Source organism: Dyadobacter sp. HNCC25DJ184 (assembly GCF_056895215.1).
In genome coordinates, this window is record NZ_JBXHAQ010000005.1 from 230,687 (window position 1) to 288,357 (window position 57,671).

Genomic DNA, 57,671 nt, shown 5'->3' on the forward strand with positions numbered 1-57,671 from the left:
AACATATCCCTGTTTTACACCGCCTCCAGCCATCCACATTGTGAACGCTTCGAGATGGTGATCGCGACCCATGAATGGCATCACGAGGCCGTTACGATTTTCCTGCATCGGAGTTCTTCCAAATTCAGCTCCCCAGACGATCAGCGTTTCTTCCAATAATCCTCTCATTTTCAGATCCTGGATCAACGCCGCAATCGGCCGGTCGGATTCCAGACATTTATGTCTCAAACCTCCTTCCACATTATGGTCGGCGGATGTTCCGTGGCCGTCCCATCCCCAGTCGAATAGCTGTACGAAGCGGACGTCATTTTCAACCAGTTTGCGCGCAAGCAGGCAGTTCATTGCGAACGTACCATCGCCCGGTTTTACACCGTACATATCCAATATAAACTGAGGCTCTTTCGAAACATCCATTACCTCCGGCACCGACATTTGCATCCGGAACGCCATTTCATATTGGCTGATACGTGTTAATATCTCCGGATCTTTTACGTCTTCATAGGTAACACGGTTGATCTCGTTGATGGCTTCGATTGTTTGCTTCCGCATATTGCGGTTCATACCATTCGGATCAGATACATATAGAACGGGATCTCCTCCTGTCCGGCATTGAACTCCCTGATATACAGATGGTAAGAAGCCACTTCCATATACACTTTTCCCTGCATCCGGTTGTTGACCACCTGACGCCAGCACGATGAAGCCAGGCAGATTCTGATTTTCGGAACCCAATCCATATACCGTCCATGCACCTAAACTGGGCCTACCTAATCGCGCACTACCGGTATGCATAAGCAATTGAGCGGGTGCGTGGTTAAACTGATCGGTATGCATTGCTTTGAGGAAAGTAATTTCGTCCGCAACTTTCTGCAAATGAGGTACATAATCCGACATCCACGCACCTGATTGACCATATTGAGCAAACTTGCTTCGTGGTCCCAACATTTTGGGAACCCCTTGAATAAAGGCAAACTTTTTCCCCTCCAGCAATTCGGCAGGACAATCTTTCCCGTCGTATTTTTGCAGTTCAGGCTTATAATCAAAGAGTTCCAGCTGAGAAGGCGCACCTGCCATATGGATATAGATTACCCTTTTCGCCTTTGGGGCAAACTGCGGGATTTTATCGGTCAGCGCGCCAGCAGCTTCAGCGGTCTTGGCGTCCGCCGATCCGCAAGAGTTAAGCAAAGAGCCAAGCCCAAGCGCACCCAATCCAAAACCAGCCGACTGCAGAAAATGACGCCTCGTCTGACGCTGCAAATCCGCATGTTGTAGTTCTTTTAATAGCTTTTCCATATCAATCAATTCGCCATTTCGATACTTGATAAATCCCCACACCCATTTTTTCCTTAACCGTCAACCTGTCCCCCCTTTCCTCCCTCCTCCTTTTCCTCCCTTATTCCTTAGTAACCACATTATCCAAATTCAACAAAACATTCGCTGAAACCGTCAATGCCGCCAGTTCGGGAGATTTTGCGGTCTGACCCTGATATGGCAAAATGCTGTCCACTTCACTTGGCTGGGTTTTATATGTTTGTAAAGCCTGTTTATATATCTTGAGTAAAACATTCAGACTTTTTTGCTCAATTGGTTGGAAAGTGAGCATTCGATATCCCTCTTTCAGCTGGGCTTCCGGTGTTTTTGCACTTTTCTGCATCTTTGTAGCCAAACTCTGCGCGGCTTCCAGATAAACAGGGTCATTGAGCGTAACTAATGCCTGTAAAGGGGTATTTGTCAATATCCGTCGCGATTGGCAGAATTCTCTGGTCGGTGCGTCAAAAGTCATCATCGATGGATATGGTGCAGTGCGTTTCCAGTAGGTATACACTCCCCGGCGATATCTGTCTTCGCCTTCGCTTAACACCCATTTTTCACCACTATACGGAGATTGCCAGATTTTATCCGGTTGCGGTGGCATCACGCTTGGGCCAAACATTTTTTTCGAAAGCAATCCACTGCATGCCAGCGCCTGATCCCTCACTTGTTCTGCGCTTAATCTCACACGTGGCCCACGGGATATCCAGTAATTGAAAGGATCTTTTTCCTGTTTCTCTTTATCAGTCTTAGAGCTTTGTCGGTAAGTAGATGACATCACAATCTCTTTCAAAAGTGATTTGACACTCCATTTGTAGTCATCCATGAAAGTTACCGCGAGCCAGTCAAGCAACTCCCGGTGCGTAGGTTCTGCGCCTTGAGAGCCAAAATCTTCGACAGTTTCCACAATGCCTTTTCCGAATAACTGCTCCCAAAAACGATTGACGATCACGCGGGAAGTGAGCGGGTTATCACGGCTGACGATCCATTTGGCAAGTCCAAGCCGGTCGCGGGAGTATTCTTTTGGAAAATCAGGCAACATCTCAGGAACATCGGCTTTTACCTCATTGCCTTTAACCATCCAATTCCCCCGAACGAAGACGTTTGTTTTTCTTGCATAGTCGTCCTTCCCTTCCCATAAAACTGGCATACTCTCGGGATAATGAGCAAGAACGGTTGCGTAATCAGTTACAATTTTTTGATATTCAGGATCTTGCGAGCCCGGTAGTGATTTCTGAAACGCGATCCAGGTAATCCGAACCCATTCTTCAGGGGTTTTCGGGCTTGATAAAGTCAAGTATATATCGTGCTTACCCTGAACTTCTGATATCGGGAGGACAAGAACGGAATCTTTCGTAGGAACCACGGTTTTCGCCAGAATTTCCCCATCTTTTTTGTCCAGATGAAAAGTGATTTCAGCTTTTTCAGCGCGGGTTGCAATATTCATCACTAACTGTCCTTTTCCGGTCAAATTGACTTGCGGAATTTTTGCATTTCCTTTATCCTTAACCCCATAATAAGATATGACAAGCACCGTAGACTGGTCGCCTTTTTCAAAATTATGCGCGTTGATCTTTGGCTCCATCACATTCATAAACTGGGTGAACTCTGGAACCAGTTTTGAATCGTGTTTTTTGACCCAGGATTTGATTTCTTCTACTTTCAGCGAATCATCACCTTTATAGAACCGCATTTTAGGCCATTCGTCCCACACGTCTTCATCACGCGTATTGTTGAAAAAAGCCATGTATTTGTAATAATCATCGTGCTTGATGGGGTCATATGGATGGCTGTGGCATTGAATACAGCCAAAAGTAGTGCCCTGCCAAACTTCCCAGGTTGTATTGACTCTGTCTATTAAGGCAGCCGTACGAAATTCTTCGTCGTCCGTTCCGCCTTCATTATTGGTCATCGTATTTCGGTGAAAGCCAGTCGCTATGATGTTTTCTTTTGAAGGAAAGCCGTCCTTTTCGGCGGGAAGTAAATCGCCGCTGAGCTGTTCGATGGTAAAACGATTGAACGGTTTGTCTTCATTGAAAGATTTTACAACGTAATCGCGATATCTCCACATGGATCTACCGCCGTCGCTTTCATATCCTTTTGTATCGGCATATCGCGCCAGGTCCATCCACATGGACGTCCATTTTTCGCCATATGAAGGAGATTTTAATAGTCTGTCAACTACCTTTTCATATGCATTTGGAGAAGTATCTTTTTGAAAATCAGCTACTTCTTTTTCGGTTGGCGGTAGCCCGGTGAGATCAAGACTTACTCTTCTGATCAAAGTAGCCTTGTCAGCTTCCGGCGATGGGGAGAGATTTTTGTCCTTTAATTTTTCGAGTACAAAATTATCGATCTCATTTTTTGGCCATTTGGAATCCTCGTTGTCCAGCAAGCCAAATAGATTGGAAAAGTTTCGGAAAGATGGAACAGCCGGTTTTTTAATCGCTGTATATGACCAATGTTGCTTCCATTCCGCACCTTCATTGATCCATTTTTTTAATATTTGAACCTCGTCCTTTGAGAGCGGAGTGCTGTTTTTTGGCATTTTCTCCTCGGGATCTTCACTTTCAATACGACGAATCATTTCACTGGCATCAGCGTCCCCTCTCACCACAGGAATTTTCCCGGACTTGCCGGGTTTAAGCATATCTTCCTCAAAGAGAAAACTCACATTGCCAGCCTGTTTCACGCCTCCGTGACAACCCATGCAGTGTTTGTTCAATATGGGCTTAACTTCCGCATTGTAGTCCACCTTGTGCCCTAACCCTCCAGACCAAAAATATGCGGAAAGAAGAATTACTAAGGCTGTGGTACTATATATAACTACTTTTAACATTTCAGTGGGAATAGGAAATAGTATTTCAATAATAACGAATCAAGATGTAAATTACTGATAAACAGTTGTCTTATATATGCTCAAATGGTTTTTTGAAATCAAAATTGTGATTGATATACGTAGTATTCGCACAGGTTAATAACACAATTATTGACTTTTTTAGCATTTCGATGAAGATAAAAATCTTTCAAAATTCCTATTTTCTTGTCGAAAAGGCCAATGATTAGTTGATAAAGTTAGGTACAATATTAACTGCCAAATAGGATTAGCATTAAGAAACGAAGAAGCTGGTTGAATTCTTCATTACCCTATGAAACCGTTCAACCAACACTCCTGAGTTCGGATCATATCCTTATCCGAAAGTCATGATTTCTCAAAAAATACTTAAATCTCGCCCCCGACCTCTGTACGATATGTCATATCTCGAACACGTCGAAAATTACGTCTGGGAATAATGACAAAATTGAAGAAATGAATCCCCCAATACAATGGAGGATTTTAAAATAATGATGGAGAAAAATATGGATAAGCGATTCGTGAAAATAGCCTGACAAAAAGATATTTCAATTCCGGGAAGCGCTTGAGGCGCCATAAAGCAGAACTTAAGCATAACGGATTGATTTCTTGGAAAATCGGCATTAAAAGCTGAGAAGGTATCCGGAAATATCTGCAAGATTCTGTTCGGTCAAGCCTAGTGCCGTTGGTTCGGGCATGAGCGACTTTGCCATTTTTTCTCTAGTTTTTATTTGATCCGCCTTGATGGTGTGCTTAATTCCAGCCACGTCTTTCAAAACAACATTGGCTCCATCGCTGAGCAGGAAGCCAAAAAACGTATCGCCTTTCTTCGTAGTAATCGTATATGCCTCATATCCAAATACCATACTGGCGGAAGGATTGACAATCGCATCAAGTAGGCCGGCCTTATCAAATTTTTTCTGGATTGCTGTTAAATCGGGGCCTACATCTGCTCCCGCTTCACCATGTTTGTGACAGGACGCGCAATTGGTTTTAAACAGCTTTTCGCCATTTTGAGCACTTCCCTGCATGCGAGCGATGAAGTCAGTTTTGAGCATTTTACCTTCCCTGGGGAAAAATTGACTGGCTAGTACTCTGACATTTTGATCAGGATTTTTGAACATCGTTTCGCTTACAGACTTTGCAATGGTGTCAGGAACCTGACCTTGTACTCGCATATCGAGCAGAATATTGCCGCCGTTTTTATCTTCTGCCATTTTCTGGGCTGCTGATATGCGTTCAGGAATACTGGTATTTTTATCTGTCACAGTCTTTTTGAGCTCCAGCATTTTTTTGTATTCCGGCGTGATAACAACAGCCATTTCTTCCTCCCAATTTGCCAAATCTGCCCAGTCATTGGTTTTCCGGAAATTTAGCCACCACGCGGCGAGTGATGAAACATCGGGTAGTTTGGATTTTGAAAGAGCGATCATCGCGTCGACAGCCTCGCGGGTATTGATGAATCCTAAAGCGGTCAATGTTTTCCGGCGATCAGCAATAGACACCGTTTCCATTCCAGCTCTAACTTTAAGTTCTGCCACGGCCATATCAGGATGAAGCCGCCAGGTTAAATTTGATCGCTTTTCACTCCATTTGTCGGGAGCTGATACATCACCCGCCTTTACAAGCTGATATACTTCCTTCTCTTTGCCGCTACTTGCTGTTCCGATCGCCTCCAGCATCCACGGGTCTTTGCCATCATAAAGTGCAATCAGATTTTTAATGGCTGGCACTGCTTGTTCAAAGGGAATATCCCGAAGCGCAATACCCACTTCTCGTCGAACGGCCGGATCCTGATCTTTTGACATTTGAAGTAAAAATGGTTTTTCCGCATCGATGGCGCGAAGTGCTCTGAAGGCAGTCAGTCGCTGGTAGGAGTTCAGGGAATTGAGCAAACTAACGGCAGCATCTTTTCCTTCTGGGCCGAGCTGTGGCAAAAGCCATATGGCCCTCGCCTGAAAATATGGATTGCTGGCTGTTAGCAGTGTTTTGATCTCAGGCAATACGCTGTCACCCAGCTGCCTGAGTCCATCGAAAGCCAGCGCCCGTACATTCACGGCGGGGTTCTTTAGGGCTTCGACCAGCCCGGCTTTCGTTTTAAGATCTAATTTTGGGGTTGTAAGTTGAGTGCCCTTGGGCGTGATTCTAAAAATTCTTCCATATCCCTTTTTGTCCTTCATTCCATGACCTCCCACGATAGGATCGTACCAGTCGGCTATATAAAGTGCGCCATCCGGACCGACAGAAATATCGGAAGGCCGAAACCATTTTCTGGTATCCCCGTCAGTTTCGTACCACTCATATCGCTCTGAAGCTTGTGGAAATGAGCTGATTAAATCTCGACGCTGCAGTTTAAAACCAGCACCTTGTTTTTGAGGTTGATATGCAAAGATGACATTTCTACCCGCCTCACAACTTAACAATGTTCCCCGGTAATTTGGCCCCAGCTGATCTCCTTCATAAAAAACAATACCCGTCGGCGATCCGGCCCCGGTATTATCACCGGCTGGCATCACTCCCGGATCTTCCTGATGCCAGTGGGTGGTAAATATATCCTGACCAGGTCGACGATCGGCTTGCCAGTATCGCGTTCCGTCCGCAGAAAAATAGCCTGCGTTGCCATTCTCAGGAAGAAACGAAACCCTGCACGTAATCACTTGATCGTCATTATCATTTTGCCACATATTGCCATAGCTATCGAGGCAGGTTTCATAACTATTCCGGAAATTATGTCCCAAAACTTTTAGGCCCGTTCCATCCGGGTTGATTCGTAAAGCAAGCCCACCAACCCAAACCCGGCCGTCGTCAGATTTCTGATTTCCGTGATTTTCTTTGTTATATGGCGTTCCTCCGGTATATAAGCTTCCGCTTCGCAGCGTCCAGCCGGCTTTATCGGTCACATTATGAGGACCTGCATTTCCAGTATTGAAGTAATATCGTCCGTCGGGACCAGTGACCAGTGAATGCAGTGAATGATCATGGTCGAAACCACCAAAGCCTGTAAGCAAAATTTCTTTTTTATCGGGTTTGTCGTCGCCGTTGGTGTCGGTATATACGATCAAATTTGGGGCACATGAAACAATGACTTTATTGCCAATTACCGCGATCCCGAGGGGTGCGGTCAGTGAACTATCCTCTACAAAAACCTTTGACGTCTCCGCTTTTCCATCTCCATCCTGATCTTCCAATATCATAATTCGGTCACCCTTGGATTTGTGCGTCAACCGTTCATTGGGTTTTGTATTAAAATCACGGTAATTAACAGCTTCGGTGATCCAGACTCTTCCCCTGGCATCTATATCCATATTTGTCGGATTGTAAAAGTCCGGAGACTCCGCCCAAAGCGTAGCTTCCAGATCGTCAGGTACATATAAACGGGAAGTATCAGTTTCTGATCTTAACACAATACCTGACTGACGTGGAGTCTCAGGGTTTTGAGCCCTTTCCGCCTGGAATATCAGATATCCAAAAAAGAAGGCAGGAACAACAAGTAGGAAAACAGACTTTAATGGCTGGTTGAGACGTAAAGTATTGTTAGTCAGAAACATATGTTTATAAGTTAATCCTTCGTCAACGTTGAACTATACGGAAAATGTGTTTTTCAGATATTGAAGATTGTGGCGGTAGCATTCCACTATATCCACTCCTTTCGGACTCGCCCATTCAATCTGCATCCATCCTTCATATCCGATTTCCTCAACTGACCGTGCAATCCGGGGCCAGTCCAAAGTCCCTTCTCCCAGCCTCTGGCCATTTTCTTTCATATGTAATTCGCAAATCAACTTTTTGCCGAGCAAAGGTATTTCCCGGAAAATATCGTGGCCAGCGTCGGCCGCGTTCCGAAAATCATAATAAACTTTGATGGCGGGTGAGCCTACTGACTCGATTATTTCGATATGCTGTTCTGCACTGAGGTAAGACTCAATTCCGAGCGTTATCCCCTGCTTTTCTGCGTGGGGCGCTACTTCTTTCAGTTTCCGAATGACTTCCTTTACCCCCGCCGGGTCATTTCTCAAATCTCCATCCGAAAAGAAAGCCAGGAGAATGACAGGCGCATTCAAAGTTTTGGCCGCATTTACAGCGTTCCAGACCCATTCCGCAGTTTTATTTTGAGATTTATATGGTGTGCGGTTCAATTCGCCTATCGCCAGGCTGGATATTTTGATTCCCTTCGTTTTAGAAGCGTTGGCAATTCCATCAATTGTATCTTTTACAGATAAACCTTTTTCATCAGAACCGGTATTGTAACTCACCTGAACGCCATCCAAGCCAATTTGCTTAGCCACATCAAAAGCCTTCGGATTCATCGTAGCACCGAGCGACCAGTCACAAGCACCTATGTATCTGGCATTTCGAATAAAATCTGGAAAGTTGATAAACGGAAGTCCCAAAAGTGCTGAGCACTTTTGCAAAGCTTCCCGACGACTAACGGACTGGAGGTTCATATAACGGCCAAAGGAATATTCTTCTATTCTTTAAACCTCTTCTCCCTGTTATTATACTTATAACCGTTTTACTTTAATAGAATGCGTCCTGAATATGCCGGAAATTTAGCTGGCCATTTGGTAAAATGAGAATGGAAATAACATCAAATCTGATATCATGCTGCCAGTCAGAGGTGAAGATATAGTTTTCGGCAGCTTTCATAATCAACTTCGCTTTTGTCGAGCTGACAAACTCCTCCGGCATTCCGAATCCAGTTCCACTTCGCGTCTTGACTTCAATAAAAGTTAAGGTTTTATTTATCCTCGCAATGAGGTCAATTTCAGCGAACTTGTAACGGTAATTTCTTTTAAGAATTTCGTAGCCATTTTCAATCAGAAAAGCGCAAGCCTTGTCTTCTCCCCACGTACCAGTTTGGTTATTTGCCGCCATAAGAACAATTTTAGGGTAAAGTGTTGTTACACGATAGGTGATTTGATGTTTCAGACGTGCTTGATGCAAATATGTTACAGCAAAGCCTAACTTTTTGATATACATTGCTTTCCGAAGCAGATTTTGAATATGAATACGGTTATTAATAAAAGGGTAGCTTTCCAGGATTTGGGGCTGATTGATTATCAGGAAGCATGGGACTATCAGGAATCACTTTTTGCGGATACACTTTTGGTTAAAACCAATAATCGGAGTTTGCCCGAAAATGAATTAAAACCAACACCAAATTACCTGCTCTTTTGCGAACATCCGCATGTTTACACCTTGGGAAAGAGCGGAAAGTTGGATCACCTTTTGCTAGACGAAGCAGATTTGAGTGCCAAACAGGCTAAATTTTATAAGATCAATCGCGGAGGAGATATCACCTATCACGGACCCGGTCAACTGGTAGGATATCCCATTCTGGATCTTGATAATTTCTTCACCGATATTCATAAGTATATGCGGTTCATGGAAGAAGCGGTAATTTTGACACTGGCTGATTATCAGATAGATGCTGGCAGAATTGCAGGTCTGACAGGCGTTTGGCTCGGCTATGAAGATAAACCGAACCCAAGGAAAATTTGTGCAATGGGTGTAAAATCGAGCCGATGGGTTACTATGCACGGTTTCGCGTTGAACGTCAACACCGATTTGAGTTTTTTCGGGAATATTGTACCTTGTGGTATTCAGGATAAAGCAGTAACATCTATGGCGACTGAACTAGGTCAGGAGGTACCCATGAAGGATGTTGCTGAGCGATTAAAAATCCATCTGGCTGACCTGTTCCAGATGAAGTGGTAAGATTTAGAAGATGAAAAAAGATATTATATTTCATCCCGTTGAAGGGGTGCATGTTGCTATAGTCAGAAATAAAAGGGAGTCTGAGGCTACCGAAGATAGCTGGCAGGTTGTGTTGCTCAATCGGAAACTCGAGACGATTACGAATGTTTTTATCACTTCTAAGGGGTATGGTAATTCCGAATCAGGTACCAATACGGATCAAAAAACTTCCACGTTACGTCATTTTTTTCAGGAGATAGCGGCTGGTGATCACGTCGTGGTTGAGCCGATTATGCCGGAAGTTTTTCATTTGTATAATGAATATTGGATCAGCTATTTTGTTGGAAATCAGATATATGATAAAAAATTCATATTCGTTCCCGATAGCATAGTTGAAGATAACGTGATGGAAATTGCGCCGCTGGGAATGGAGGGAGTGTTGCATCAGTAGCTGGGAGGTTTTGAATGAGTGAATTGGTGAATGAGCGAATATAGGCGGGACTGAACCCTGGCGTCCTTTGCGAGACCTTTTGCGTCCATTGCGTTTAAATAGTCAGTGCTTTGGACCTTTCGTTCGAAATTGTTTAAACGTCTATACACACCATGAATGATGAGTTTCGCCGAAAAGCTAAAAATTTCCTTTTACTTGATATAGAGACAGTATCTTCATTTGCTACATATACCGAGTTGCCGGAAAGGATGCAAAAGCTTTGGGACAAGAAAGCAGTGAATCTGTCAAAAGGAGAAGGTAATGTGTCAAGTTCCGATTTGTTTTACGAACGCGGAGCTATTTATTCCGAGTTTGGGAAAGTGGTGTGTATCGCCTTTGGCGGCTATTTCTGGAATGAAGACGAGGAAATGTGTTTCAAAGTTAAATCGCTTTCCGGAGATGATGAGAGGCAGCTGCTTCTGGATTTTAAAGGATTAGTTGAAAGATATCCCTCGTCAGAATTAACGCTTTGCGCACATAACGGTAAAGAGTTTGACTTTCCATTTTTGTGCAGAAGAATGTTGATTCACGGAATTGAAATTCCCCGCGCACTGCAGATTATGGGGAAAAAGCCATGGGAGATTCTGCATCAGGACACAATGGATATGTGGAAATTCGGCGATTATAAAAGTTATACCTCCCTCGATTTGCTTGCTGCTGTTTTTGATATTCCCGGAAGTAAAAATGAAATGAGCGGCGATCAGGTTTCCCGAGTTTACTATGAGGAAAAGGATTTGGAAAAGATATGCAGATACTGTCGCGAAGACGTAGTTGTGTTGAGCCAATTATATCTGAAACTGAATAGTATACCGACAGTTTTGCCTGAGAATATTTTGAGAGTGGAGTAAATATATCATCGATGCGAATTCTTTTGAATCGGAGTAGCCCACCGATAAGAATAGCCAACACGTTAAATTCTCCTTTTACCGCAACGGTATGATTTTGGGTTAATATCCATAAGTTTTTGGCAAATCATATCTTCCTGCCTACATTAAGTATCAATAATTAAATCGAAGGAATTTTGGTGTCGTAATTAGGCACCCTATTATTATAAAATGAAAAAGAAAAAAATTAATAAAGAACATAGAAATACAAAAGTGGCTAGGAAGCCACACAATATTTTATCTTCCGTGGATGAACTGAAAGCAGATATCGCTGCTTTTTTTGATCTGAACGGAGAACACTCTTTCCGGCCATTTGACGTCCACGATCAGTTTGGCGTGGAGGACCGCAAGGTTCGGCAGTTATTCAACGAAATTATCACGGAGCTTGAAGAGGCTGGTCGTATTATCTTCAACCAGGACGGCACATACTCTGCGGCAAAAGGAACAACGCTTGAAACAACGGTCACCGGAAGAGTTGATCGTGTGAATAAATCGTTTGCCTTTGTTGTCGTTGAGGGAAGGGAAGACGATATATATGTTGATAATGAACTGCTTGCCAATGCTTGGGATGGCGATATAGTCAAAGTTCAGCAGCTGACTAAAAATCTGGGGAGCAGATTTGGGGGCGATGGTGCAAAAAAGCGAACCGAAGGCAGGGTTACTGAAATTGTAGAGAGAAAAAGCGAAGAAATCGTTGGGGTAATAGAAATTAACCCGCGCTTTGCGATTGTCAATCCTGACAGTAAAAAGCTTTTTGATCCGATATACCTTGAAGTGGATGGGTTAAAGGATGCTCAAACCGGCGACAAAGTAATCGTGAAGGTAACAACCTGGCCAACGCGCAGGAGCCAGGCAGAGGGAGAACTGATAACCGTGCTGGGTAAAGCAGGAGACAATGATGTGGAAATGCATGCGATTCTTGCCGAGTTCGGTTTGCCATATCATTTCCCTGAGGAGGTAGAAGCTGAGGCTCAAAAAATTTCGGATAAAATTTCTCAAAAGGAAATAGAAAATCGGAGGGATATCCGTGATATTCTGACTTTTACGATCGACCCGGTGGACGCAAAGGACTTCGATGATGCGCTTTCGCTGAGATATCTGGAAGAAGGTAATGTGGAGGTTGGCGTGCATATTGCCGACGTCTCTCATTATGTGAAGCCAAACACTGAACTTGAAAAAGAAGCATATAGACGGGCCACATCAGTATACCTGGTCGACAGGACTGTGCCAATGCTGCCTGAAAAACTGTCCAATAACCTTTGCTCGCTGCGACCGCATGAGGATCGCCTGGCTTTTTCTGCGATTTTTGAAATTTCACCAAAAGGTAAGCTTCTGAAAGAGTGGTTTGGCCGAACGGTTATCTACTCAGATCGTCGGTTTTCGTACGAGGAAGCGCAGCAGGTGCTAGATTCCGGAGAGGGAGATTTTCCGAAGGAACTCACCGATTTGAATAATCTGGCGAAGATTTTCCGAAAAGAACGGTTTAAAAATGGCGCCATCAATTTCGAAACCCCGGAAGTTCGCTTCAAGCTCGATGAAAATGGAAAGCCACTGGGGATATATCAAAAGGAACGCCACGATTCGCATAAACTGATCGAAGAGTTTATGCTTTTAGCAAACAAGCGGGTTGCGGAGTTTGTATATGGAATGAAGAAAGGGGAGGAAAAAAATACGATGGTATATCGTATCCACGAAGCCCCGGATCCGGACCGTTTGAAAACATTTGCCAATTTCGTCGCGAAATTAGGACATAAGCTTGAAGTCGAAGAGGAAAGCGAGATCGCTAAATCGATGAATAGTATGTTGAAAGAGGTGGAAGGGAAACCAGAGCAAAACCTCATTGAACAACTCGCGGTGAGAACCATGGCGAAAGCGCGGTATAGCGTGGCAGATTTGGGCCACTTTGGTTTGGCTTTTAAACGATATTCACACTTTACTTCACCGATCAGACGGTATCCTGATGTGATGGCTCATAGATTACTGCAACACTATCTGGATAGTGGAAAATCTGTGGATAAAGAAGCATATGAGGAGGCTTGCAAACATTCTTCCGAACGCGAGCGGCAGGCATCCGAAGCCGAGCGTGCGTCCATTAAATACAAGCAGGTCGAATATATGACCATGATGGACAAAGACAGGGAGTTTGATGGTATCATCACCGGCGTTACAGAATTTGGGATTTTTGTTGAAATCACTGAAACTGCTTCGGAAGGCTTGATCCGGATGACCGACCTTGGCGACGATTACTATGAACTGGAAAAGGAAAATTACCGGATCGTTGGTCAGAAAACCAAAAAGATCTATTCATTTGGCGATCAGGTAAAAGTGAAAGTAAAAGACACAAATCTTGCGAGAAGAAGTATGGATTTGTATCTGGCGGGTAGTACGCCTGGCAGGATGAGTCAAAGAAACTTTGACAGCCGTCCTCCCAAAAAATCGTATCCACGAACAGGAAAGCCTACGGCAGCTCCGAAAGCAAAAAGGCGCCGTAAATAAAAAAATCAGCGTGTAATCGACCAGGTCATTTTAATGAACTTGCGATTACATGCTGAATATTAAATGACTAAATGGTTTTAGTCGCCTATTCCATAGCGTAGAATGCAATATATGGCACGGAAACCATCCTTCCAGTTGATTTTTTTTCCTTCTTCATAGGTTCTGCCGTAATACGAAATTCCAACTTCATATATTCGAATTTTAGGCACTTTCGAGACTTTCGCGGTCACTTCGGGTTCGAAGCCAAACCTTTTTTCTTTTAACTCCAGTCTTTTCAAAATATCAGCCCTGAAAAGTTTATAGCACGTTTCCATATCCGTTAAGTTCAGATTGGAGAACATGTTGCTTAAAAATGTCAGGAATTTATTGCCGATCGTATGCCAGAAGAAAAGGATGCGATGTGGCCTGCCCCCCATGAACCGGGAGCCATAGACGACGTCTGCATAACCTTCCACAACAGGTTTCAGTAGGATATTAAATTCTTGAGGATCATATTCCAGATCAGCATCCTGAACAATTATAAAGTCTCCATTGGCTTTTTTTATGCCCGTGTGCAGGGCCGCGCCCTTTCCCTGGTTATATTCATGACGAGAATAACTGATAACGAGCGACGAATTTTCGTCCATAAATCGTTTCACAACAGCCTCGGTATTGTCTGTTGAGCAATCATTAACTACCACTAATTCTTTTTGAAAACCGCCAATTAGGTCTACTGCCTTCAGTTTCTCCAGAACCTTCCAAATGGTTTTTTCCTCGTTATATGCAGGTATTATAATGGATAACCTCATCTTTCATTTTTACATACGTATATCGACGCACATTGGACTCAATACCTTGAATCCGGTTGTCTGACGTAATGCATTTCAAAACGTTGTGTATATTCAATAGCAAATTTTATTCAAAACATAAAGATGCAGCACCCAGAAGTCCGGCGTCGTTTGCCAGGGTTGCACGTTTGATGTTAATTGTTTTTAGATAATACGGAGTAAGCCAATAGTTGAACCTATCGTTGATCGCCGGCATAATGAACTCGAACGATGCCGAAATTCCGCCCCCGATCAGAATGGTTGTGATATCAAGAATTCTGATCATAGAAACCAACCCTTCGCCTAACAGATATCCCATTTCAAAGAAAATTTGTTTTGCCAATTCGTCGCCACTGGAAGCAGCTGCCACAAGACCTGTCGTCGAAATTGTTCCGTCAGACGGAAGCTGAGTTTCACCGGTATATTGTGAACGCATGGTAATGGCCATATCCAGCAATTCTTTCTTACCAATGTTTCTTTCCAATACTTTACCATTTTTAGAAGGCACGTGCCCAGGCTCCATGGCATTTCCGCCACCTCCTTTAAATACCTTCTTGTCAATGATGGCTGCGCCACCAATACCGGTACCTAATGTCACAAAAATATAGTCCTCAGGAAGCTTATCTTCTCCAAAATAGTACTCACCCAAAGCGGCCGCGTTGGCGTCATTTTCCAGGTAAAAATCGTGAGTTGGGAATCTTTTTTTCAAATCCGGAACGATTGTTATACCGTCGATTTCCGGAATGGCAGTAATTTCAATTAAAGTAGTTCTATCGCGGGAAATTAGCCCTGGAACGCCAATACCTACTCGTTTAACTTCCGGATAACTGACTAATTGAAGTGCTATTGCGTCTCCTAAGCGGTCGATGAAGTGGCCTGAACTGCGCCAGCTAGCGGTGTCGTGGCTATAAAAATTAGAGATTCTACCATCCGTGGCGTCAACGATTCCCATTTTTACGTTTGTACCGCCCACGTCTATACCGAGGTATTGTTCCATTGAAAAATAAAATACTGGGTTTATAAATAAATTTAAAAATGTGGCAAGATAGTAAAATTGCGTAATTGTTTATAAATTATTCTAAATCTCCTAGCTGAGGCCTTATTAAAATTTCCTCAACCACCGCTCTTGGCGAAAGTTTATATGCCGACCATATTGTTTCTGCAATATCTTCTGAACTCATAAATCTTTCTTCAGGCAAATCCGTACCCTTCCAGCTTTCTGTATACGTAGCTCCGGGAAGAATAGCGGTTACTTTGATCTGATATTTCTTTAATTCTTCACGAAGCACTTTTGTCATTCCTAAAAGTGCGAATTTGGAAATACAATAGGAACCGCCGTTAGGATATGCAATGATACTTGCCGTAGAACAAATGGTAAATATGTGCCCTCGCTTTGCTGTCATCATTTCCGGTAACAGGCCGCGAGTGAGGTGATATGCGCTATATAAATTAGTTTCAATGGTTTTTTCCAACACGCCATCTTCCTCATTATGAATCTGTCCTGGCATAAATACGCCGGTATTGTTAATCAATACCTCTGTCTGGTAATTTTTTGATTTAATAAATTCCAAAAAGTTGTTAACATCGGCTCTGAGTGAAAGGTCTGCGGTTAAATATCGGAGATTATTCGAAGGAAATTTTGCATTCATTTCCGTCGATAAATTTTTTAGATCCTCTTCATTTCGGGAACATGTTATGATATCAAAACCATTGGCCATAAACTTTTCGATCAACGCTTTACCTATTCCTTTTGTGCCACCGGTTATAATCAGTAATGGATTCATTTTCTATTTGCTTGTTTTTTTGCCTAATTTTCCCGAAAATATTGATTACAATTAAGATATTATGTCTGTAATAGGGAAATACTTCATTTTTTTAGGCAGCCTGTTTGGCAAAGGGGAGAAGTTATCCGTCTATTGGAAGCGATTTATGGAGGAAAGCGTCGGAATTGGCGTAAGTTCAATATTCATTGTAGCAATCGTTTCTACCTTCATCGGAGCCGTATCGTGTATTCAGACTGCGTATAACCTGGTTAGCCCAATTATCCCTGTATCAACGGTCGCGTTGATTGTTCGGGATATGACCATATTAGAGCTGGCTCCCACCATTACCTGCATCGTTTTGTCCGGGAAAGTTGGTTCAAACATTGCCAGCGAATTGGGCACCATGCGGATTACGGAGCAGATCGATGCGCTGGAGGTAATGGGTATCAATTCGACTTCCTATCTCGTGTTGCCAAAAATTCTTGCGGCTATGTTTACATTTCCAATGCTGGTCATTTTTTCAGCGTTTTTGGGGATCTTCGGAGGATATCTTGCAGGAACGTTGACAGGCGTGATCACAGAGAGAGACTTTTTGTATGGTATCAGAGATTCATTTGTTCCGTATAACATCTTTTTCATGTGTATAAAACCCTTCGTCTTTGGGTTTCTGATCGCCTCTATATCGTCTTTCCAAGGGTTCTTTACAACCGGAGGCGCATTGGAGGTGGGAAAATCAAGTACCCAAGCGGTAACCAATAGTTGCATAGCTATTCTGGTAGCAGACTACCTGTTGGCGCAGTTGTTATTATAATTCAAATTCAGATGATTGAAATACAGGGTATTGCCAAGTCTTTTCATGAAAAAGTTGTTTTAAAGGGTATTTCGAGTCGTTTCGAGAAGGGGCAGACAAATTTGATCATTGGCGGTAGTGGAACTGGGAAGAGTGTACTTTTAAAATGTATGATCGGTCTGGTGAAACCTGATCAAGGCCATGTGCTATATGACGGCCGTGACTTCTACAACAGCGATAAAGACGTTCAGCAATCGATCAGGAGGGAAATGGGCGTTTTATTTCAGGGAGGAGCATTATTTGACTCGAAAACCGTTGAACAAAACGTAAGATTTCCACTCGATATGCTAACAGATCAGTCTCCCAGCGAAAAAGCAGACCGCGTAGCCTTCTGCCTTCAGCGCGTTGGATTGGAAGCTGCGGCAAAACGGATGCCGTCAGAGATAAGCGGTGGTATGAAGAAACGCGTGGGAATTGCACGAGCTATCGTAATGAACCCTAGTTACCTGTTTTGCGACGAACCAAACTCAGGACTTGATCCTCTCACATCGGTGAAGATCGATGAACTGATCAACGAAATTACAGAGGAATATCAAATTACCACTGTCATTATTACCCACGATATGAATTCAGTGATGGAGATTGGGCAAAATATTATTTTTCTTTACCAGGGAGATATGCTTTGGGAGGGAAGTAATGGCACCATTACCAAAACGACTGTACCTGAGTTGAAAGAATTCCTCTTCTCAAACAAGTTGTTGAGGGAAATGGAGGGTTAGGAGGTGTGTTCCAGTTCTGGCGTTTTTGGTCTTGTCAGGAATGACATCAAAGCTTTTCTCTCCACGGCAAGGGTAAAGCCAATAAAGAGGGATATTTCTGCAACATGAATAGTGACGGAGGTGGTTATGTTCTCGAATTTTACTAATGAAGAAAGATAGATTATTGTGCCTGCCGAAAGCATATAAGCCACCGCAGACGTAAGGTGGTAAGGTATATAAAAGTATTTTTGACCAATAATATAACAAGCGGCCATCATCAAGAAGCCGGATAAAGCGAAGGCCGAAGCGAAGCCAAGATATCCAAAAACGGGAACAAGGAGATAACTCGCTACCAACGTTGTAAAAATTCCCAGAATGGCGAAGTAAGTGCCGTACTGCGTTTTGTCACTTAGTTTGAACCAGGTCGTCAAATTGTAATATACTCCCAAAAAGAGAAAGCCAGCCAGTTGCCACGGGACGATAGATAGCCCCTCATGATATATTTCCTGACGCAGAAAAAGTCTGGCAAGTATATCCAGATTGAGACTGACTCCCACCCACATGATGCAGCAAACAATAATGAAGTATTTCATGATACGGGCAAAGACTTCCGGAGCATTCTTATCTATTCCTTTTGAAAAGAAAAAGGGTTCAGCAGCATATTTGAATGCCTGAATTGCCATGTTCATAAAACCTGCCAGCTGAGAGCATACCCCATAAATCCCAATTGCTTCCTTTGTTGTTCGGCCTGGATAGAAGTTTTGTGGAAGGAGAAATTGCATAACTGCCCTGTCGTAAAGGGTGCTCAGTACGCCGGCCAAATTCACGATCAGAACGGGAAATGCATAAACCCAAACGGGCTTGAACAGCTGATTATTAAAAGCGAAACGAAATTCTGAAAATTCCTTTCGAAGCAGAAATAAGCAAAAAATGCTACCCAACAGCGTGGAAAGAATTATATAGTTGGGTGCATATTCAGGAAAATAGAATAAATCGACCAACGGTTTGAGAAATGATAAATATTTACCCGCATTTATGTCTCTGCAAAATATCAGAAAAAAGAGATTCAAAAGGATATTAGTGACAATGTTGATCACTGCAATCCGTGCAAATGCTTTGCCCCGTCCTTCAAGTCTTATTTTAGCGGAGGGGATTGTAGAAATACCCTGGAATGCCATGATCAGCGCAAACCATTTTACCAATAGCCCTGATTGCGGGTATTGAATAAATTGCGCAATTTCCTCGGAAAAAAAGAAAACAGGGGCTGAGCATAACAAGCTCATTAATATTACTGCTGACAATATAAGATTGTAATACTGCTTCTGATCATTTTCCTTTACTGCAAAACGAAAAAAGGCAGTTTCTAATCCCAACGGTAAAAGTGTATACGAAACGGCTGCGTATACGTATAGTTGAACTTGTGGTGCAAGCTGATCAGGAAAAAATAGGCTTGTATGTAACGGGACCAGGAAGTAATTCAGGAAGCGACCTAATATTGTGCTTACTCCGTAAATAACCGTATCACTGGCCAATTTTCTTATTGAACTCATGAAACTGACAAAACTTTATAAACTTTCATTAGACGAGGTAAGCTAAAAAAGTAATTCGACTCTGAATATTAGTAATCTAACCTTTGGATGTTACTTTTTTGGAAGCGACAATGGTGTTCGGTTCGTCCATTGCATAGGTGGGTTGCGTTAAGAGAAAAGCTGAAGCTACATATGTCGCACCAGTTATGTAACTACTTATACAAAATTATACTATTTTATATTATTGAAGAGAGAGCGTCAACTATTTTCTCTCGAAAATGAATATTAGTATAAGAACTGATTATATGCCGACTCCTTGATGACAAATCAAACCACCACGCTATTGAACGGAAATAAAGGCGTTAAAGTATTTCTTTCGATCCTCTCACGGAGGCAAATTGTGTTAAAGGGGGCGTCTTTGTCTTCTGGGGATCCTCCATTTTAAAAGTAACTCATTTCATAAAAGCAGGGGAATATTTATTTCATTCTGCCGAATCCAGGAAGATTTCTTTTTTCAACTAAAAAAGTTACAAAACAAATCACTGCAAATACCAGTGCGTGAACTGCTATGGATACTCCCAGATGCTCGATTTTGAATAAGGCAGATAAATAGATAATTAAGGCACCGATGGAGATATATCCAACTGCTGATTTAACATCGTATGGTACGGGGTAGAATTTTTGTCCGAAAAGATAACACAGCGTCATCATAATTAGGCCCGAAACTGCAAAGGCAATAGCAAACCCCAGATAGCCGAGGTGAGAAACAAGAAAGTAGCTTACCAGAATTGTGGTTATCGCACCCGTCAAAGTCAGGTAAGTTCCATATTGAGTTTTATCTGTAAGTTTAAACCAGGTCGCCAGATTATAGTAGATTCCTAAGAAAAGGAAGCCGGCCAACTGCCACGGCACAATCGGTAAGCCCTCATGATATATGGCGCGTTTTAGGAAAAGCTCAGCCAGCAGGTCCAGATTAATACTGATACCGACCCACATCAAGGTACAGATAATTATAAAATACTTCATAATTCTTGCAAATACATTCGGTGCGTTTTTGTCCTCCCCCTTTGAAAAAAAGAATGGCTCTGCTGCATATTTAAAAGCCTGGATTGCCAGGTTCATGAATATGGATAATTTGGAGCATTGTCCATATATACCAATGGCTTCTTTCGTGGTTCGGCTGGGGTAAAAATGAGGTGGAAGCAGATATTGCATCACAGCTCGGTCATACAGCATATTCAACACACCCGCTACATTCATAATCATAATTGGAAACGCATAAACCCATACAGGCTTGAATATCTGCATATTGAAAACAAATTTGAATCCGGCGAGCTCTTTTCTCAGCATCCAGAAGAACCATATGTTCGATATCAAATTTGCCAGGACAATGTAATCGGCAGCATATTGCGGAAAATAGAAAAGGTCGACGGCCGGTTTAAAAAAGGTAAGGTATTTTTCAGAATATATATCCCTGCAGACGATCAGGAAGAATAGATTGAAACCGATGTTCAATAAGATGTTAGAAACCCTAATTATCACAAATTTTTTTCCTTTGCCCTCGAGTCGAAGTTTTGCAAATGGAATGGAAACTATGGCATCGGTAGCCATAATGATTGCAAACCACTGAACAAGTCTGCTGTTTTCCGGATATTCTATCAAAGACGCAACCTGGTCCGAGAAGCCAAAAATCAGACCCGAACAAATACAACTGACCAATATCACTGCGGACAATATGATATTAAAATATTGCTTTCGATCTGCTTCGTTTCGAGCAAACCGGAAAAAGGCAGTTTCCATTCCAAAGGTATAAAGCACCAGCGACATACCTGCGTAGCTATAAAGTTGCACTTGAACCGCAAGTTGGTCGGGGAGAAAGAGCTTGGTATAAAGAGGAACTAATAAGTAGTTTAGGAAGCGGCCAAGCATCGTACTTATTCCGTAAATGGCGGTTTCGCTTGCCAGCTTCTTTAATGTACTCATAAATGTATTTTGAAATGGATGTCGATTCCAGCGAGCAAAGATGTTAAGAAGTCTCTTATTTATTTTCTAATTCACAAAAAAATCCCTCATAAAGTAACTTATGAGGGATTTGAGGAATGATTTTAAGGGTTATCTGCCTGTATCATATATAATTTTCTCGATGACATTTTCAATCCTGTTCCAGCCATCTTCTGTCTGTAAATTGAGGTCTGCAACAGATTCTCTGTAATCTGCGGAGATGGTGAGATAGTAAATGCCTCCGGTTAAAAATGAGACCAGAGCAGGAGTGTCTTCAAGATTGGGTATTTCCCCAATTTTTGACAAAATTCTTGTAACAACGTTGTTTCTGGCGTCAGAGAGCATCGATTTACCTGTCCCGATTTCCCATCGTAATAAATCTCTCGTGGCCTTTCTTTCACGTAGGTCGTGCAGAAAAGTGAGAATGATATTGGTCAGAACCTTTCTTCGGTTTCCTTCCTCCACGTATTCCAGATTATCGATAAATTCATCGCCTGTTGGAGTTGCATATTCTCCCGATTTGACGTATTGTTCCATTAGGCCATCAATGCTTTCGAAGTATCTGTATATCAATACTTTATTAACGCCAGCGGTTCTGGCGATCAGGTTCACACCGACCTTCTCAGTCCCGTACTTTTCGATCACTTCTCCGACAGCTTTCAGGATCTTACCCTTAGTTCGTTCTCGGTCACGTTTTTTAACTTTCTCAACTTTCATCTGGATTTTGTTTAGGTTAAATATTAGTAAATGTAGTATTTCGTTTGGAGAAATAATACAAAATCTAAAAGTTATGTAACCAAAAACGCCGGAAATGTTACTCCAAATTAGAAATAACTTTTTACAAGGCTGAAAAGCGCCGGTTCAAGTGATGTTTGAACTGCCAAAAGTGCCTGATACAGCTAATAGGAATGGATTTTGGTGTGTTTTTAAGCGTAGCTCGAATGTCTGGTTTAGGAAGATATTCAGAATGTTTCCATTTAAGATATCACTATTTTTTCTTTTGACGGGAGAGGGTCTTACGAAATTTATGGCCTGAAAAAACACAAAAAAAGAGCTCAAATTTGAGCTCTTTTAAGTTACTGTTGGCCGACAAGGACTCGAACCCTGAATAAGACAACCAAAATGTCCTGTGTTACCATTACACCATCGGCCAAAACCGTAAATAGTGGTGCAAAAGTAATAGAAGAATTAATTGTTGTCAAGCTTTCGGCGAAAAAAATTATATACTTTTTAACTCGACTCCTCCTGCTATTTTCTTAACAAGCCCCTGAAGCACCTTTCCCGGGCCGGATTCGATGAAAATTCCGGCACCGTCGGCTACCATATTCTCCACAGATTGAGTCCAGCGAACGGGTGCGGTTAACTGAGCTACGAGATTTTCACGAATTGTTGCTACATCTGTCGATGGCAATGCGTTCACATTTTGATATACAGGACAAATAGGAGACTCTATTTTGGCGTCGGCGATCGCCGCTGCTAATTCCTCACGGGCAGGTTCCATCAAAGGCGAATGAAATGCTCCACCCACTGGAAGTATCAGCGCTCTTTTGGCTCCGGCGGCTTTTAGCAGCTCACATGCTTTCTCCACTCCTTCGATACTTCCGGAAATAACCACTTGTCCTGGACAGTTATAGTTTGCCGGCACTACGATCTCGTCTTCTATGGTCGCGCAGATCTCTTCAATCGTTGCGTCAGGCAAACCCAAAATTGCTGCCATTGTCGACGGACGGAGTTCACACGCTTTTTGCATGGCATCAGCTCTTTTTGCAACAAGCTTTAACCCATCTTCAAAAGTAAGTGCACCTGCCGCAACAAGGGCAGAGAATTCACCCAATGAGTGACCAGCAACCATATCAGGATTAAAGTCAGTACTTACCTTGGCAAGTATTACAGAATGGATGAATATAGCCGGCTGGGTTACATTGGTTTGTTTCAGCTCTTCGTCGGTGCCTTCGAACATGATTTTGGTAATGTCGAAGCCTAATATCTCATTTGCCTGATCGAACAGCTTTTTAGCATCTTCAGATGAGTTGTATAAATCCAGTCCCATACCCTTGAACTGGGAGCCCTGACCAGGAAATATGTATGCGTTTTTCATGAAAAAGATTATTTTTAGAAGTCCATGGAAACATTAACAGCCCGATTAATGAAAACCGGGCTGCAAAGTAAGTACTTGCTATTCAAAGAAAAAAAGTAAACTGTCGTAAAAGCGATTATCTAAGGAGCTGCACCCAACCCTTAATCGAAACAGGCTTATTTTCTTGGGAAGCCGATTCGAAGGTCACGGATGCTTCATAATAGTATTGACCTGCAGAGAGATCTTTTCCATTATTGGTCTTCCCGTTCCAGTTAATGTTTACATCTTTTGTGTCATAGACCTGAGCACCCCATCTGTTATATACTTTAAAGTCAACTGACTGCACAAAAGCGGGGCATTCCATCGGTTGGAATATATCGTTTTTGCCATCGTTATTCGGAGTAAATACGTTTGGCAGCACAAACATCGGGCAGTTTTCCTGGCACACCGTATTGCTGGGGGCGCTTTCCGATCCAAAGCCATTGACAGCCGTCACATAATAACAACCTGCAAATGAAGATAAACCTGCATGGTTGAATGAGGTAGAAAGCGGTGAAGGCGGCGTAGTCACTTTGGCAATGATGGTAGGGGCATCAATTTCATATCTTGTATAATAGATATTGTAAGCCGCGATATTAGGATCACACTCTTTGCCGTCCACTGAAGTTGGGTAGGTCCAGGAGAGATGATTTGTAAACGAAAGCAAATCACAGAAAGCCTCGGGATGCTGTTGTAAAGAATCACAATTGAGCGCATCGATCGTTAACGTCGGTGGACAAGGTTTGGTGGTGTCAGCAGCGGATACGCAAATGATTTGCGAGAAGTTATAAAGCGGATCGGTCTTGATCTGTGAGTTGTTGTAAGAGCCTACGGTTTCTACCTTATAACAATAAGTTGTCTGTAAATTTATTTCAACATTGACAACCCCGTCGGCCGCATACTTGTCGGTTCCGTCATCCGTATAGTTAAAGCTTTGATCACCTGTTACGGCCACATCTGCAATCCGGTTAAAGGTTCCCGGGTTACTTTTATCCTCTCGGTATACCCTATGAACCCGGTTGTTATTACTCCAGGGAACAATGGCCGACCAGTTCAGGCGGATACTGGTTGGTAAAGCTGAGCCTTGCTCCAGTCGAACGCTACTGGCAGGTTCAGTTACATCCAGTTTAACTAGTGTATTATTTTCGGTGTAATAATATTCGAGCTGATATCTGTAAGCGTTGGCAACTGTATTAAGTGCTTTGTCGACAAACAGTGTATCCAATGCACGTGGCGTAAGATTGGTATTGATGGTGGCAATTCTGGTAAACGCAGTTCCGTTTTGACCAATAGCTCTGTAAAGTACATACTGAGCAGGCACTCCAACGGATTTGTCGGGTCTTGTCCATCTAACTGTGATAACTCCATTTGTTTCACTGGTAGAATCGACGGTTACATTGGTGATAACCGGCATCACAAGCGGCAAATTAAGACAGAACTCGTCGGAAGCCACACTTTCTCCGCCTCCGATAAAACTTCCCGGTTCGTTAGGTTGAGCGCCCGGTCTTGGGAATTGCACAACAATTCGATAGCTATAAGAAACTCCAGTTCTCAATCCATTTCCATTATCATTATCCAGATAAGTAGTCTGGTTAACTGGCACGGTAGCGATCTGGGTATATCCATAACCATCGGGAATACCAGAAATACAAACGTCTTCCGGAAGAGTCGTGCATCCTTCTTTTCTATAAATAGCAATCCTGGCGCCAGTGGTCTGACATTTGTACGAATCCCACGTAAGCCTGTAGGCCACACCTGCCGGATCGGCAGCTTCTACGCCACGAAGGTTCTGAGGTTTTGGCCCAAAAACGCGGATATTCATAGTGGTCATATCGGCCAGCTTTCTGAAAAGGCTCGGATTAGGTACACTCGGACCCGGGGAATCCTCGACTTTGAAAAGAACATCATATGGCTCCGCACGAATATGCGCACAGTCCGTTTGCCACGTAAATGTGCCGGAAACGGTTGACTGAGAATTTTGATTAGGGACGGAGAAAGTAGCAAGTTGTGGTGCAACAAGCCCTGTTTCATATACCCCGCCTGAGGAAGTTAAGGTCAGTTTATCTCCATTTTTGTCGGTAGCAGTCACTGTCTGATTAATTAAAGTCCCGGCTTCGACGCATATATCATCTAATGGCTGGACGAGTGGTCGGTCGTTGGTCGCATCCTCCACAATGATCTGCATATCACGGACGATTCGTCCAATCAGTATCCCGTCCCTCCATTCTTCGACTATGAAAGCAACGTTGTAATATCCCTTGACCATCGGGGCATCCCAGATGAGATCACCTGTAATTGGATTGAGGCTAAATGTTGCGGGACTTGCTCCTGCCTCAGTCTGACCCGGTGCGCCGATCTGATTGGGATCCTGGTATTGAAGATTTACACCGATACCCTTTGGAGTTCCTCTTTGAGGCACAAACATTTTATAGGCCAGACTGTCACCATCTGCATCAAAAGCGCCGGGATTGTGAATATAACGCTGACCTACTGCAGCCAGATCAATCGGTGCATTTAAGAGAACAGGTGTTTGGTTCATTCCCAAATTGGCGTTGATTTCCAATGTCGTGCTGACGTAGAAGTTAAGGTTCTGAGTAGGCGGAGGACCGATATTCAGGACGTTGTTATTTCTATTATCTTCTTCAAATGAAATACGATAATTACCTGTCGAAGGAAACGTATAGTTGATGATGTAGACGTTTTGGGTAGTATTATTTCCTATGTTTATAATAGGTAAAATCCTGGGGGCAACGAGTGTGGGAGGGTTGAAGTTGGGGTCATCAGCCCTGCCGTTCGTGGCACCTATGACAAAGTTGACAGTATTTTGAGCATTTGCAGCACCTTCACCGTTCTGCATATCGAAATATGCCGTGAGTTTTATTTCGTAAGTGAGTGAACTATTGGATATCCTTCTGGCTGTAATTTCTCCAGCTCGTATGTGAGTTGCGTGAGCCTCAAACGACAAGGATATAAAGAACAGAAAAACCGGGATAAGTAAATATTGTAAAACAGACCGCATAGATTTTAGCTAACAAGTTTAGATAGAGGCAATCCCGGACAGCGTTGAGCAAAACATGTTATATGCCCGGAAATTTAACCGTTGTAAATGACATCCTCAAATACAATTCTCAATTACTATAATTGAACGAAAATTAATCTAAAAATGTGTGTTTTAGGCTTAATATCCTCATACTTGAAGAAATTTTATGTAAGTTCCTTTTGAGTATAGAAGAATTGATCTGCATTGTATAAACAGTCATTCACCTACAGTATGTGGCGATACCCTCTCAGCGTTGCGCTGATACCCTTAAAGCTGAATTTTTAAAGCTATTATCTAAGGAGCTGCACCCAACCCTTAATCGAAACGGGCTTATTTTCTATGGAAGCAGATTCAAAGGTCACGGATGCTTCATAATAGTATTGACCTGCAGAGAGATCTTTTCCATTATTGGTCTTCCCGTTCCAGTTAATGTTTACATCTTTTGTGTCATAGACCTGAGCACCCCATCTGTTAAATACTTTAAAGTCAACTGACTGCACAAAAGCCGGACATTCCATCGGTTGGAATATATCATTTTTGCCATCGTTATTCGGAGTAAATACGTTTGGCAGCACAAACATCGGGCAGTTTTCCTGGCACACAGTATTGCTGGGGGCGCTTTCCGATCCAAAGCCATTGACAGCCGTCACATAATAACAACCTGCAAATGAAGATAAACCTGCATGGTTGAATGAGGTAGAAAGCGGTGAAGGAGGCGTAGTCACTTTGGCAATGATGGTAGGGGCATCAATTTCATATCTTGTATAATAGATATTGTAAGCCGCGATATTAGGATCACACTCTTTGCCGTCCACTGAAGTTGGGTAGGTCCAGGAGAGATGATTTGTAAACGAAAGCAGATCACAGAAAGCCTCGGGATGCTGTTGTAAAGAATCACAATTGAGCGCATCGATCGTCAACGTCGGTGGACAAGGTTTGGTGGTGTCAGCAGCGGATACGCAAATGATTTGCGAGAAGTTATAAAGCGGATCGGTCTTGATCTGTGAGTTGTTGTAAGAGCCTACGGTTTCTACCTTATAACAATAAGTTGTCTGTAAATTTATTTCAACATTGACAACCCCGTCGGCAGCATACTTGTCGGTTCCGTCATCCGTATAGTTAAAGCTTTGATCACCTGTTACGGCCACATCTGCAATCCGGTTAAAGGTTCCCGGGTTACTTTTATCCTCTCGGTATACCCTATGAACCCGGTTGTTATTACTCCAGGGAACAATGGCCGACCAGTTCAGGCGGATACTGGTTGGTAAAGCTGAGCCTTGCTCCAGCCGAACGCTACTGGCAGGTTCAGTTACATCCAGTTTAACCAGTGTATTATTTTCGGTGTAATAATATTCGAGCTGATATCTGTAAGCGTTGGCAACTGTATTAAGTGCTTTGTCGACAAACAGTGTATCCAATGCACGTGGCTTAAGATTGGTATTGATGGTGGCAATTCTGGTAAACGCAGTTCCGTTTTGACCAACAGCTCTGTAAAGTACATACTGAGCAGGCACTCCAACGGATTTGTCGGGTCTTGTCCATCTAACTGTGATAACTCCATTTGTTTCACTGGTAGAATCGACGGTTACATTGGTGATAACCGGCATCACAAGCGGCAAATTAAGACAGAACTCGTCGGAAGCCACACTTTCTCCACCTCCGATAAAACTTCCCGGTTCGTTAGGTTGAGCGCCCGGTCTTGGGAATTGCACAACAATTCGATAGCTATAAGAAACCCCAGTTCTCAATCCATTTCCATTATCCAGATAAGTAGTCTGGTTAACTGGCACGGTCGCGATCGGGGTATACCCATAACCCTCGGGAATACCAGAAATACAAACGTCTTCTGGAAGGTTAGTGCATCCTTCTTTTCTATAAATGGTAATGCGCGCACCCTCAATCTGACATTTGTACGAATCCCACGTAAGCCTGTAGGCCACACCTGCCGGATCGGAAGCTTCTACGCCACGAAGGTTCTGAGGTTTTGGCCCAAAAACGCGGATATTCAGGGTAGTCATATCGGCCAGCTTTCTGAAAAGGCCGGGATTAGGTACGGTTGGTCCTGCAGAATCTTCTACTTTGAAAAGGACGGCGTATGGTTCCTCACGGATATGTGCGCAGCCAGTCTGCCAAGTAAATGTTCCTGAAACCGTAGCTTGAGAATTTTGAATAGGAACCGAGAAAGTAGCAAGTTGTGGTTCAACAAGCCCTGTTTCATATACCCCGCCGGAGGAAGTTAAGGTCAGTTTATCTCCATTTTTGTCAGTAGCAGTCACTTTCTGATTAATTAAGGTCCCGGCTTCGACGCATATGTCGTCTAATGGCTGGACGAGCGGCCTGTCATTTTTGGCATCCTCCACTATGATCTGCATATCCCGGACGATCTGCCCAATAAGGATACCATCCCGCCACTCTTCCACAACGAAAGCTACGTTGTAATATCCTTTTACCATGGGTGCATCCCATATGAGATCACCCGTTATCGGATTAAGGCTAAACGTCGCAGGAGTAGCTCCGTTTTCGGTTTGTCCGGGCGCACCAATAAGGTTAGGATCCTGATATTCCAGATCTTTTCCTTGCGAATCTTTTCCGTTTAAGGAAGTTTGTGGCACAACCATACGGAAGGAGATGCTATCGCCATCTGCATCAAAGGCACCGGGATTATGGATATAACGCTGACCCACTGCCGCCAGGTCAATCGGTGCGTTTAACAGAACAGGGGTTTGGTTGAGCCCCAGGCTGGCGTTGATTTCAACGGTAGTACTAATATAAAATTTTAGTTCCAAGGTAGGCTTAGGGCCTATATTCAGTACATTATTGTTACGATTCTCTCCCAGAAACGAAATCCGGTATTTCCCGGTTGACGGAAAAGTATACGTAGTTATATATATGTTTTTTGAGGTGCCGTTGCCGATATTAACTCTTGAAACACGAGGGATCTTCGGTAGAAATGCACTACCCACATATAGATTCACATCGTTCTGCGCATCCGCTGCGGGTTTTCCGGCAATCTCGTCGAAATAAAGCGTCGTTGTAATCTCGTAAGTTAATGATGTCGAGGAGATTCTTCGCGCTGTAATCTCCCCCGCACGAATGTGAGTTGCGGATGCATTCAGAGAAAACAAAAACAAAACCAATGAAAACCAGAAATGGCGAAAATGTAAAATGCGGTGCATATACAGTGTACTTATTGTTTGCTGAAACGAGGTCTGAGGTCGAACGGGTTTACAGGTAAATTGTACCTGCAGTCTTTGTTTCAGTTAACGAATTAACGGTTAAAAATGATGTGTCCGACTAGCTGAAATACGCAGGACAATCAGACACCATAAAAGCGTATTGACGATCAATGTTTATCAAAATACTATAATAGTACTTAATAATCATTATAAATAATAGGGTGTAGGGTAAAAATGAGCTGGAAGTATTGTGTCAGAAACGTTTGTGCCATACCTTTGAAACGTTCTAAATATACCTAATTTTTCTTACTAAAAATCATAGGTTTTTACTATGTCGTGGTTTACACAATCGTTAACGAGCTCTATTGGAAAGAAAGTTCTGATGGCTCTTACCGGACTTTTCCTGATCAGTTTCCTGGTGATTCATGCCACCATCAATGCAATGATTTTCTATAATGACGGGGGAGAAACTTTTTCTCACTGGGGCCATTTTATGGGTACTAATCCGATCATCCGAACTCTGGAGATTGGACTTGTTCTAGGGTTCCTGGTTCATATTATAGACGGTCTTTGGCTTGTTAAAACCAACAATGATGCCCGTCCTGTTAAATATGCGGTCAGTAAAGCTTCGGCAAACAGCACCTGGTATTCAAGAAGTATGGGCTTATTGGGAACTTTGATCCTGATATTTCTTGTCCTACACACTTCTCATTTCTGGATTCCGAACCGTTCCAATCAATTTGCTACTGGTGAAGAACTGAACTTATATCAAATGATGCTTGATATATTCCAGAACATATGGGTAGTTTTGATTTACGTCGCCGGATGTTTCTCTCTATTCTGGCATTTACTTCATGGTTTTAAAAGCGCGTTTCAGTCACTGGGTCTTAATCATATCAAGTACAACGGGCTGATATCCTTCCTCGGAACGGCGTTTTCCATAGTTATTCCTGTTCTTTTTGCGCTGATGCCTATCTCCATTTATCTTGGTTGGGTTAAGTAGTGGGAAGATTGCAGATTTGATCGTATTTAATTTTTTTGATTAATTATTAATAAGAAGATATATGGCAACGTCACCACGTCTGGATGCCAAAATACCACAAGGGCCGCTTGAGACCAAATGGAGCAAATATCAATCTTCAGTACCTCTGGTTAATCCGGCCAATAAACGTAACCTTGAAGTAATCGTTGTTGGAACAGGATTGGCGGGTGCTTCGGCTGCGGCCACTCTTGCCGAGCTTGGTTATAAAGTTAAGGCTTTCTGTTTTCAGGATTCTCCCCGTCGTGCGCACTCGATCGCTGCTCAGGGAGGTATTAATGCTGCCAAAAATTACCAGAATGACGGAGACTCGGTGTACCGTCTTTTTTATGATACAGTAAAAGGTGGAGACTATCGTTCACGAGAGGCCAATGTGCATCGTCTGGCGGAGGTTTCCGGCAATATTATAGATCAGTGTGTGGCTCAGGGTGTACCCTTCGCACGTGAATATGGAGGCTTGCTTTCTAACCGTTCATTCGGTGGAGTTCAAGTTCAGCGTACTTTTTATGCCGCAGGTCAGACGGGACAACAACTGTTGCTGGGCGCGTATTCGGGATTGCAGCGTCAGGTAGGTATGGGTACAATTAAAATGTACAACCGCCACGAGATGCTGGATATTGTTAATATCGACGGGAAATGCCGCGGTATTATCGCCCGGAACCTCATCACAGGTGAATTGGAAAGACATTCAGGTCACGCTGTATTGCTTTGTACTGGTGGATACGGCAACGTATTTTACTTGTCTACCAACGCAATGGGTAGCAACGTAACTGCTGCCTGGAAAGCCCACAAACGCGGGGCGTTCTTCGGAAACCCATGTTTTACACAAATTCACCCGACTTGTATACCTGTTTCAGGAGAACACCAGTCGAAACTGACTTTGATGTCCGAATCATTGAGAAATGACGGACGTATCTGGGTTCCGAAAAAACAGAATGACAACCGTCCTGCCAACGAGATTCCAGAGGCAGAACGTGATTACTACCTGGAAAGACGTTATCCTGCGTTTGGTAACCTCGTTCCTCGTGATATTGCATCGCGCGCGGCGAAGGAAAGGTGTGATGCCGGATATGGCGTTGGAGCTTCCAAACTGGCTGTATACCTTGACTACACTGCGGCTATCCACCGTTATGGACATGGAGAAGCCAACAAAAATAATATCAACGATGCTCCGGAAGAAGATATCGTCAAATGGGGTAAGGCTGTCGTAAAGGAAAAATACGGTAACCTGTTCGATATGTACAAGCAAATCACGGGAGAAGATCCTTACGAGGTGCCTATGCGTATTTATCCTGCGGTTCACTATACGATGGGTGGCCTTTGGGTTGATTATAACCTGATGACAACCGTTCCTGGTTTATATGCGCTGGGAGAGGCGAACTTTTCGGATCACGGGGCAAACCGTTTGGGGGCTTCTGCATTAATGCAGGGTCTTGCGGATGGATATTTTGTAATTCCTTATACAATCGGTTCTTACCTGGCTAGTGAAATCCGAACTGGTAAAATCTCTACCGATCATGAAGAGTTTGTTAAAGTAGAAAAAGAAGTAAGCGACCGCATCAATACGTTGATCAATATTCAGGGAACTACTTCACCAGAGCTTTTCCACCGTCGTCTTGGTAAAATCATGTGGGACAAATGTGGTATGGCAAGAAATGCGAAGGGATTGAATGAGGCAATTCTCGAGATTCGTGAACTGCGCAAGGAATTCTGGAGAGATGTTAGAGTAATGGGGAAAATCAATGAGTTCAACCCGGAACTTGACAAAGCAAACCGCGTAGCTGACTTTATAGAATTGGGTGAGCTGATGTGTATTGACGCATTGCAGCGCAACGAATCTTGCGGCGGCCACTTCCGTGAAGAATATCAGACAGAAGAGGGTGAAGCGTTACGTGACGACGAAAATTATCGTTACGTTTCGGCCTGGGAGAATAAAGGTGTTGAAAGTTGGGAACTTCATAAGGAAGAACTCATCTACGAAAACATTAAAATCGCTGCGCGTAGCTATAAATAATAAAAATCAATGCGAAGGGCTTGCAGTCCTTCAGTTCCAAATATTCAGTTAATTGATAATCATTAACTAATTCAAAAATGAGTGGAGGTAATATGCGTCTTACATTGAAAGTGTGGAGACAAAGCAATGGAAATACAGCAGGAGGTTTTGAAAACTATTCTTTGGAAGGTATATCGCCTGATATGTCGTTTCTGGAAATGTTTGACGTCCTCAATGAACAATTAGTAGAAGAAAGAAAGGAGCCCGTTGCATTTGACCACGATTGCCGTGAAGGTATCTGTGGGATGTGCTCCATGTATATAAACGGACAGCCGCACGGGCCGCTACAAGGTGTAACTACCTGCCAGCTGCATATGCGGTCGTTCAGTGACGGCGATACGATTGTGGTGGAACCATGGCGTGCACAAGCATTCCCCGTTATCAAGGATCTGGTTGTGAGCCGTGACGGCTTCGACCGGATCATGGCTGCAGGTGGATTCGTTTCCGTAAATACTGGTAACGCACAGGATGCAAACAATTTGCCTATTCCAAAGGAAAATGCGGATGATGCTTTCTCTGCGGCGGCTTGTATTGGTTGCGGAGCTTGTGTAGCTGCATGTAAAAATGCTTCGGCTATGCTGTTCGTTTCTGCGAAGATATCTCAGTTGGCATTGTTGCCGCAAGGTCAGGCAGAACGCAAAATCAGAGCAGAGAAAATGGTTGCTCAGATGGACGTGGAGGGATTCGGAGCGTGTACTAACACAGGTGCTTGTTCAGCAGAATGTCCAAAAGAAATCAGTTTGGAGAACATCGCTAGAATGAACCGCGAATATATCTCGGCCAAAGCAACATCGTCTGCTGTTTAGCTATCTAAGAATACACTTAATATCAAAAGAACGAGATGCCTCTGGTGTCTCGTTCTTTTTTATTAGACATAATATTCTTAGATAAAACAACGGCTTGCGAACATCAGGCGTTGTCGACAACCGACTAATACGATATAAGAAAAGGGGCACTGGAAAATTCCGGCACCCCTTTTTACCTTAAAATCTTACAGCGGAGATTTTAATTACTTCGCTTTCGTAGTATCAGCAGCTGCTGGTTTGCCAGCTCCTGCGTATTCTTTGTTCAAACCATCGATTATCTTCTTGGTTACATCCAAAGATGGGTTTGCGAACAAAATACCGCCCCCCAGTGAATAGCCAAGAACGTACTCATATCCATTCTCCTTATTATACTTTTCGATATAAGCACGGATGTTTTTATAAAGCTCCTCATTTTTCTTAGCTTCTTCCATACCAAGTGCCTGAGCAGATTGATCGCGGTAAGCTACCAGATCCTGTTGTTTTTTCATCAACTGCGCCTCAGTAGAACGAGCTTGCTCAGGAGTCATGGTTTGTGCTTTTTGCTGGAAGAAAGCTACTTCATTTTGCAATGAACGGCCTTTTTGGTTCAGATCATTTTCAAGTTGGAAGTTTTTATTTTCCAGTTCTTTTTTAGTGTCTTTAAAGAAATCGTAGTTTTTCAAAAGAGAGTCAACCTGAACGTAAACTGTGCGACGACCTGCCACTACACCTCCATCAGTTACTACTGCATCGCCACTCGGCTTTCCAGAAAAATGTAAAAAAAATAACACCGCCACAGCAAGAGACAGGACGATGTTCCAGATTAACGAAGTATTATTGTTCACGTTTTTTTAATGTTTTTGTTTATAAAGAGCCGCAAAGATAAGGATTATGTACAATCAACAAATGACTGGATGCTTGATTGAATAAATTATATTCCTTGAAAATATATTTAAAATCAGGATTTTGTGTTCCGAAACAGGCTCCTGGCCGAATATCCTGCCATTCCGCTAACACCAGCTGTCAGAGCACCAATCAGCACGCTTATGGCCAACATGAAGTAGCCATTAGGTAGGGTAAATATTTGAGCGATGCGATCCGACATTGCGCCATTGGAACTTATTTGAATATAGAGGCCATATCCCAGCCAAAGTAATCCAACAGCCAGAAAGCTCTGGAAAAATGCTGCACCATATGATTTGGGGCAGGATAAATTGACAATGGCAGGAACAACTGCAATGACCCACCAGGGGCAAAAGTACTGAAGCACGGCAGTAACCGCCAGAATAATCAGAAAATTCATTGCGATGTGGGTTATTTCTTTTTTAGAATGATAGAAGTCGTCAAGCGATCGTTTTTTTGATCGGGAGACGAAAGATAGACGAGCTCATTAAGTTCCCCCTTCTCCCATTTTGGCAACAGGTTCAAATAATATGGGCTTCCCGGGTTTCCAGACTGACCTCCGGGATATATACCATATGCTTTTGGCGAGGGCCCCAATTCCACGATCATACGCCACGAAGGCCCGTGTGTTTTGGTTACAGCATTTACGATACTTGAACCGCCCCCGGTTTTCAAAAGTCCTGAATTGAAAGGCTTGATCTGACGGCTCAAATGTCTGACTTCAGTACCTTTTACCTTATACCACTGCCATTCCGGACTCATCGGGCCACGTCTGGCTGCCAAGGTATCAAGCGATGCTTTATAACTCGAGAGCACAATATCCCCCAAAGTTTCGACCTGAGGGGTTTTCAAATTGTCGAACCACTTGGCGTTTGGCTGTTTCAAAATCATATAAAATGTCCTGTCCCGCGATGGGTAAGACATCGGTAAAGTTTCTGAGCCAAAATCATCGGACCAGATCGCTTCTCGCAAAATAGGTATCCAGGTTTCAAATATGGAAGCTGCAATTGACTCAGGCCCATTGACAAAATTCCAGTCAGTTAGCGTAATTTCTCCTGCTTTCTGAACCGGGGTTAAAGGGCTGCTCCTCAAATAAGGCAGCAACGCCGGCAAAATAGTCCTTGCCATCACACTGAAATTATCATTTTGCAAGGAACGAAGGCTGTCGGCGGTTGCGTTGTTCATTGCCTGCAACCTTTCGTTAATCCTTATCGCCCTTTCCGATGGCGCAAACGACCAGTTGATATAATATGGATACGTCGGATCTGTAGAAGATTGGTTAGCCGAGCTTACAAAACCACGCGGAGGATTTTTGACCGTCGGATTTTGGTCTGCTGGAATCCATCCCTGCCACTCGTGTTCAGGCAGTCGGCCGTCGAGCAGGAATTTTCCCTGGTCCTTATATTTTAAAGGAAGTTTTCCGTTCACGGTGATGGCGATGTTTTTTCCATTATCCGCAAAAACAAAGTTTTGAGCAGGGGCGACGTAATGGGAAAGTGCTTTTCTGTAATCGTCATAATCTTTTGCCCGGTTAAGATCGTAAAAGGTAGAAAATCCATTGCCTGGCTCATGCCCGATCCACCTGGTGGCGTAATGATGTACTTTTTTGACGCTATCTTCCTGGTCAAAAACTGGCCCATGATGCGTATATACCACATTTTCAATATGAGGAACCTGCCCCTTTACCCGGATCACTTCTTTACGAATCCTCGTCGGCTTCCATTTACGATCATACCAATATTTTGACTTTGTTGTATCATTAAAAATAACCTCGTATAAATCATAGACATCCGCGTCCACGTTGGTTACGCCCCAGGCTACGTTTTGGTTGAAGCCAATCACAACACTTGGTATACCTGGAAGTGAAACCCCGTAAACATTCAGATCGGGCGTTTGAAGTTGCAGCTGATACCATATAGAAGGCAAAGTCAGTTCAAGATGGGGGTCGTTAGCCAATATCGGATATCCCGTGCTCGATTTTTCGCCACTGATCGCCCAGTTATTGCTCCCGACGCCCTCAATTTTAGGATCCTGTCGAGGCAGTAATGTTTCAGCTTTTTGGTTTATAGCAACCTCGGCATCATAAGGCACTATCGGTGGCGGCAACGGAATCGGTAACCGTTTGAAATTCCACGGCGTGCCGACGGGAATGATAGGGCTTTCACGAAGCATCGGGTAATCCGGGAAGAGTTCGTCGATCACTTCTTTCCCATATTGATCCAATATATTGGTCATATTGAGATCGTCAGATCGCCCGGCAAGAGTCAATATCATTTGCTCCTGCATATACATACAATTGACGGGCTGCCATTTTTCAGGAGCATATCCCAACAATTTATATTCTACGGGAAATTGACGTGGTTTGAGCTGAGATATGTACGCATTGACGCCCTGAGTATAGCTTAAAAGTGCCTCACGGGTAACTTTATCGCTCATCGCTACTTTTAAGTTAGCTTCTGCACCATAGCCCATCCCTAAAAGCCGGCTTTTGCGATCCATTTCCAAAGTGTTTTTTCCAAGTACTTCGGACAGACGCCCAGCGGCGGCTCTTACCTGAAGATCCATTTGCCATAGACGGTCACGTGCCGTAACATATCCCTGCGCGTAGAAGAGGTCGTGGTTGTTCTTTGCAAAAATGTGCGGCACGCCCGTATCATCAAACCGTATCATCACATCTTCCTGAAGGCTATCGAGTTCAAGGACAATCTCTTCCGAAGGGTCATATGCCTTTTCCCAGTTTTGCCAGAAACCGGTGAACGGATTCAGGAAATTTCCCAAAACAGGAACAGGTCCCCAGGGACGATTGAGACAATATACCAGTCCACAAGCCAGCAAGACGAAAAAAAGCGATTTAACCAGTTTCATTTGTGAGCGGCAGCGATATAGTTAACCTAAGAGCAATATACGTAAAAAGGATTCTATTCCGATGAAACTACTTGCACGATGGCTTCGACCAGCTCCAGCTTGCTGTACATGATCGATTTTTCATCCGGAATTTCTCCAGCCATTGAGATTCCCTCGGGGAAAAACTTCTGCCGACCTGGGCGGAAAGCCTTGGCGGTCAAATGCAGAGAGTGTACTCCAGCCTCTTTTAACTGGGCTGCATTGTGATGATTTACCCCGCCTCCCGCCATGATTTCTATCTTTCCATCCGCCTCTTTTGAGAGTTGTTTGAGCAATTGAATGCCCTCCGGAGCAGTCGGTTTTTGTCCGGATGTAAGAATTCTTTCCGCACCTGTCTCGATGATTGCTTTCAATGCCTTTATTGGATCTGCAGCAAGATCGAATGCGCGATGAAACGTAACTTTCATTGGACTTGCCAAGTCAACCAACCCTTTCGTGCGAGCCACATCCACCTGGCCGTCTGCCTGCAGAATTCCTAAAACCACTCCGTCCGCACCCAGACTTTTAGCAAGAAGAATATCCTTTTTCATGATCTCTTCTTCAAAAAAGTCATATACAAAATCGCCTCCACGCGGACGAATCATTACAAATAGCTTTATATCAATGTGTTTTCTGACGATCTCGATTAATCCTGCACTTGGTGTAGTCCCTCCTTCTCCCAAACCTCCACAGAGTTCAATCCGGCCCGCACCGCCAGCCTGGGCATTGATACAAGACTCAAGGGAATAGGCACAAACTTCAATGGTCATATCGGTAACTTTTTTGATACACAAACTTTAGAAATGAATTTATACAAATATGGAATAAAAAATTTGGAGGATCGTCTTTCTGCGCGTATCGGAATCGCGTAGTTATGACATTATGTGAGTACAACTTCTCTGCGTCGTTAATCCTGCAGGATCGGTTTGTTACATGAAAACGGTCGGAGTGGGGTGTTTCAGCCAATATTTTTTCAAGAAAAAATAATTTATAACTATCTTACAATCAAATAGTTGAAAAATAATTAAATATTACAATTTGGTAAAGAGAATTATTTTTATTTTTTTTTGGTAGAAACTATTAAAAGTTTCAATTTTTTTTACTTTTGCACTCCTTAAAACAGTAAGTAACTCTTTAATAGGCAACAAAAATATGTACTGGACTCTCGAACTTGCGTCATATCTAGAAGATGCGCCCTGGCCAGCTACGAAAGACGAGCTAATTGACTTTGCAATTAGAACAGGTGCTCCGTTGGAAGTAGTAGAAAACCTTCAAGAACTTGAAGATGACGGACAGCCGTATGAAAGTATTGAGGAAATCTGGCCGGACTATCCGACTAAGGATGATTTCTTTTTCAACGAAGACGAATATTAACAGGAAACGGCGCCCCCATCGGCGCCGTTTCTTTTTCGGTTTTTAGTGAATTTTACTTAATCGGCGTCCATTTGAAAGGCACACTTTTTTATTCATAGTCATTTCACCTTAACCCATTATCAAACCCACGCTGATATTGTCTGAATTTGTAGACGAATGTGTACTTAACAGCGTTTAAAAAAGAAGAGAAGAGTACGTAAGGAGTAAAGTTTTTATCTTATCTCACGTTTCTATCCATTAAGGCAATGGAACTTCGACTATTAAAAGAACTCGTTAAAAAAGGAGAGGGAGAGCATTCGGAATTCAAATTGAAGTCCAATCATCCTGAGAAGATTGTCCGTGAAATCGTGGCATTTGCGAATACCGGTGGAGGTAAGTTGTTTATCGGAATCGATGATGATTGTACCATCAAAGGCCTCAAAGACGCTGATGAAGATGAGTACACAATCCTGAAAGCGATGGACAAGTATATTTTCCCCAAAGTAAGTTATCGTAAAGAAAGGGTTTCTGTGTCCCCGGAAAGGGATGTTCTGGTGCTTAACGTTCACCGAAGTATCGACAAACCTCATTATGTAATCGATGAAAATGGCGACCGGAGAGCATATATCCGCGTGAAAGATAAATCGATTCAGGCGAGCAGGGAGATGAAAGAAATTATGCGGCGCGGCAGAGGGGAGCGCGATGTGCGATTCAATTACGGCGAAAAGGAACAAAAACTGATGGAATTGCTTGACAAAAAGGATGCTGTCACGGTCGATCTGTTTGCCACCTTCGCGGGTATTCCACGGAAAATAGCGTCTAATACCCTGGTAGTGATGGTTCTGGCGCGGGTGTTGGAAGTTCATCCCCGCGAAATGCTGGATCATTTCACAATGTCGATGGCTTATCAGTCCAATTGATATAAGAAAACCCTCAATTTTGGTTGAGGGTTTTCTTATATATCTCAGCATAAGGTGGGGACGCCATATCATATGAGTGTAGCATGACTTTATGTCCCCGACTAATGGAGAAAGGGTAAAGCTGACAGTCCTGAGACAGCTATTGTTTTGTTAGAACGGAAGATCGTCTGAATCTTCTTCTGTAAAGGTCGTCATAGGCGGAGCGGAATAGTTACCTGCTCCTGTCGCAGGCTGACTGCCCCCTGATTTTTCCACTTTCCAGGCTTTCACCTCCGTGTACCATCGCGAGTTATACTCACGGCTTTCCACATCTATCGAGGCAGTCACGGTATCATTAACCTGTAAACCTGACTGATCGATTTTGTCGCCCCACAGCGCAATACACACTTTCTTAGGATATTGTGAAGGTATTTCCAGAATAAATTCCTGTTTGCGCCACATTCCGTTTTTGCCTTGTCCGGTCACTTCCGGAAGCAATGCGATGACGGTTCCTGTTAATTCCATATATTCGTTATTGTTGGTAGTTACTAAAAAATGTTGTCAAAATTAAGCTTTTGGCGTTCCAAATCAAAGGTCGAGTAAGAGACACTACCGGACTTCGGTAAATTTTATACCATTCTTAAAATTTCCAACAAAATGGGGAATGAAGTTAGCTGTTGTCATTTTTTGTAAAAAAAGTATTGGACCATATTCTGCTATTGTTGAAATCGACATTTGTGTCCATTGCGTTTAAGTCCTCTCAATTACCCAATTGCCTGATCTATATCAGCAATGAGGTCTTCCACATCTTCGATACCTATGCTCAGTCGGATCAAAGTATCTTTTAGCCCCGTCTTTTCTCTTTCTTCTTTGGGAATGCTCGCATGACTCATGCTAGCCGGATGGGTGCAAAGCGATTCAACCCCGCCGAGCGATTCACCCAAAGAAAAGATTTCCAGCTTTTCCATAAAACGGATGGCTTCCTCATATACATCCCCTTTCAGTTCAAAGGAAAGCATACCTCCAAACCCGCGCATCTGTTTCTTCGCAATTAAATGTCCTTCATGAGTAGGAAGTCCGGGGTAGTATATCTTTGATACCTTTGGATTGTTCTGCAGATAGGTGACAACATTTTCCGCATTTTCACAATGACACTTCATTCTCAAATGCAGTGTTTTGATTCCTCGCAAAACCAGGAAACAGTCTTGAGGGCCCGGCACTGCGCCGGCTGCGTTTTGAATAAACTTCAATTCCTTTGCCAATTCAGGATCATTCAAAACCAACGCGCCCATTACCAGATCGGAATGTCCGCCCAAATATTTGGTAACTGAATGCATGACGATATCAACACCCATATCTAATGGATTCTGCAGATACGGCGAAGCAAAAGTATTGTCCACTACAGTCAAGATATCTTTTTCGCGGCATATGGTTGTAATAGCAGCAATATCGATGATCTTCAGCAGTGGGTTCGTCGGCGTTTCAAGCCATACCATTTTGGTGTTTGCATTAATACATGAATGCAGATTTTCGGCGTCGAAAAGGTCTATGAAATGGAATTTGACACCTATTGGCTCGAAGACTTTTCTCATTAAACGGTAACTTCCTCCATATATATCCCGGGTCGCGATAATTTCGTCACCAGGTTTAAATAACCTCAGAACAGCATCCGTGGCCGCCATACCGGACGCGAAGCAAAGACCAAATGCTCCGTTTTCCAACGCTGCCAATGCATCCTGCAGCGCGGTTCGGGTGGGATTATGGGATCTTGCATATTGATATCCCTTGTGTTTGCCTGGACTTTCCTGTACAAATGTGGAAGTCTGGTAAATTGGAGTCATAATTGCTCCTGTGCTAGGATCAGGATGTACTCCAGCGTGGACGGATTTAGTAGCGAATTTCATATGTTTTTTGGCTATCGGCAGGCGGTTGTCTGCTGTTCGGTAAGTCTTAAGATTATTCTCCTTTGTTTTAACGGTTAAAAGGATGGCGGAAATTGTGGAATAAAGCTCCGCACCCCAAACCTTTTGTTGTCAGTTACGGTTGAAATAGCAATGTAGTCATTAAAATTTTTGATTTTGTTTTCAGCCAGACATAAGCAGGTTTCCCTTCCATTCGCGGTTAGTATTCTGATGACCGTCGTTCCATTATTGACAACCTCCATTCTTGCCGCTTGGGCTGTCACCCACGAAAGTCTGCTGTCGGGATGGGACTTCTATATATGGCTGGCGGTAAGCATCCTATTGACGATCACTTCCGCACTTGCACTGACGCCTCCTACTTTTCTGGCCATGATATATGGCTACTTTCTGGGCTGGACCTCGCTGCCATTCCTGTTTATGTTAAATCTTGGAGCAATATGTCTGGTTTTTGGCTTAGCGCGTTTTCTTAATCCGAGCCAGACAAGGGTATATCTGGAAGAGGTATACCCAAAGACGCGCAAACTTTTTCAACGATTTCAGGAAAAACAATTAAGGCTGATCTTTTTTGCAAAACTCTCACCCATATTGCCTTTCGCAGTGACCAACCTTTTCTTTGCTATAGCAGGCGCTCGTCTCCGTCAGGTGCTGATCGGCGGCACTTTCGGAATGATACCCAGAACGATTCTCGCCGTTTGGGTAGGAAATGAAGCACGCGATATCAGATATCTCCTGGAGCACCCGAACGAAGGTCTTTATTCAAAAATTCTGATTGTTGTCCTGATATGTATCTCGTCAGCCGGCATCGGATATTTGTTCAAAAACCGGGACGTTACGGCAAATTGACAGTGCCAAATGGTCGGGGAACTTCATCTATGTTAATATCGTACAATAACTGGCGAGTAAAGGCTAAGAATGCATTTACTTAATCCTGTTTATTTGTGATAAAGTTATAATAAGTCAATTGATAGCATGAAATCCTTACCTCTGGTTGATCTGGTTATTGTCATTGCCTATCTGGTGGGGATGGTCGCGGTCGGTATTTACTTTTCACGAAAGAATACTAACGCCGATCAATTCACGAAAGCCTCGGGAAAAATACCGGGCTGGGCGATCGGGATATCAATATATGCTACTTTTCTGAGCAGTAACACGTTTTTGGGAGTCCCTGGAAAAGCTTTTGGCAGCAACTGGAATTCGTTTGTATTCAGCCTGTCGATGCCGCTGGCTGCTTGGGTCGCAACCAAATACTTCATTCCATTTTACCGGAACACGGGAGAAGTTTCTGCCTATACCCATCTGGAACACCGTTTTGGGCCCTGGGCCAGAACATACGCAGTAATTTGTTTTTTGCTTACCCAGCTCGCGCGGATGGGTTCAATTTTCTTCGGAATTGCATTGAGTTTGCAGGCTTTAACCGGATATCCCATGTCAACGATCATGATTGTCGTTGGAATTTGTATCGTATTATACACAGTGATGGGCGGCATGGAAGCCGTAATATGGACGGAAGTTGCGCAAGGAATTATCAAAACAATAGGTGCATTTATTATCCTTTATCTGGTGGTTTCCGGTATTGATGGAGGTATTTCTAAAATTGTTGAAGTCGGCAAAGTGGACGACAAATTCAGCTTGGGTACCATGGCTCCTGACTTTGTGCAATCTTCCTTTTGGGTCGTTCTTTTATATGGCTTCTTTATGAACCTCAATAATTTTGGTATGGATCAGAATTATGTTCAAAGGTATCATACAACGGGTTCAACCAAAGAAGCTTCTGGTTCAGTCTGGCTATGCGTGTATCTGTATTTGCCTGTTTCTCTCATCTTTTTCATTTTAGGAAGTTGCTTGTATGCCTACTATCAAACGCATCCGGAATTATTAGAAGCTATAAAAATGACGACGGCTATGGACAGGTTGCCGGGCGGTAGTCCGCAGGCGATCAAAGAATTGGCTGCTACATTAACTCCGGCAGATTACGGTGACAAAGTGATGCCTAATTTTATGGTAACCAAAGTTCCTGTGGGTTTGTTAGGTCTCATTATTGCGGCCATCATGTCCGCTGCGATGAGTACGATCAGCTCAGGAATGAATGCTTCTGCCACTGTTTTCTCGGTAGATATCTATCAGCGATATATTAAATCAGGGTTAACTGATAAGCAGTCGATGAGGCTGTTGTATATCGCAACGACTGTTTTCGGGCTTTTGGGAATGCTTACGGGTATCGCGATGATCGGTGTGAAAAGCGTACTGGATATCTGGTGGCTACTCTCGGGAATCTTCGCGGGAGGTATGCTGGGATTGTTCCTTCTTGGAATAATCTCGAAAAATACGAAAAATACGGAAGCGCTTACGGCGACAATTATTGGAATTTTAGTGATCATATGGATGACATTTTCGCCTAAACTGGACGGCGAGTATGCTTATTTGCGTAACCCTCTTCATCAGAATATGATCATGGTAGTCGGAACGCTTTCCATTTTTTTAATAGGTATTTTGTTAACCCGACTGAAAAGAAAAGGTCCGGAATTTCAAAGCCGAAGTGAAGAGATGGCGGGCCAGCATTGACCGGTTACTTTGATTGAATACGGTTTTACTCAACGTTATTAATTTTTTGATTTACCTATCATGTATATGCAAAACATATTACAACACTCCTCGCTATCACTGCCAAAGGGTTTTATTCCCGTCATGCTCACGCCGTTTTTAGAAGACGGAGGCGTGGATTATGTCGGATTACGTCAGCTTACCGATCTCTATATTGAAGTGGGAGCAACGGGCTTGTTTGCCAATTGCCTTTCCAGTGAAATGTATGAACTGACTGAGGATGAGCGTTTAAGCGTTACTAAAACTGTTGTTGACCAGGCGGCAGGAAGAGTACCTGTTGTCGCCACCGGAACATTCGGAGGGCCAGTTTCAGAGCAAGCGGAATTCGTTAAACGTATATACGAAACCGGAGTACAGGCTGTAATTGTAATCACAGGCTTAATCGCTGCCGAGGAAGAATCTGACGCTATATTTTTGGATAAAATGAAAGAGCTTATTGCTCTGACAAATGATATTCCGCTGGGATTATATGAATGTCCGGTTCCATATAAAAGGCTGATCAGTGTTGATATTCTGAATGATTTGCTACCTACTGGCCGTCTTGTTTATCATAAGGATACATGTCTGGACGAAGCTGAGGTTTCACAACGAATTGATGCGGGTAAAGATTTTACCTTTGGTCTGTATGACGCCTATATGGTCAATGCGGTTTCATCGCTTTCAAAAGGAGCAGCTGGATTGTCTTGTATCCAGGGCAATATATATCCCGAGCTTGTAGTATGGATTTGTGATAATTTTAATAATGCCGAACGCGCCGATGATGTCAAAATCGTGCAGCAATTTTTTGAAGATACGATGGATGTGATTCACGATGTATATCCGATAAACGCTAAATACAGTCTTCAAAAACGGGGCTTCCCGATTTCACTATATACGAGAAGAAATGTCGGGATACTTACTGAGGACTTAAAATCGGCAATGGACCAACTTTTGGTGCAGGTAGAAGAATTGTACGATCAGTTGGGTATAACAAATGTTGTTAGCAAGCAGGTAATAAAACAATAGATTGAAAATGAGTTGGTTGCGAGGTTTTGTATTGTGTGTCTTTATTATTTCTCCGTCGATGGCGCAGCATTCCAATTCGGTTGGCATGCAGTTTGTCAGGGTGCCGGAGGGTAAATTTTACATGGGTTCTGAGGGAGAAGGCGAAACGGCCGATGAGGCACCTGTGCATCGGGTTCAGATAACCAAACCTTTTGAGATGAGCGCAACAGAGGTTACAAATGCACAGTATGAAGCTTTCGACCCGGCTCATAAAAAGTTTCGCGGAAAGGATGGATTTTCAAAGGACGATGATGAAGCTGTGATCTTTGTGTCATACAGAGATGCACTTCTGTTTTGTGAATGGCTAAGCAAAAAGGAAGGGAAAAAATACAGACTTCCGACCGAGGCGGAGTGGGAATATGCTTGTCGCGCCGGGACTGTTACAGATTATTCTACGGGGCGTTTTTTACCAAAAAGTGCTTTGAAAAGTCAAAAAACTGACCGCGAGCCTGTTATTGTTTCTCTAAAGGTTGGCCAGGATTCACCAAATCAGTTTGGTTTGTTTGATATGCATGGCAATGTGGAGGAATGGTGTTACGATTGGTATGGCCAATACGGAAGCGGGGACAAGGTTGATCCTGTCGGAAAAGTCACCGGGTTTTCAAGGGTAGCGCGTGGAGGAAGCCATGGAACACCTGTTGCGTATTTACGCTCCTCGAATCGGATGGCGATGTTGCCTGATGACAAGCATTTTCAACTGGGTTTTCGGGTAGTGCAAGGAGAATTGCCAGCGACAAAGCCTTTGCCAGCAGATCCTAAAACGCTGGTATCAACCGATGTATCTCAGAAGCCGATCAAATGGGTAAAAGTGTCAAACTCTAAACCTGTTTTCATGGAGCCAGTTCGATATGTTGTCAAGCCGGAATGTGAAGATGAGGTGCCATTTTTTCACCATAACCATTGTCCTGCTATTACCTCGCTTCCCAATGGCGATTTGTTAGCTGCGTGGTTTTCTACAAATCAGGAATCGGGACGCGAAATGACGATTCTTGCAAGCCGGTTACGCTCTGGAAATACGGCATGGGACAAACCTTCGGAATTCTTTAAAGTAGCAGACCGCAATATGACGGGGACATCGCTTTTTTATGATGGGAAGGGCACTTTGTTCCATATGAATGGCGTGGAAACGGATGGCGACTGGAAAAATCTGGCGATGGTATTAAGATCAAGTACCGATAATGGAGCTTCCTGGACCAAGCCTTCTCTTGCCGACGGAGAACATCGTGTTAAAAACCAGGTGATTGCAGGGATGTCTCAAACAAAAAGTGGCTGGTTAATTCAGGCTGGTGATGCAGATCCCGGACCTGAAGGCGGCACCGCTATCCATATTAGTAAGGATAAGGGAGAGAGCTGGTATAACCCGTATGAGGGTACAGAAAAACCAGAATTTCAGGAAGGTAAGAAAGGCGGCCTGATTGCCGGAATTCATGCTGGAGTTGTGGAATTGAAAGACGGAAGACTTCTGGCGTTGGGAAGAAATAATAACATTCCAACAGAGGAATCCGGTCTGAGAATGCCTATGAGCATATCCGACGACGGTGGAAAAACCTGGACTTATCATGCATCCGAATTTCCGCCAATAGCAGGAGGACAGCGGTTGATTTTATATCGCCTCAACGAAGGACCCTTGCTACTGATTTCCTTTACCCATCATCCGGAGGAATCGGATGCAAAAAGAATTGGGATGACTTTCAAAAGGAAGGACGGAAGTAGCTATAAAGGATATGGCATGTACGCAGCTGTGTCCTACGACGAGGGCGAGACCTGGCCCGTAAAAAAATTACTCACAGACGGAAATTACAGGTATCTGAACGGCGGCGCATGGACTGGCGCCTTTGAAATGGACGATACACACGCTGAGCCAAGAGGCTATCTGGCTGCTACACAATCGCCTGATAATCTGATACATCTGGTAAGTAGCAGTATACACTACCGGTTCAACCTTAGCTGGTTGGAGACACCATAAAGTTTTGAGATTTCAACTTATTATTCCTTAACCTTATGAATTTTCCAAATGAACAAATCCTTTATCGGGTAATCGAAGGCGACGAAGCCGCTTTTGCGCAGATATATACCCATTTCAGATCGCCGGCTGTCAAGTTTTGTACGTTGCTTCTGAAAGATCAGGACGAAGCGGAAAATGTGACGCAGGATGTTTTTGCCAAAATCTGGGACCGTCGTGTTCAGATCAATCCGGACTACAGTTTCCAATCATACTTGTTCGTGAGTCTGAGAAATCAGATATTCGACCAGTTTAAAAAATTGGAAAAGGATCAGAAATTAAAGCAACAGTATATCGACCGGATGAACGTTTGGATTTCTGATGATTCGGACGAGAAAGAGGATAGCTTTCGCGCTATTCAGGACGCTGTGGATTCACTGTCGGAAAAAAGAAAACGGATTTTTAAGTTAAATGTGGAAGAAGGAAAGTCATATCGTGAGATTGCAGTTTTTTTGAATATATCAACCAATACAGTCAAGAATCAGCTGGTGAAGGCCAAGCAAATATTACGGCAACGGGTGAATATTCAGGGTGCTTAGAGAATTATGTCAGGTCAATAATTCAATTTCTGATCATAAAAATCCGACATAAAGGAGTACAGCTCAGGATGTTTCTTTTGAAACTCTTCGGGATCACTGAAGAAATATTCACTAACCACTGCCAGAAATTCGGCGTTATTGGTGATAGCATATGGATTGATGTCTGAGCTTCCGCTTTTGATTTTGTCCATCTCTTCTTTGATCAAATGAAGCCATGGCAAGGTGTAGCGATGTTCAATCAACCGTTCAGGAACGCCGTCCGTCACGCCGTCTTCACGGTCAAGCAGATGAACGAATTCATGAATTCCGACATTTTCGTCACCGGTCCGACCGTTAAAACCCGCAAGAAGTGCAGGTTTGGAAAGTAGCAAAGAATGATTCATATATCCATTTCCCACCATTCCTTCAATATTTTCATCGTGTTTATGCGGCCCACCGATTTCGAATTTTTGACTAAATGACGCAGGATATACCAGCACTTCATTCAATGTAGGATAGTTGAATGTCGGAAACGCGAAGGTGGGAATGATACCACTTGCTGCCACAATTAATCTGATTTCGGCATCCACATCTGTATCAATTCCTTCCACACGTTTTTCGGCAAGGAATATCTGAACACGTTTTTCAAAAAGTGCCTTTTTAGTATCGCTCAGGTTGCGGTAGAAAACGGAATGTTTTTCAAGAATTTGCTTCCATACGGCGGGAAAAGCAGTTTCAAATAGCGCCAGTCTGGTATATGTTTTCCTATAATAAAAACGATGGAAAGTCAACACACCAAAGAAGATGATAACGGCAAGGCCATAGAATGGCGTCTTTTCACTAAAATGACCTAAAAGGTTAAAGAAAATCAGTCCAAGAAGAGCCCAGCCGAAGGCCCAGTATCGGGCCGATTTCAGACTGTTTTGATAATAGCTTTTGAGATCATTTGATGATATAATAGTATTGTGCATCGCAATAGGGACAAATAATATCAAAGTAAAGTCAAAACGTCGTAATTTTTCATATACTCCTGAGTTTTCTCGGCTGAAACGCCGGGAGAGCAATGGTCGACGAAGCCTGAACTTAGTCAATAACGCCCGAATAGGCGATTGAGAGGTGTAACATATAGGCAAATGCGTAACGGAAATGAATAGAAATAGGTACCCACCAGCTTTGTAATAATATGAGTCAAAAAATGGGTTTAGGTTAGTTATGAAACCGCACTTTCATAGAGTTCCGATAAAATCTCAGACTTCGTTCAGCATTCGGCATGAAAAGAATTCAAGCTTCGGGACCGTATGGCATTACCATCCCGAGCTGGAGTTGCATTTTCTTGTCAAAGGGCACGGAGTTCGTTTTATTGGAGATAACATCAGTAATTTTTCGGATGGAGAGCTGATCCTTCTGGGGGAGAATTTGCCGCATACCTGGCGTATGGAGCAAGAATGCGATAATGGTCATGCGGAGGTAATTATTGTGCATTTCCTGCCCGATTGCCTGGGTGCAGACCTGCTCTTGCTACCGGAAGCATATCTGATTCCGAAATTATTTGAAAAGGCGAAAAAGGGGCTGATTATCAAGGGGAGGGCAAAAGAGAAGGTAACGAAGCTTATGTATCAGGCCGTTGACGCCCAGAACCTCGATCGATTGATATCACTCCTTTCCATATTGAAGATATTGGCCGAAACGGAAGAAACAGAAATCATTGCTTCTGCGCACGCATTCTACAAATCCAACGATTCGGAGACGTTGAGATTAAATAAGATATATGCCTTTACGTTAGCGAATTATAAAAGCGATATCAGCCTGCAGGATGTGGCTTCCATAGCCAATTTGGGAATTACCTCCTTTTGCAGGTATTTCAAAATGATGACGAAGAAAACCTATAATGACTTCCTTGTGGAAATCAGGATAAGCCATGCATGCCGTTTCCTGATCGAGGACCGGATGGCCACAGAGGTAATTTGCTTCGAATGTGGCTTTAACAATGTCTCCAATTTTTATCGGCACTTCAAAAAAGTAACAGACATGACTCCTTTGGAGTACAAAAGGAAATATCTCAAAGTCACACCCGAATTGATTTAAAAGTTATTTGTCATGCGTGCGCATGTATTCATCCATTGAAAATTTTCCGGAACCGATGATGGCGAACACCACGACAAGGAAAAGAACCACCATGGATAACCAAAGTTCTGAATTCATATAAGAAAATCCCTGCCGAATATTTACAGCGAATACTGCTGTGACCAATATCGGAATTTGAATGATTGCTGCAAAGCGTGTCAGACATCCCATTGCGATCAGAAAGCCTCCGAAAATGTGAGCGAAAGCTACATAATGAACTGCCGCCACAGTCCATAGTTGCAGGTCCAGGCCAGAAACTAACTGCAGCAATTGGGTGGTGTCGCTAATGAACATAATCCCTTTTAGGAAAAGCAACACGCCCAATCCAATCCTGAGCGTGTCCATCCATGCAGGATGGTGTGTGTCGCCCCATTGTTCGATTTTATCCATCATTTTCATATCACGAAAAGTTTTGGTTTTCAGAAAGTTAGAAAAATGAATGGACTATTCCAATACTTATTTTGGTTATTTTAACTTCTCCAAAAGTGTCGAAATATCTTCCTGGCCCTGCCAATTTGCGACCATTTTTTCAAAGATATCCTGCAGGAAAATCGATCGTTTTCCGGCAATTCCGCCATTTATTAGAACGTCGCCGATCTGTACAATCGGCATCACCCATTTCGTGCTGCTGGTTGTGAAAACTTCGTCGGCCTGCAATGTTTCTTCTAGAGTAATGGCTCGGACTTCTACCTCAAAATGTGCCTGAGCGAGCTCGAGCACCGTTTTGCGGGTAATGCCAAACAAAATATTACGGTCGGAAGTGATGAGTTTGTCGCCTTTAAAGATAAAAACGTTGCTGCGTGTCAATTCGCTGATCTCTCCGCCTTTATGGAACAACAAATCTGATGCGCCCTGATTTTTCATTTCTTCTGCCATTAGCACCATATGCACATAGTTCGTGGTTTTCACCGTCGGCATATCACGTACATATTCATATGGCAACACTTTGATACCAGTTTTTCTTCCGGCAGGGTTGTCCTGAGGCAACGGTTCAGTGCGAATAATAAAATTGGGTTCAACAACATGCACGCTGTCAGGAGCATATCCCCCTGTCAATACGAAGCGGAAAGCAACTTCACGTTCTTCCGACATTGCATACAGGTCTGCCAGAATTTTTGCGACTTCCTCCTTCGATTTTGGAATTGGGAGTTTTAACTGTTTGGCCGAATTCACAAATCGTGCCCAGTAGTCGTCCCACCGAAAAGGAATGCCGTTATAGGTTCGGAAATAATCGAACAATCCATATCCGCGCAGCAGGCCTAAGTCGTTGGTTTTTAAAACAGGAGTGTCAACAGAAACAATTTCGCCGTTGAGGTATTGGAAGAATGGCATGGGGTCTTTTAGGGGTTAGTTATTAGCTGTTAGTTTTTAGTTTTAAAGTTTCGACTGGGAGTTAATTATCTGGTCGTGCTGATGTTTTTCTTATTTTCCAAAGTATAGGTTTACGTGGCTTTTGGACCAAAATCGTTACAATTGCAATCGAATGACTTGGCGTCCCTGACCATTTCCTCACAACACCTGACCATACTAATTCAAGTTAGTTTTCATAAAGATATGCATTCTCCAAAAGTGGCGAACGTTCGGGGTTAAAGAATTGCCGCTTATGCAAGTTCTCTTTGAGTTTCTCATCAGTATTTAGGTTCTTTGTACTCCCCATGAAAGGGGGATATGCATTGACTTGAAAATGACCGGAATTGCGGTCATCAATTGGAATTGAAACTGCTTGACATGATAAAAACTGAAGATCTTCTAAGTACCCTACATAAAGAATTCCCAAAGCAAACCTACGGCAAACATCCTGACGAGCTATATGACCCGATCCGATATATTATGTCGCTGGGTGGCAAACGATTCAGGCCTTTATTAACGCTATTAGCTGCATCACTTTACACTGACGAATGGGAAAATGCGTTGAAACCTGCTATGGCGGTAGAAGTGTTCCATAACTTTACGCTGATGCACGATGACATCATGGATCAGGCACCGTTGCGACGTGGACAACCGACAGTTCACGAGAAATGGAATGCAAATACCGCAATTTTGTCGGGGGATGTGATGTTGATCAAGGCGTATGAATTGCTGATTCAGGTTGCCGACGACAAGCTGCGTGTTGTGCTCGACCGTTTCAATACAACTTCTGCAGAGGTATGTGAAGGCCAGCAATTGGATATGAATTTTGAAACCCGTTGGGATGTGACCGAAGAGGAATATCTGGAAATGATCCGTCTTAAAACTTCGGTTGTCTTAGGGATGTCACTTGAATTGGGGGGCATCATTGGAGGGGCAGATGAAGAGAGCAAAAAACTGTTATATACCGCGGGGGAAAGTATAGGCATCGGTTTCCAGTTAAAAGACGATTTGCTGGATGTATATGGCGATCCAGAGAAATTTGGCAAGCAGGTTGGCGGGGATATTATTGCCAATAAAAAGACCTTTCTGCTGATTGAAGCCTTAAGTAAGGCGACTGGCGATTTGAAACAGGAACTGGAATTCTGGATTAATGCCGAATCGTTTGATAAAGAGGAAAAGGTGGCCGCTGTCAAAAATATCTACGACCAACTGAATATACCGGTATTAACGGAAGCCAAAATAAAAGCTTGTTTTGACACAGGATTTGAAAGCCTGGAGAAGCTGGAAGTAGCACCGGAACGAAAAGCGGAGCTTCTGAGATTTGTGCACCAATTAGTGGATAGGGAGCAGTGAAGCTATAAGCACGGGTCGCTTTTGGCAATTAGTTTAGTTTAAAAATTAACGAGTTAGGTCTTAAATCTGAGAAATTATATGTCTATTACCTTGATATTAATACTGATTACGTGCGGTATCAGCTTTTATGCTTTTAGAGATTACAGCTTTATGGATAAGCTGATACTGAATCCATATCAGGTTACGAAGAAAAACCAATATTACCGTTTTTTAACCTCAGGTTTTATTCACGCCGATGTTGGCCACCTGATCTTTAATATGCTTTCGCTGTGGTTTGTAGGGGAAGGAATTGAAAGACTTTTTGCAATGCTTTTTGGCAGCAGCGGAACGTTCTATTTCTTGTTCTTATATCTGGTCGGTATCATCGTTTCCGATATACCCACTTATCTGAAACAAAGGAAAAATTCGAATTATAATTCGCTTGGAGCTTCCGGCGGAGTATCTGCGGTTCTTTTTGCGGCTATTCTGTACGCGCCTCTGATGGACATTTACCTGTATTTCTTCATACAGCTAAAGGCCTTCATATTCGGGATATTGTTTCTGGGATATTCTTACTACGAAGCCAATCGCGGCACCAGCTATGTAAACCATAGTGCTCACATGTTTGGCGCCATATTCGGTCTTGTTTTTATGGCTGTCGTATATCCAGCGGCAGTTCCCGGCTTCTTCCAGCAGATTGTTGGCTGGATATCCAGCTTCGGGCAATAAGTTTCTAAGCCAATTCGGCAAGCACAGTGATACTTCCTACCGTTTTGTCCTGAAGGTTTACTTTCAGTTCAGCATCAAGCGGTATGAAGATATCCACTCGTGAACCGAATTTGATAAAACCCATTTCAGTACTCTGTTCTACCTGATCGCCTTCTTTTACGTACCAGCGAATACGTCGGGCTGCTGCGCCTGCAATCTGGCGGAATAGAACATCCACACCTTGTTTACTTCGGATTACAACCGTAGTACGCTCGTTGTCGGTGCTGGATTTCGGATGCCATGCTACCAGATATAGTCCCGGATGATATTTGAAATACTGGATAACACCGCTGATTGGGTTCCAGTTGATATGGACGTTCAATGGAGACATAAAGATGCTGATCTGCCTTCTCGGTCCTTTGAAATATTCCGTTTCAACAACTTCTTCTATAACCACAACCTTGCCATCACAAGGTGCTACAATTTGATTTTCACTTTTGTAAACCGTACGTGTTGGAACGCGGAAAAATTGAACAACCAACAGGAAAATAATAATGCTGGCTAAAACGGTGATTCGTGGAATCCAATAACCTTCAGGAAGTAGGTAGTTAATACCTAAGTTAATTAATATCAGTACGATAGCCGTAACTGTCATAATGATATAACCTTCTCTGTGTAATTTCATACAAGGGGCAAATTTGGTTTTTACTCTAAATATTCTGCAAATATCGCATAATTAGTCATTTACAAAGAAAAAAGAGCCCTGCCAATCTATAAAAAGAATAGCAGGGCTTATATTTTTCAAAAGTAAACTTTATTCAAAAGCGGGTGATATTCAGTGAATCACCACCCAGATTACTCGCCGATTTCGATCACGACGCAGTCTCCGCTTTTTACTTCGTGCTCCACTTTTTTGTATTTCACGTCACGCAAAATCCTTCCGTCACGATACTGAACCGATACTTTTTGGTTACGATCCGCAATTTTCTCAATTCTCACAGGCTGAGCCTTTGTGGTCGATTCAATTGTGGCAGTATACTCGCTTCCGTCTGTCTGATCGAAATCTTCTTCACGATTCGTGTGAAGCGCAGGAGCCGGAGTTGGGCGACGTACCTGTTGCGCTACGGCTGTTGGCGGCGCAGCTTCTTCCTGAGGGATATCAGCCTTTGTCAGGAACGATATCATGTCAAAATTGACTTTGCTCAAAAATCTTTTAAACAATTCAACCGACTCAAATTTATAAATCAACAAAGGATCTTTTTGCTCGAAAACTGCATTTTGAACAGATTGTTTCAGATCATCCATTTCACGAAGGTGTTCTTTCCATTCCTGATCGATGAGGGAAAGCACAATCGCTTTTTCCATTTCACGGGTGATCTCTTTGCCTTCGTTTTCGATCGCCTTTTGCAGATTTACGACCACACCAGTTTGACGGATGCCATCGCTGAAAGGAATCATGATTTCAGAAACCGTTGCGCCTCTTTCAGCGTATATCGACTTCAGAATCGGCAATGCTTTTTCTGCAATAGCGTTATTTTTCTCCTGATATTGTTTTTCAGCAGCCGCGTAAATACGGTGAGATTTTTCATTTGGTTTAAGTGAACCAAATTCACTTTCTGTAAAAGGAGGCTCTATTCCCAATGTTGAAATAGTAGCAAGTTCCAATTCCGCGAAAGTCAATGATGTTGATGCGATCTCTTCACATACATCAAACAAGGTATTCGCTATATCCACAGCTAGCCTGTCTCCGAACAATGCATTTCTGCGGCGTTTGTAGATGGCATCACGCTGATAGTTCATCACATCATCATATTCCAGAAGTCGCTTACGCATTCCGAAGTTGTTCTCTTCCACTTTCTTCTGTGCACGTTCGATTGACTTGGTGATCATTCCGCTCTGGATTACCTCGCCTTCTTCAAGACCCATTTTATCCATCACTTTCGCCATACGGTCAGATCCGAACAAACGCATCAGGTTATCTTCAAGAGATACAAAGAATTGTGAAGAACCAGTATCTCCCTGACGTCCCGAACGACCCCTAAGCTGGCGGTCAACACGACGGCTTTCATGTCTTTCTGTACCAATGATCGCCAAACCACCTGCAGCTTTAGCCTCAGGAGTAAGCTTGATATCCGTACCACGACCAGCCATGTTGGTGGCAATTGTTACAGTACCCGGCTTACCCGCCTCAGTAACGACCTCTGCTTCTTTCTGGTGTTGCTTCGCGTTCAATACCTGGTGAGGGATCTTTCTCAAAGTCAACATTCTACTGATGATTTCGGAGTTTTCTACCGATGTCGTTCCAACCAAAACAGGTCTTCCGGCTTCAACCAGCTCTACGATTTCATCTGTAACCGCATTATATTTTTCACGAACAGAGCGATATACTTTGTCTTCGTGGTCTTTTCTGATCGCGCTTACGTTGGTAGGGATCGAAACAACGTCCAGTTTATAGATTTCCCAGAACTCCCCCGCTTCCGTTTCCGCTGTACCAGTCATACCGGCCAGCTTATGGTACATTCTGAAATAGTTCTGAAGTGTTACTGTCGCATAGGTTTGAGTCGCATCTTCAACTCTTACATTTTCTTTCGCCTCAATCGCCTGGTGCAAACCGTCAGAATAACGACGACCGTCCATGATACGACCCGTTTGTTCATCGACGATTTTAACTTTTCCGTCCATGATCACATATTCCACATCTTTTTCAAAAAGGGTATATGCTTTCAATAATTGGTTAACGGTGTGAATACGCGCAGTTTTTACAGAATAGTCACGGATCAGTTCTTCCTTTTTCAGGATTTTTTCCTGTTCCGTCAATTCTGAATGTTTTTCAATTGCATCCAAATCAACCGCGATATCAGGAAGGATAAAGAAATTTGATTCTTCTGATTCACCTGTAAGGAAATCAATTCCTTTTTCGGTCAATTCAATGCTATTGTGACGCTCATCAATCGTAAAGTAAAGCGGCGCGTCAGCAACCGGCATCAACTTCTGGTTTTCCGCCAGGTGTATTGATTCCGATTCCTGCATCAACTGTTTAATACCACCTTCGCTCAGATATTTGATCAAAGGTTTGTACTTCGGCATACCTCTGTGGGCACGGAAAAGTGAAAGTGCGCCTTCTTTTTTGTCGCCGGCTGCAATTTTCTTTTTTGCGTCGTTCAACAAATCCATTGCCAGCTTTTTCTGAGCTTCAACGATCCTTGAAACGCGCGGTTTTAATTCCATATATTCCTGCTCATCTCCACGAGGAACAGGTCCGCTAATAATCAATGGGGTACGTGCATCATCCACCAAAACGGAGTCAACCTCATCGACCATCGCAAAATGGTGTTTGCGTTGTACCAGTTCTTCCGGCGTCCGTGACATATTGTCACGCAGGTAATCAAAACCAAATTCGTTGTTCGTTCCGTACGTCAAATCAGCCTTGTAAGCATTTCTTCTTGCAACGGTATTTGGCTGGTGACGGTCGATACAGTCTACCGCCATACCATGGAATTCGAAAAGTGGTGCATTCCATTCCGCATCCCTTTTTGCCAGGTAATCGTTGACTGTTACTATATGAACACCTTGACCGGCAAGTGCGTTGAGGAAGGCGGGTAGGGTAGCCACCAAAGTTTTACCTTCACCCGTTGCCATTTCAGCGATTTTACCCTGGTGCAAAACAAGTCCACCTATAAGCTGAACATCATAGTGAACCATTGCCCAGCGAATCGGTTGCCCGATAACATCCCAGGTAGTATTCCAGATCGCTTTATCTCCATTAATGGTGACGTGCGCTTTTTTGGAAGCAATTTCTCTATCAAAAAAGTTGGCAGTAACCTCAATGCTATCATTTTCCTTAAATCTCCGCGCAGTTTCTTTTACAATCGCAAAAGCAACAGGCAGGATATCAAGCAATATTTTTTCCAGTTCTTTATCTCTGTCCTCAACAAGACCGTCGATCTTTTTAAAGATCACTTCTTTGCTGTCGACATTCGGTTCATTTGCAGCCTGAGCCCTTAAATCTTCAATCTGCTCATCCAAAGCTTTAAGTTCAGCCGCAATATGTGCCTTCAGACTTTCCGATTTCCCTCTTAACTCATCGTTGGATAAAGAAGCCAACTTTGAGAATTCCGTATTGATCTTCTCGACGTAAGGAGTAAGCTCCTTCAAATCACGTTCTGATTTGGTACCGAAAAGCTTCGAAAAAAGTTTAAACATGATCTTCCTATATAGATTTTAATATCGTCCGTTAAATAAAAAATATTACGCCTGAGACGGTTCTTGTGCCAGATTGTCAGCAATTTCGCCGCGATGCATCACAAAGTTATTCATTCCTGTACGTTAATAGCAACATAATGCCGTAATCCTAATATTACTTTAATCATTTCAACAACGAATTAGACTAAATATTTTCCTTTCGATTGACGAAAATCTTGTTCTGCGAATCTATTTTTTCTCA

At 43.2% G+C, this 57,671-nt stretch carries 44 protein-coding genes and 1 tRNA gene (1 of these 45 cut by a window edge); 19 read left to right on the forward strand and 26 right to left on the reverse strand.

The annotated features are described in order from the left end of the window. From AC1XUD_RS09820 to AC1XUD_RS09840, 5 genes are all read right to left on the reverse strand, one after another. Positions 1–1,293, reverse strand: the 5' portion of a protein-coding gene (locus AC1XUD_RS09820; protein WP_483360808.1) for a DUF1501 domain-containing protein. It extends 183 nt beyond the left edge of the window; 1,293 of the gene's 1,476 nt are visible here — the first part of the coding sequence; it begins with the start codon at positions 1,291–1,293; the stop codon falls past the left edge of the window. 100 nt (positions 1,294–1,393) lie between these two features. Next, entirely contained in the window at positions 1,394–4,150 is a 2,757-nt protein-coding gene (locus AC1XUD_RS09825) for a DUF1553 domain-containing protein (protein WP_483360809.1), read from the reverse strand. A 638-nt stretch (positions 4,151–4,788) separates the two neighbouring features. After that, complete coding sequence (locus tag AC1XUD_RS09830) at positions 4,789–7,713, reverse strand: PVC-type heme-binding CxxCH protein (RefSeq protein WP_483360810.1); 2,925 nt, start codon at positions 7,711–7,713, stop codon at positions 4,789–4,791. Positions 7,714–7,746: 33 nt separating this feature from the next. Then, the gene (locus tag AC1XUD_RS09835; protein WP_483360811.1) at positions 7,747–8,610 is read right to left on the reverse strand and encodes a sugar phosphate isomerase/epimerase family protein; all 864 of its coding nucleotides are present in this window, start codon (positions 8,608–8,610) and stop codon (positions 7,747–7,749) included. A 73-nt stretch (positions 8,611–8,683) separates the two neighbouring features. Then, a complete protein-coding gene (locus AC1XUD_RS09840) occupies positions 8,684–9,040 on the reverse strand; it encodes a YraN family protein (protein ID WP_483360812.1) in 357 nt (118 codons plus the stop codon). 129 nt (positions 9,041–9,169) lie between these two features. Here AC1XUD_RS09840 and lipB point away from each other — a divergent pair, with 129 nt between their 5' ends. From lipB to rnr, 4 genes are all read left to right on the forward strand, one after another. Continuing rightward, complete coding sequence (gene lipB, locus AC1XUD_RS09845) at positions 9,170–9,883, forward strand: lipoyl(octanoyl) transferase LipB (protein ID WP_483360813.1); 714 nt, start codon at positions 9,170–9,172, stop codon at positions 9,881–9,883. A gap of 10 nt (positions 9,884–9,893) precedes the next feature. Continuing rightward, positions 9,894–10,313 carry a hypothetical protein gene (locus AC1XUD_RS09850; protein ID WP_483360814.1) on the forward strand — a complete coding sequence of 140 codons (420 nt, stop codon included), beginning with the start codon at positions 9,894–9,896 and terminating at the stop codon, positions 10,311–10,313. A gap of 152 nt (positions 10,314–10,465) precedes the next feature. Beyond that, on the forward strand, positions 10,466–11,200 hold the full coding sequence (locus AC1XUD_RS09855) for a 3'-5' exonuclease (RefSeq protein WP_483360815.1): 735 nt from the start codon (positions 10,466–10,468) through the stop codon (positions 11,198–11,200). Between the two features lie 207 nt (positions 11,201–11,407). Next, positions 11,408–13,732: a ribonuclease R gene (gene rnr, locus AC1XUD_RS09860; protein ID WP_483360816.1), complete on the forward strand. Its 2,325-nt coding sequence runs from the start codon at positions 11,408–11,410 to the stop codon at positions 13,730–13,732. 77 nt (positions 13,733–13,809) lie between these two features. Here the strand turns inward: rnr and AC1XUD_RS09865 are convergent, their stop codons facing one another. From AC1XUD_RS09865 to AC1XUD_RS09875, 3 genes are all read right to left on the reverse strand, one after another. Beyond that, positions 13,810–14,520 (reverse strand): glycosyltransferase family 2 protein, encoded by a 711-nt coding sequence (locus tag AC1XUD_RS09865; RefSeq protein ID WP_483360817.1) that lies wholly within the window; start codon positions 14,518–14,520, stop codon positions 13,810–13,812. A gap of 106 nt (positions 14,521–14,626) precedes the next feature. Continuing rightward, positions 14,627–15,535, reverse strand: coding sequence for an ROK family protein (locus AC1XUD_RS09870; protein ID WP_483360818.1), 909 nt, complete (start codon positions 15,533–15,535; stop codon positions 14,627–14,629). A 76-nt stretch (positions 15,536–15,611) separates the two neighbouring features. After that, positions 15,612–16,322, reverse strand: coding sequence for an SDR family oxidoreductase (locus AC1XUD_RS09875; protein WP_483360819.1), 711 nt, complete (start codon positions 16,320–16,322; stop codon positions 15,612–15,614). Between the two features lie 61 nt (positions 16,323–16,383). Here AC1XUD_RS09875 and AC1XUD_RS09880 point away from each other — a divergent pair, with 61 nt between their 5' ends. Continuing rightward, a complete protein-coding gene (locus AC1XUD_RS09880) occupies positions 16,384–17,112 on the forward strand; it encodes an MlaE family ABC transporter permease (protein ID WP_483360820.1) in 729 nt (242 codons plus the stop codon). An 11-nt stretch (positions 17,113–17,123) separates the two neighbouring features. Continuing rightward, entirely contained in the window at positions 17,124–17,870 is a 747-nt protein-coding gene (locus tag AC1XUD_RS09885) for an ABC transporter ATP-binding protein (protein ID WP_483360821.1), read from the forward strand. Here the strand turns inward: AC1XUD_RS09885 and AC1XUD_RS09890 are convergent. The 7 genes from AC1XUD_RS09890 to AC1XUD_RS09920 all read right to left on the reverse strand — a co-directional run bounded on the left by AC1XUD_RS09890 (position 17,867) and on the right by AC1XUD_RS09920 (position 29,711). After that, the gene (locus AC1XUD_RS09890; protein WP_483360822.1) at positions 17,867–19,399 is read right to left on the reverse strand and encodes a lipopolysaccharide biosynthesis protein; all 1,533 of its coding nucleotides are present in this window, start codon (positions 19,397–19,399) and stop codon (positions 17,867–17,869) included. The genes AC1XUD_RS09885 and AC1XUD_RS09890 overlap by 4 nt on opposite strands. A gap of 456 nt (positions 19,400–19,855) precedes the next feature. Further along, positions 19,856–21,361, reverse strand: a complete 1,506-nt coding sequence (locus AC1XUD_RS09895; protein WP_483360823.1) for a lipopolysaccharide biosynthesis protein — start codon at positions 21,359–21,361, stop codon at positions 19,856–19,858. Positions 21,362–21,490: 129 nt separating this feature from the next. Continuing rightward, the gene (locus tag AC1XUD_RS09900) at positions 21,491–22,096 is read right to left on the reverse strand and encodes a TetR/AcrR family transcriptional regulator (RefSeq protein WP_483360824.1); all 606 of its coding nucleotides are present in this window, start codon (positions 22,094–22,096) and stop codon (positions 21,491–21,493) included. Between the two features lie 365 nt (positions 22,097–22,461). Then, positions 22,462–22,532: transfer RNA gene (locus AC1XUD_RS09905), tRNA-Gln, on the reverse strand. 66 nt (positions 22,533–22,598) lie between these two features. After that, on the reverse strand, positions 22,599–23,477 hold the full coding sequence (fabD, locus tag AC1XUD_RS09910; RefSeq protein ID WP_483360825.1) for an ACP S-malonyltransferase: 879 nt from the start codon (positions 23,475–23,477) through the stop codon (positions 22,599–22,601). 115 nt (positions 23,478–23,592) lie between these two features. Continuing rightward, positions 23,593–26,514: a T9SS type B sorting domain-containing protein gene (locus AC1XUD_RS09915; protein ID WP_483360826.1), complete on the reverse strand. Its 2,922-nt coding sequence runs from the start codon at positions 26,512–26,514 to the stop codon at positions 23,593–23,595. Between the two features lie 311 nt (positions 26,515–26,825). Further along, entirely contained in the window at positions 26,826–29,711 is a 2,886-nt protein-coding gene (locus AC1XUD_RS09920; protein WP_483360827.1) for a T9SS type B sorting domain-containing protein, read from the reverse strand. 331 nt (positions 29,712–30,042) lie between these two features. Between AC1XUD_RS09920 and AC1XUD_RS09925 the strand changes: the two genes are divergently transcribed. The 3 genes from AC1XUD_RS09925 to AC1XUD_RS09935 all read left to right on the forward strand — a co-directional run bounded on the left by AC1XUD_RS09925 (position 30,043) and on the right by AC1XUD_RS09935 (position 33,609). Continuing rightward, complete coding sequence (locus tag AC1XUD_RS09925; RefSeq protein ID WP_483360828.1) at positions 30,043–30,714, forward strand: succinate dehydrogenase cytochrome b subunit; 672 nt, start codon at positions 30,043–30,045, stop codon at positions 30,712–30,714. A gap of 61 nt (positions 30,715–30,775) precedes the next feature. Then, a complete protein-coding gene (locus AC1XUD_RS09930; protein ID WP_483360829.1) occupies positions 30,776–32,764 on the forward strand; it encodes a fumarate reductase/succinate dehydrogenase flavoprotein subunit in 1,989 nt (662 codons plus the stop codon). Between the two features lie 92 nt (positions 32,765–32,856). Then, positions 32,857–33,609 carry a succinate dehydrogenase/fumarate reductase iron-sulfur subunit gene (locus AC1XUD_RS09935; RefSeq protein WP_483360963.1) on the forward strand — a complete coding sequence of 251 codons (753 nt, stop codon included), beginning with the start codon at positions 32,857–32,859 and terminating at the stop codon, positions 33,607–33,609. Between the two features lie 203 nt (positions 33,610–33,812). Here AC1XUD_RS09935 and AC1XUD_RS09940 read toward each other — a convergent pair whose 3' ends face one another. The 4 genes from AC1XUD_RS09940 to AC1XUD_RS09955 form a co-directional block, all read right to left on the reverse strand. After that, positions 33,813–34,433 carry an OmpH/Skp family outer membrane protein gene (locus AC1XUD_RS09940; RefSeq protein WP_483360830.1) on the reverse strand — a complete coding sequence of 207 codons (621 nt, stop codon included), beginning with the start codon at positions 34,431–34,433 and terminating at the stop codon, positions 33,813–33,815. Between the two features lie 113 nt (positions 34,434–34,546). Beyond that, on the reverse strand, positions 34,547–34,891 hold the full coding sequence (locus AC1XUD_RS09945; protein ID WP_483360831.1) for a hypothetical protein: 345 nt from the start codon (positions 34,889–34,891) through the stop codon (positions 34,547–34,549). An 11-nt stretch (positions 34,892–34,902) separates the two neighbouring features. Further along, on the reverse strand, positions 34,903–37,356 hold the full coding sequence (locus tag AC1XUD_RS09950; protein ID WP_483360832.1) for a penicillin acylase family protein: 2,454 nt from the start codon (positions 37,354–37,356) through the stop codon (positions 34,903–34,905). A 53-nt stretch (positions 37,357–37,409) separates the two neighbouring features. Further along, on the reverse strand, positions 37,410–38,144 hold the full coding sequence (locus AC1XUD_RS09955) for a copper homeostasis protein CutC (protein ID WP_483360833.1): 735 nt from the start codon (positions 38,142–38,144) through the stop codon (positions 37,410–37,412). A gap of 382 nt (positions 38,145–38,526) precedes the next feature. Between AC1XUD_RS09955 and AC1XUD_RS09960 the strand changes: the two genes are divergently transcribed. Both AC1XUD_RS09960 and AC1XUD_RS09965 read left to right on the forward strand, forming a co-directional pair. Then, complete coding sequence (locus tag AC1XUD_RS09960; protein WP_013927448.1) at positions 38,527–38,748, forward strand: DUF2795 domain-containing protein; 222 nt, start codon at positions 38,527–38,529, stop codon at positions 38,746–38,748. A gap of 245 nt (positions 38,749–38,993) precedes the next feature. Continuing rightward, complete coding sequence (locus tag AC1XUD_RS09965) at positions 38,994–39,647, forward strand: AlbA family DNA-binding domain-containing protein (protein WP_483360834.1); 654 nt, start codon at positions 38,994–38,996, stop codon at positions 39,645–39,647. 150 nt (positions 39,648–39,797) lie between these two features. Here the strand turns inward: AC1XUD_RS09965 and AC1XUD_RS09970 are convergent, their stop codons facing one another. Both AC1XUD_RS09970 and AC1XUD_RS09975 read right to left on the reverse strand, forming a co-directional pair. Further along, positions 39,798–40,151 (reverse strand): DUF3127 domain-containing protein, encoded by a 354-nt coding sequence (locus AC1XUD_RS09970; protein ID WP_483360835.1) that lies wholly within the window; start codon positions 40,149–40,151, stop codon positions 39,798–39,800. Positions 40,152–40,390: 239 nt separating this feature from the next. Further along, positions 40,391–41,530, reverse strand: coding sequence for a cystathionine gamma-synthase (locus AC1XUD_RS09975; protein ID WP_483360836.1), 1,140 nt, complete (start codon positions 41,528–41,530; stop codon positions 40,391–40,393). A 174-nt stretch (positions 41,531–41,704) separates the two neighbouring features. Here AC1XUD_RS09975 and AC1XUD_RS09980 point away from each other — a divergent pair, with 174 nt between their 5' ends. From AC1XUD_RS09980 to AC1XUD_RS10000, 5 genes are all read left to right on the forward strand, one after another. Continuing rightward, entirely contained in the window at positions 41,705–42,391 is a 687-nt protein-coding gene (locus AC1XUD_RS09980) for a TVP38/TMEM64 family protein (RefSeq protein ID WP_483360837.1), read from the forward strand. Positions 42,392–42,517: 126 nt separating this feature from the next. Beyond that, positions 42,518–44,110, forward strand: coding sequence for a sodium:solute symporter family protein (locus AC1XUD_RS09985; protein WP_483360838.1), 1,593 nt, complete (start codon positions 42,518–42,520; stop codon positions 44,108–44,110). 66 nt (positions 44,111–44,176) lie between these two features. After that, positions 44,177–45,154 carry a dihydrodipicolinate synthase family protein gene (locus AC1XUD_RS09990; RefSeq protein ID WP_483360839.1) on the forward strand — a complete coding sequence of 326 codons (978 nt, stop codon included), beginning with the start codon at positions 44,177–44,179 and terminating at the stop codon, positions 45,152–45,154. Positions 45,155–45,161: 7 nt separating this feature from the next. Beyond that, positions 45,162–47,159, forward strand: a complete 1,998-nt coding sequence (locus AC1XUD_RS09995; RefSeq protein WP_483360840.1) for an SUMF1/EgtB/PvdO family nonheme iron enzyme — start codon at positions 45,162–45,164, stop codon at positions 47,157–47,159. Between the two features lie 35 nt (positions 47,160–47,194). Then, positions 47,195–47,734: an RNA polymerase sigma factor gene (locus AC1XUD_RS10000; protein ID WP_483360841.1), complete on the forward strand. Its 540-nt coding sequence runs from the start codon at positions 47,195–47,197 to the stop codon at positions 47,732–47,734. Positions 47,735–47,748: 14 nt separating this feature from the next. Here the strand turns inward: AC1XUD_RS10000 and AC1XUD_RS10005 are convergent, their stop codons facing one another. After that, positions 47,749–48,684, reverse strand: coding sequence for a M90 family metallopeptidase (locus tag AC1XUD_RS10005; RefSeq protein ID WP_483360842.1), 936 nt, complete (start codon positions 48,682–48,684; stop codon positions 47,749–47,751). Positions 48,685–48,925: 241 nt separating this feature from the next. Between AC1XUD_RS10005 and AC1XUD_RS10010 the strand changes: the two genes are divergently transcribed. Beyond that, complete coding sequence (locus AC1XUD_RS10010) at positions 48,926–49,798, forward strand: AraC family transcriptional regulator (RefSeq protein WP_483360843.1); 873 nt, start codon at positions 48,926–48,928, stop codon at positions 49,796–49,798. Between the two features lie 3 nt (positions 49,799–49,801). Here AC1XUD_RS10010 and AC1XUD_RS10015 read toward each other — a convergent pair whose 3' ends face one another. Both AC1XUD_RS10015 and AC1XUD_RS10020 read right to left on the reverse strand, forming a co-directional pair. After that, positions 49,802–50,236: a DoxX family protein gene (locus AC1XUD_RS10015; RefSeq protein WP_483360844.1), complete on the reverse strand. Its 435-nt coding sequence runs from the start codon at positions 50,234–50,236 to the stop codon at positions 49,802–49,804. Positions 50,237–50,302: 66 nt separating this feature from the next. After that, positions 50,303–51,169 carry an aminotransferase class IV gene (locus AC1XUD_RS10020; RefSeq protein ID WP_483360845.1) on the reverse strand — a complete coding sequence of 289 codons (867 nt, stop codon included), beginning with the start codon at positions 51,167–51,169 and terminating at the stop codon, positions 50,303–50,305. 396 nt (positions 51,170–51,565) lie between these two features. Between AC1XUD_RS10020 and AC1XUD_RS10025 the strand changes: the two genes are divergently transcribed. Next, a complete protein-coding gene (locus tag AC1XUD_RS10025) occupies positions 51,566–52,540 on the forward strand; it encodes a polyprenyl synthetase family protein (protein WP_483360846.1) in 975 nt (324 codons plus the stop codon). A gap of 78 nt (positions 52,541–52,618) precedes the next feature. Continuing rightward, positions 52,619–53,248 (forward strand): rhomboid family intramembrane serine protease, encoded by a 630-nt coding sequence (locus AC1XUD_RS10030; RefSeq protein WP_483360847.1) that lies wholly within the window; start codon positions 52,619–52,621, stop codon positions 53,246–53,248. Positions 53,249–53,252: 4 nt separating this feature from the next. Here AC1XUD_RS10030 and AC1XUD_RS10035 read toward each other — a convergent pair whose 3' ends face one another. Continuing rightward, positions 53,253–53,912 (reverse strand): phosphatidylserine decarboxylase family protein, encoded by a 660-nt coding sequence (locus tag AC1XUD_RS10035; protein ID WP_483360848.1) that lies wholly within the window; start codon positions 53,910–53,912, stop codon positions 53,253–53,255. A 170-nt stretch (positions 53,913–54,082) separates the two neighbouring features. Continuing rightward, positions 54,083–57,430 (reverse strand): preprotein translocase subunit SecA, encoded by a 3,348-nt coding sequence (secA, locus tag AC1XUD_RS10040; RefSeq protein ID WP_483360849.1) that lies wholly within the window; start codon positions 57,428–57,430, stop codon positions 54,083–54,085. Positions 57,431–57,671 lie beyond the last annotated feature (241 nt).

Bases quoted from the DNA above. Each gene is read 5' to 3' on its own strand.
- AC1XUD_RS10030 (WP_483360847.1), top strand. From the start codon at position 52,619: ATGTCTATTACCTTGATATTAATACTGATTACGTGCGGTATCAGCTTT.
- AC1XUD_RS09850 (WP_483360814.1), top strand. From the start codon at position 9,894: ATGAAAAAAGATATTATATTTCATCCCGTTGAAGGGGTGCATGTTGCT.
- AC1XUD_RS09875 (WP_483360819.1), bottom strand. From the start codon at position 16,322: ATGAATCCATTACTGATTATAACCGGTGGCACAAAAGGAATAGGTAAA.
- AC1XUD_RS09855 (WP_483360815.1), top strand. From the start codon at position 10,466: ATGAATGATGAGTTTCGCCGAAAAGCTAAAAATTTCCTTTTACTTGAT.
- AC1XUD_RS09865 (WP_483360817.1), bottom strand. From the start codon at position 14,520: ATGAGGTTATCCATTATAATACCTGCATATAACGAGGAAAAAACCATT.
- AC1XUD_RS10025 (WP_483360846.1), top strand. From the start codon at position 51,566: ATGATAAAAACTGAAGATCTTCTAAGTACCCTACATAAAGAATTCCCA.
- rnr (WP_483360816.1), top strand. From the start codon at position 11,408: ATGAAAAAGAAAAAAATTAATAAAGAACATAGAAATACAAAAGTGGCT.
- AC1XUD_RS09885 (WP_483360821.1), top strand. From the start codon at position 17,124: ATGATTGAAATACAGGGTATTGCCAAGTCTTTTCATGAAAAAGTTGTT.
- AC1XUD_RS09880 (WP_483360820.1), top strand. From the start codon at position 16,384: ATGTCTGTAATAGGGAAATACTTCATTTTTTTAGGCAGCCTGTTTGGC.
- AC1XUD_RS09895 (WP_483360823.1), bottom strand. From the start codon at position 21,361: ATGAGTACATTAAAGAAGCTGGCAAGCGAAACCGCCATTTACGGAATA.
- AC1XUD_RS09825 (WP_483360809.1), bottom strand. From the start codon at position 4,150: ATGTTAAAAGTAGTTATATATAGTACCACAGCCTTAGTAATTCTTCTT.
- AC1XUD_RS09945 (WP_483360831.1), bottom strand. From the start codon at position 34,891: ATGAATTTTCTGATTATTCTGGCGGTTACTGCCGTGCTTCAGTACTTT.
- AC1XUD_RS09950 (WP_483360832.1), bottom strand. From the start codon at position 37,356: ATGAAACTGGTTAAATCGCTTTTTTTCGTCTTGCTGGCTTGTGGACTG.
- AC1XUD_RS09990 (WP_483360839.1), top strand. From the start codon at position 44,177: ATGCAAAACATATTACAACACTCCTCGCTATCACTGCCAAAGGGTTTT.
- lipB (WP_483360813.1), top strand. From the start codon at position 9,170: ATGAATACGGTTATTAATAAAAGGGTAGCTTTCCAGGATTTGGGGCTG.
- AC1XUD_RS09965 (WP_483360834.1), top strand. From the start codon at position 38,994: ATGGAACTTCGACTATTAAAAGAACTCGTTAAAAAAGGAGAGGGAGAG.
- AC1XUD_RS09955 (WP_483360833.1), bottom strand. From the start codon at position 38,144: ATGACCATTGAAGTTTGTGCCTATTCCCTTGAGTCTTGTATCAATGCC.
- AC1XUD_RS09830 (WP_483360810.1), bottom strand. From the start codon at position 7,713: ATGTTTCTGACTAACAATACTTTACGTCTCAACCAGCCATTAAAGTCT.
- AC1XUD_RS09985 (WP_483360838.1), top strand. From the start codon at position 42,518: ATGAAATCCTTACCTCTGGTTGATCTGGTTATTGTCATTGCCTATCTG.
- AC1XUD_RS09915 (WP_483360826.1), bottom strand. From the start codon at position 26,514: ATGCGGTCTGTTTTACAATATTTACTTATCCCGGTTTTTCTGTTCTTT.
- AC1XUD_RS10000 (WP_483360841.1), top strand. From the start codon at position 47,195: ATGAATTTTCCAAATGAACAAATCCTTTATCGGGTAATCGAAGGCGAC.
- AC1XUD_RS10015 (WP_483360844.1), bottom strand. From the start codon at position 50,236: ATGAAAATGATGGATAAAATCGAACAATGGGGCGACACACACCATCCT.
- AC1XUD_RS10020 (WP_483360845.1), bottom strand. From the start codon at position 51,169: ATGCCATTCTTCCAATACCTCAACGGCGAAATTGTTTCTGTTGACACT.
- AC1XUD_RS09900 (WP_483360824.1), bottom strand. From the start codon at position 22,096: ATGAAAGTTGAGAAAGTTAAAAAACGTGACCGAGAACGAACTAAGGGT.
- AC1XUD_RS09975 (WP_483360836.1), bottom strand. From the start codon at position 41,530: ATGAAATTCGCTACTAAATCCGTCCACGCTGGAGTACATCCTGATCCT.
- AC1XUD_RS09835 (WP_483360811.1), bottom strand. From the start codon at position 8,610: ATGAACCTCCAGTCCGTTAGTCGTCGGGAAGCTTTGCAAAAGTGCTCA.
- AC1XUD_RS09920 (WP_483360827.1), bottom strand. From the start codon at position 29,711: ATGCACCGCATTTTACATTTTCGCCATTTCTGGTTTTCATTGGTTTTG.
- AC1XUD_RS09930 (WP_483360829.1), top strand. From the start codon at position 30,776: ATGGCAACGTCACCACGTCTGGATGCCAAAATACCACAAGGGCCGCTT.
- secA (WP_483360849.1), bottom strand. From the start codon at position 57,430: ATGTTTAAACTTTTTTCGAAGCTTTTCGGTACCAAATCAGAACGTGAT.
- AC1XUD_RS09870 (WP_483360818.1), bottom strand. From the start codon at position 15,535: ATGGAACAATACCTCGGTATAGACGTGGGCGGTACAAACGTAAAAATG.
- AC1XUD_RS10005 (WP_483360842.1), bottom strand. From the start codon at position 48,684: ATGCACAATACTATTATATCATCAAATGATCTCAAAAGCTATTATCAA.
- fabD (WP_483360825.1), bottom strand. From the start codon at position 23,477: ATGAAAAACGCATACATATTTCCTGGTCAGGGCTCCCAGTTCAAGGGT.
- AC1XUD_RS09925 (WP_483360828.1), top strand. From the start codon at position 30,043: ATGTCGTGGTTTACACAATCGTTAACGAGCTCTATTGGAAAGAAAGTT.
- AC1XUD_RS10010 (WP_483360843.1), top strand. From the start codon at position 48,926: ATGAAACCGCACTTTCATAGAGTTCCGATAAAATCTCAGACTTCGTTC.
- AC1XUD_RS09890 (WP_483360822.1), bottom strand. From the start codon at position 19,399: ATGAGTTCAATAAGAAAATTGGCCAGTGATACGGTTATTTACGGAGTA.
- AC1XUD_RS09840 (WP_483360812.1), bottom strand. From the start codon at position 9,040: ATGGCGGCAAATAACCAAACTGGTACGTGGGGAGAAGACAAGGCTTGC.
- AC1XUD_RS09960 (WP_013927448.1), top strand. From the start codon at position 38,527: ATGTACTGGACTCTCGAACTTGCGTCATATCTAGAAGATGCGCCCTGG.
- AC1XUD_RS09995 (WP_483360840.1), top strand. From the start codon at position 45,162: ATGAGTTGGTTGCGAGGTTTTGTATTGTGTGTCTTTATTATTTCTCCG.
- AC1XUD_RS10035 (WP_483360848.1), bottom strand. From the start codon at position 53,912: ATGAAATTACACAGAGAAGGTTATATCATTATGACAGTTACGGCTATC.
- AC1XUD_RS09970 (WP_483360835.1), bottom strand. From the start codon at position 40,151: ATGGAATTAACAGGAACCGTCATCGCATTGCTTCCGGAAGTGACCGGA.
- AC1XUD_RS09935 (WP_483360963.1), top strand. From the start codon at position 32,857: ATGCGTCTTACATTGAAAGTGTGGAGACAAAGCAATGGAAATACAGCA.